We start from the raw sequence: 57671 nt of genomic DNA, 5'->3' as shown, positions 1-57671 counted from the left end.
TGTAAATCTACTTTCTCTTCTCAACCTCAGCCAGCAACGCCTCTCTCACGCTTGCCGGATTTGCCTTGCCCTTCATTTCCTTCATGATCTGACCGACAAAGAAGCCCATAACCTTCTCTTTACCTCCAAGAAGCTCAGACAGCGGTCCAGGGTTCTCATCCAGAATCCTGCTGATGGTGCTGCTAAGAAGCCCGGTATCCTCCACGATCTTTAAGCCATGCTCTTCCACATAAGCGATCGGATCAACATCCTCATCAAATACCTTTTCAAATACCTTCTTGGCGTTCTGTGGGCTTACCTCCTTCTTATCGACCATTGTAAGAAGATCTGCAAGATGCTGCGGTGTAAATCTTAACTTCTCAGCCTCAATGCCTTTTTCCTTCATAAGACGAAGCACTTCCACCATAAACCAGTTTGCCGCCTTTTTCGGGTTGCCGCTCAGCGTAGCCACATCTTCAAACAAAGCAGCCAGATGTCTGGACTCTGTAAGAATCTGGGAATCATACTCCGGAAGACCAAACTCACTCTGATAACGGGCAGCCTTCTCCTCCCGGAACTCCGGCAGCTCAGTTCTGATTTTTGCGATCCACTCATCAGAAATATGGATCGGCGGAAGATCTGGATCCGGGAAATAGCGGTAATCCTTTGCATCCTCCTTAGAACGCATTGCATGAGAAGACTCTTTATTGTCATCCCATCTTCTGGTCTCCTGGGTAACGCTTTTACCCATCTCCAGAAGCTCGATCTGACGCTCTCTTTCGCCCTCAATAGCATGTGCTATGGCCTTAAAAGAGTTCAGGTTCTTCATCTCTGTTCTGGTTCCAAGTGTATCGCTTCCTGCCACTCTCACAGAAAGGTTCACATCAGCACGCATGGAGCCCTCCTGAAGCTTACAATCGGAAACACCCAGATACTGCATGGTACAACGAAGCTTCTCCAGATAAGCGATAACCTCATCTGCACTTCTCATATCCGGCTCAGAAACGATCTCGATCAGAGGAACACCGCTTCGGTTGTAATCTACCAAAGAGCAGTCCTCCCACTCATCATGGATCAGCTTACCTGCGTCCTCCTCCATATGCATCTCATGGATCCGGACTTTTTTCTTACCAGCTTCTGTCTCGATCTCCACAAATCCATCATGGCAGATTGGCAGATACAGCTGGGAAATCTGGTAGTTCTGCGGATTATCCGGATAAAAATAGTTCTTACGGTCAAATTTGCAATACTGATTGATGCTGCAGTTTGTGGCAAGTCCTGCGCGCAGGGCAAATTCTACCACCTTTTTGTTTAATACCGGAAGAGAACCTGGCATACCAGTACACACCGGACAGGTGTGGGTATTGGGTGCCCCTCCAAATGCTGTGGAGCAGCCGCAGAAAATCTTTGTTCTGGTGGCAAGTTCTACATGAACCTCAAGTCCGATAATAGTCTCATACTGTTTCATGCTCTCTTACCTCCTTCCTCTGGTGTTCCAAAATCTCCTCTTACGCTTTCATAGGCATGGGCAGCACGAAGGATCTTCCTTTCCATAAAACAGTCTCCGATCATCTGGATTCCGATTGGAAGTCCGGCACTGTCTTTTCCGCAGGGAACTGTAATTCCGGGAAGTCCGCAAAGATTTACGGCAACTGTATAAATATCCCCAAGGTACATTGCCATAGGGTCTTTTAAGCTTTCTCCGATCTTCGGCGCTGTATAAGGAGCTGCCGGGGCAAGAAGCACGTCATATTTTCCAAAAGCCTGATCAAACTCTTTTTTAATAAGTGCTTTGGTGCGCAGGGCTTTCAGATAATAAGCATCGTAATAACCAGAGCTTAAAACAAAGGAACCAAGCATGATACGACGTTTTACTTCTTCTCCAAAGCCCTCCGTTCTAGTACATTTATACATATCATGAAGCCCGTCATATTCTTTTGCACGATAGCCATATTTTACGCCATCAAAGCGCTCCAGGTTGGAGCTTGCTTCTGCGCTGGCAATAATATAGTATGCCGGAATCATATATTCCATAGTTTTGACAGAGAAAAATTCTACAATTGCTCCCATCTGGGTCAGCACTTTCAGGGTTTCCATAAAGGCATCTTTTACCTCTGGCGAAATTCCCTCTGACAGATATTCCTTCGGAACACCAAATTTCATTCCTGTAATCTTATCTGTCATCTCACTGGAAAAATCCAGGTCTTTTCGGTCAATGGAAGTACTGTCTTTCGGATCATGGCCAGCGATCACTTCCAGAAGTGCTGCGCAATCTGCCACATCTTTTCCAATCGGTCCGATCTGATCCAGAGAAGAGGCATATGCAACCAGCCCATAACGGGAAACCGTACCATAAGTAGGCTTCATTCCTGTTACACCACAATAAGAGCTTGGCTGGCGGATGGAACCTCCTGTATCAGAGCCCAGTGCCAGATAAGCCTCTCCTGCTGCTACAGCTGCACAGGAGCCACCTGAGGAGCCGCCTGGAACATGCTCTGTATTCCATGGATTTCTGGTAATGCCATAGGCAGAAGTTTCCGTCGTACTTCCCATGGCAAACTCATCCATATTTGTTTTTCCGATAATGATCATTCCTGCTTTTTCAAGCCGGCTGATCACCTCTGCCTGATACTGGGGAACAAATCCTTCCAGAATTTTTGACGCACAGGTAGTAGGTTTTCCCTGTACACAAATGTTATCTTTGATGGCAATGGGAACACCGGCAAGAGGACCGGTATAAGTTCCGTCCTCAATGCCTTTTTCCACCTCTTTTGCTCTTGCATACGCTTCTTTTTTATAAGTGTCCAGATATGCGTGGATTCTGTTATCTTTTTCCTCTATTTTAGAAAAGACATCCTTGACGCCGTCCAGAACACTGACCTCATGTTTTTTAATCTTATCAGCCAGCTGTAAGGCTGTTAATTTTTCTAATTCCATGTGAATGTCTCCTATCCTATGGTCTTTGGAACCTGATACTGTCCTTCTTTGGCTTTTGGCGCATTTGCAAGCATTGCCTCGCTGTTGTCACCATTTGTAACTTCATCCTCACGAAATACATTCTGGTCGCCAAAAATATGGGACATTGGTTCAACACTGGATGTATCCAGTTCATCCAGCTTATCTACATAATCAAGCATTTCCTGCATATCTTTTTTTGCCTTTTCCTTCTCTTCTTCTGTAAGCGAAAGTTTTGCAAGAATGCAGACATTTTCCATGGTTTCATCGTCAATCTGTTTTGCCATTTTCTCATCCTCCTGCACAGAAATTATTACGCTCTACTCTGGATCCATACCAAAATCTTTTCTGGATATCCAGCTTTTTTATGGCTCCAGTCTGTTCAGGTCTCTTGGGAACAGGCATGCCTCACGGACATTTTCCTCCCCAAGAAGCTGCATGGTAAGACGCTCCAGACCGATTCCAAGACCACCATGAGGAGGCATACCGTATTTGAATGTATCCAGATACTGTTCCATTCCTTCTGTCTCCATACCTCTGTCCTCTAACTTTTTCAGAAGGGCATTGTAATCATGAATTCTCTGTCCTCCTGTTGTGATCTCAAGGCCGTGGAAAAGCAGGTCAAAGCTTAACGTAAATCTGGTATCCTCTGGATCATCCATTGCGTAGAACGGACGCTTCTTAGATGGATAATGGGTAACAAAAACAAAATCCGCATTATATTCTTCTTTAAAATACTGACCAATCAGGGCTTCCTCCTCCGGCTCCAAATCAAATGGATTACGGATCTGACGGTAGTATTTCTTCGCAACCAGCTCTTTTGCCACATCAAAACGAACTGCCGGAATCCTGGAAGCATCTGGAAGCTCAACCTTCAGGATCTCCAGTTCTTTTGCATAATCCTCTTTTAAAAGCTTCATTGCATACTGTAAAAAGCCAGTCTCCATAGCCATAATCTCTTCAAAGCTATCAATATAGCCCATCTCAAAATCAAGACTTGTATATTCATTTAAATGTCTCTTGGTGTTATGTTTCTCAGCACGGAAAACAGGTCCGGTCTCAAATACTCTGTCAAAAACTCCCACCATCATCTGTTTGTAAAACTGTGGGCTCTGAGCCAGAACAGCCGGTTTATGGAAATAGCTGAGTTTAAACAGGTTCGCGCCTCCCTCAGCACCTCTGGCTCCGATCTTCGGCGTATGGATTTCCGTAAATCCATTTTCATAGAGATAATCACGAAAAGCCCTTGTCAAAGCTTCCTGGATTTTAAATCTTGCGCGCTCCTGAATATTGCGGAGGGAAAGGGAACGGTAATTTAATTTGGCTTCCAGAGAAGTATTCAGCTTCCATTTATCGATTGCAAGAGGAAGAGGTTCAGCCGGAGAAGACAGCACCTGAATTTCACGAATGTGAAGCTCTCTGCCATGAGGCGCTCTCTCTTCTTTATTTACAACACCTTTTACTCTTACTGTCATGCCTTCTTTCAGATCATGAATGGAAAAATCAACATCCTCATTTACAAAAACGGTCTGAAACAGACCCTCTCTTCTTCTGATAATTACAAATGCAACATCTCCCATGTTGCGGATACTGTGAATGGCGCCCTCCAGGATGGCTTCCTGATTCAGAAGTTCTTCTCCCATCAGTGCATCCCAGCTGCTCACTTCTTTTTTCCAGCTTCCATCCAAAAACTCCATTTCCTCATCCTCCATTTCCTAAAATCATAAAAATATATCTTATAAAAACCCCAGCCAGAATTTCTGAAAAATCCTATACAACAGGATTAGAATTCTGCCTTAGACTATACCTCATCATATAACAGCATCAGAACCATCTGAGCTGTCTCTACCATATTTGTCCCGGAATCCATACTGCATTTCTGAATGTACCGGTATGCATCTTCTTCGCTTAAATGGTTTCGCTCCATAAGAAGAAACTTTGCGTTGGAAATGTAATTCTGCTCTTTCCAAGAACGCGTTTTCGGTTTCCTCTTCTCTTTTTTTAGCCGCCGCTCGATCTGGGACAACATCATATCCACCGTGTTTACCAAGTCGCTGACTTTCATTGGCATTTCCACAGTAAGGACGGATGTAGGCGCTTCCGCAATCACTCTTCCAGATGCCAGCAACAGCATTTCAAAATATGAAGGAATATCTTCCAGCACATCCTGGTAATACCGGTCCGTCAGCTTATAACCACAGATCAGAATACCTCCGTCCAACTCACTCATGCTGGCAAGTGCTGTTGAAGCAGTTGAACATACCGCAGCTACAGAAAAACCGTGCCGGTTCAATATGGTACGTATTTTCTTTGCGTCATCGATTTTCGGTAATGCAATTACAATGCTGCTGTTCATACCATGCTACTCTCTTATCTTAAATCTTGTATAAATACTGGCTGATTTCCCACTCGCTTACCTGTCTCATATAATTCAGCCATTCTTCCTTCTTGGCAGCTGCATATTCCTCACAGAACTTTTTACCAAGTACACTCTGGATCCAGGTGCTATTCTCGAAATGTGTAAGGGCATCATCCAGGTTCAGCGGAAGATTTCCAATATTCATAGCTTTCTGGTCAGATTCGGAAAAAGAACGATCCGATGCCTTGGTAGGATATAATTTCTGCTGAATTCCATCCAGACCGGCTGCAATGCAAACAGCAAACACAAGGTAAGGATTTGCAGATGCATCCGGGCTTCGAAGCTCGATTGCCAGGCTGTCTGATCTTAAATTGGAAATACGGATCAGAGAGTTCTGGTTATTCTTTGTCCAGGTCAGTTCTGTAGGAGCATCATAGCCAGGTACAAGTCTCTTGTAGGAATTCACAAGCGGATTGGTAATGGCGGCCATCTCTTCACTATGTGCAAGAAGACCACCGATAAAATGATAAGCATCCTCGCTGAGACCATTTACATCATCAGGATCAGCAAATATATTTTTTCCATCTTTATACAATGCAAAATGAATGTGCATACCGGAACCATTCACCTCAGCTCTCGGCTTTGGCATAAAGGTTGCATGAAGTCCATGCCGTTTTGCAATGGTGCGGACTGCCATTTTGAAAGTCATCACACAGTCAGCCATTTCATTTGCACCGGAAAATTTAAAATCAATCTCATGCTGTGCCGGAGCGGTTTCATGATGGGAAGATTCAATTTCATATCCCATATCTTCCAGATTCAGAACCATATCACGTCTTGCATTTTCTCCCAGATCCAGCGGGCTGATATCCAGATATCCAGCTTTTTCATGAGTCAGTGTAGTGGGAACTCCGTTATCATCTGTGTGAAATAAGAAAAACTCACATTCCGGATCCACTTCACAAACATAGCCTTCCTTAGCAGCCATCTCTACCACCTGTTTCAGAATATATCTCGGGCTTTTCTCAAGCGGCGTTCCATCTGAGCGGTAGATATCACAGAGCAGTCTGGCTACCTTTCCCTGCTGCGGACGCCACGGAAGAATGGTGAAAGTATTATAGTCCGGATGTAAATACATATCCGGCTCTTTCTCCCCTGCTATTCCGGCAATGTAGGAGCTGTCTACTACATATTCATTATCCAGTGCCCGGGGGAGCTCCCGAGCTGTAATCGCAATATTTTTCAAAGTACCGAACATATCGGTAAACTGAAGACGAATGAATTCTACATCCTCGTCTTCTGCCATCTGTAACACTTCTTCTCTGGTGTAATTCCCCATGGTGTTCTCTCCTTCTTTCACTCTCATGCCCTCATCCATCCATTACGCATGACTTATTTAAACAAAAAAGGCGCACTTCAAAAAGATACCCTTCTGAAGAACGCCCTTGTTCATGGAGGTAATTATAGCAATGAGGTCATGCTTTGTCAACTTATTTTTTACCACTTTACCATATCAGCGTTGTATAAAATGATGTACAAAATAATTATTTTGTATCAGAACGGAAAATCGGGAGCAAATTTAGTTTGCCCCCGACCATACTTTTTATATACTCTCTTTTTTATTTTCCCGACAGCGATTCAGCAGGTATTATTCCACAAAGCATTTTTTTGCCAACTTACAGATAAGAATATCCCATCAGGGATTCATCCACTGCCTTTGCGGCTTCTCTTCCTTCACGGATTGCCCATACTACCAGAGACTGGCCTCTGTGCATATCTCCTGCTGTGAAAACCCGCGGTACGCTGGTCTCATAGGCTTCCGGTTTTGTCTCTACGTTAGTTCTTGCAGTTGTTGCAACCTTAAATGCATCAGTCACATATTTCTGGCTTCCAAGGAAACCAGCTGCGATCAGTACCAGGTCTGCAGGGATCACTTCTTCCGTCCCCTCTACCGGAACCATCATCATACGGCCTGTTTTGGCATCTTTCTCGCTTTTCAGCTTTACGATCCGGGCCTGGCAGACATTTCCGTTTTTATCTTTGATAAATTCAGTAACGGTTGTCTGGTAAACCCGGGGGTCATGTCCAAACACTGCAATTGCTTCTTCCTGGCCATAGTCTGTTTTTAAGACCTTTGGCCATTCCGGCCATGGATTGGAAGCAGCACGCTCTGTTGGCGGCATTGGCATCATTTCCAGCTGTGTTACAGATTTGGCGCCGAGACGTACGGAAGTACCCACACAGTCATTTCCGGTATCACCACCGCCAATTACCAGCACATGTTTGCCTCTTGCCTCTTCATAAGGAGCTTTGGTAAAATCGCTGTCCAGAAGAGTTTTGGTGACTTTTTTCAAGAAGTCTACTGCAAAATAAATTCCCTTTGCATCTCTTCCCGGCACTTTAATATCACGGGGATTGGAAGCTCCGCAACAAAGGATTACACGGTCATATTTCTTCAAAAGTTCCTCTGCTGTAATATCCACTCCAACATTTGTATTTGTCACAAATTTCACACCCTCAGCTTCCATCAGCTTCAGTCTTCTGTCGATCACAGATTTCTCCAGCTTCATATTTGGAATGCCGTAACGAAGAAGTCCGCCGATCCGGTCACTTCTTTCGAATACAGTTACATTGTGACCTCTTCTGTTTAACTGCTGTGCTGCTGCAAGTCCGGAAGGACCGCTTCCGATAACTGCTATGGTCTTTCCTGTACGAACCTTCGGAGGCTGTGGAACAACCCAGCCTTCTGCATATGCAGTCTCAATGATGGCACGTTCATTTTCCTTAGTGGAAACAGGCTCTCCATTTAAGTTGCAGGTACAGGCTGCCTCGCAAAGTGCAGGACACACACGGGAGGTAAATTCCGGGAAGCTGTGTGTCTTGTTCAGACGAAGAAACGCCTGTTTCCAGTTTCCGGTAAATACCAGATCATTTGTCTCCGGCACCAGGTTGTGAAGCGGACATCCGGAAGCCATGCCGCCGATCATCATGCCTGCCTGGCAGAAGGGAACGCCGCAAGCCATGCAGCGTGCTCCCTGAAGTTTTTGTTTCTCTTTATTAAGAGGAGTACGGAACTCCTTGAAATTGGCAATTCTTACTTTTGGCGGCAGAACCTTTGCCGTCTCTCTGTTATATTCTAAAAATCCAGTCGGTTTTCCCACGATCTTCTGCCTCCTTAATGCTTAACTCCTATGCTTTCGTAGAATGCTTCCATCTGCGCCTGCTCACTGTTCAGACCTTTTTCCTCAAGCTTTGCACTTAATGTGATCATCTTCTTGTACTCATTTGGAATGAGTTTTTTGAAGTGAGGCAGATACATGTCAAACTGATCCAGAACCTTCTGTCCAAGCTCCGATCCCGTTGCAGCTACATGTGCTTCGATCAGATTTTTCAGTTCTTTTTTGTCATATTTATTATCTACTTTTTCAATAGAAATCATCGCTTTATTTAAGTTCTTATAAAGAACATTTTCCACATCCAGAACATAAGCGATACCGCCGCTCATACCTGCTGCAAAGTTTTTACCGGTTCTTCCAAGAACTACTACACGACCACCGGTCATGTACTCACAGCCGTGCTCTCCCACACCTTCCACAACTGCATTGGCACCAGAGTTACGAACTGCAAAACGCTCACCTGCCATACCGTTAATAAAGGCAGTTCCACTAGTTGCACCATAAAGAGCAACGTTGCCGACAATAATGTTATCTTCTGCTTTGTAACCGGCATTTTCCGGAGTCTTCAGGATCAGCTTGCCACCGGAAAGACCCTTTCCAAAGTAGTCGTTGCAGTCGCCGGTAAGCTTCAGAGTAAGACCCTTCGGGATAAAGGCACCAAAGCTCTGTCCTCCGGCTCCTGTACAATCAATCTCTACCGTGTCTTCCGGCAGTCCGTTTTTATTATTTCTGGTAATCTCCGCACCAAGGATTGTTCCAAATGCACGGTCTGTGTTCTTTACTTCTACCGAAAATCTGGTCTTCTCACCGCCATGAATTGCGCGACTGCATTTCTTCACAAGAACTTTCTCATCCAGAGTCTTCTCCAGCTGGAAATTGTACTCTGCTTTCGGATCAAAGGTTACCTCGCTGCCAACTTTTGCATATGGATTGTTCAAGATTGCACTAAGGTCTACTTTACCTTTGTGTGGCTCATCAACTGCATCTGTAGCAACCAGAAGATCTGTGCGTCCTACCATCTCTTTCAGGCTTCTCACACCCAGTTTTGCCATATATTCACGAAGCTCCTGGGCAATAAATTTCATAAAGTTCTCAACATATTCCGGTTTGCCTTTGAATCTCTTTCTCAGCTCCGGATTCTGGGTAGCTACACCAACCGGGCAGGTGTCCAGATTGCAGACTCTCATCATTACACAGCCCATAGTTACAAGAGGTGCTGTAGCAAAACCGAATTCCTCTGCACCAAGAAGTGCTGCAATTGCAACATCACGACCGCTCATCAGTTTACCGTCTGTCTCAATGCGGACACGGTTACGAAGTCCGTTCATAAGCAGTGTCTGATGGGTTTCAGCAAGCCCAAGCTCCCATGGAAGTCCTGCATTGTGAATGGAGCTTCTGGGTGCTGCACCAGTACCTCCATCATATCCGGAAATCAGGATTACCTGTGCACCAGCCTTTGCAACTCCGGCTGCAACCGTACCAACGCCAGCCTCAGAAACCAGCTTTACAGAAATATCTGCATATTTATTTGCATTTTTCAGGTCATAAATCAGCTCTGCCAGGTCCTCGATGGAATAGATATCGTGATGCGGCGGCGGGGAGATCAGAGAAACACCAGGTGTGGAGTGACGGGTTTTCGCAACCCATGGATAAACCTTCTTCGCCGGAAGATGTCCACCTTCACCAGGTTTTGCGCCCTGTGCCATTTTGATCTGGATTTCTCTTGCAGATACCAGATAACGGCTGGTAACACCGAAACGACCACTGGCTACCTGTTTGATCGCAGAACATCTGTCATCTTTTGTTCCTGCTGAATCCAGTCTTTCATTGCTTTCACCGCCCTCACCGGTATTTGATTTTCCATGAAGATGGTTCATTGCAATAGCAAGTGTCTCATGTGCTTCCTGAGAAATGGAACCATAGGACATGGCACCAGTCTTAAAATGCTTTACGATTTCATCAACACTCTCCACCTCTTCAAGAGGGATAGGATTTTCTGCATACTTAAAGTCCATAAGCGCACGAAGATTGCCGTGATTTTCCTTATCCACAAGATCTGTATACTGTTTGAACATCTCATAGCTGCCTGTTCTTGTAGACTGCTGAAGGAGATGAATGGTTGCCGGATTGTAACGGTGCTCTTCTCCCTGGCTTCTCATTTTGTGGGCACCCACACTATCCAGAGTAAGGTCTGTGGTAAGTCCTAACGGGTCAAATGCTTCTGAATGAAGCTTTTCTACATTCTCCTCAATATCTTCCAGTGTAATGCCTCCAACACGGCTTACAGTACCTGTGAAATATTTATCGATAACATCCTGAGATACACCAATTGCCTCGAAAATCTGAGATCCCTGATAAGACTGGATTGTAGAAATACCCATCTTGGAAGCGATCTTAACAATACCGCTGATAACTGCATGATTATAATCGTCTACAGCTGCATAATAATCCTTGTCCAACATATGGGTATCAATCAGCTCATGGATTGTCTCCAATGCCAGATATGGGTTGACTGCACTTGCGCCATAGCCCAGAAGAGTAGCAAAATGATGAACCTCTCTCGGCTCGCCGGATTCCAGGATAATAGCAAGAGAAGTACTCTTTTTCGTCTTTACAAGATGCTGATGTACTGCAGAAACAGCCAGCAGAGATGGAATCGGCATATGGTTTTCATCCACGCCTCTGTCGGAAAGTACCAGAATATTGGCACCGTCCCTGTATGCTTTATCAACTTCCACAAACAGACGGTCAATAGCACGCTCCAGCTTTGTGCTCTTATAATAAAGAGTGGAGACAACAGCCACCTTGAAGCCTTCGTGATGCATTTCCTTAATTTTCAGCATATCTGTATTGGTAAGGATCGGATTGTTAATCTTTAATACCTTGCAGTTCTCCGGAATCTGCTCCAGAAGGTTTCCGTCTTTTCCAACATAAACGCTTGTGCTGGTGACAATCTCCTCACGGATCGCATCGATCGGCGGATTGGTTACCTGTGCAAAAAGCTGTTTGAAGTAGTCAAAAAGCGGTCTGTTCTGTTTGGAAAATACTGCCAACGGTGTATCCACACCCATTGCGCCAATGCTCTCAGCACCATTTAACGCCATGTTTCGGATAGAAGTACGATACTGCTCGTAAGTGTATCCGAAAGCCTTCTGAAGACGAGAACGCTGTTCCTCTGTATATTCTTCCATTCTTTCGTTTGGAATCTTAATATCTTTTAAATGTACCAGATTGCTATCCAGCCATTCGCCGTATGGCTGTTTCTTCGCATACATCTCTTTTAATTCGTTATCGTCAATGATCTTGCCCTGAACCGTATCTACCAGAAGCATTTTTCCAGGATGAAGACGCTCTTTTAATATGATTTTCTCTTCCGGTACCGGCAATACTCCAACCTCAGAAGAAAGGATCATGCAGCCATCGGATGTTACGTAATATCTGGACGGACGAAGACCGTTACGGTCAAGCACTGCACCCATCACATCTCCATCTGAGAAAAGAATAGATGCAGGTCCATCCCATGGCTCCATCATAGTGGCATAATACTGATAGAAGTCACGTTTTTCCTGGGAAATGGTATCGTTATTTGCCCATGGCTCCGGAATGGTGATCATCACTGCAAGAGGAAGATCCATGCCGCTCATGGTAAGGAATTCCAGCGTATTATCGAGCATTGCAGAATCGGAACCATTTCGGTTGACTACCGGAAGGATTTTCTGCATTTCCCCTTCTAAGTATGGGGACTCCATATTTTCCTCTCTTGCCAGCATCTTATCTGCGTTTCCCCGGATAGTGTTGATCTCACCATTGTGCACGATCAGACGGTTTGGATGTGCTCTCTCCCAGCTTGGATTTGTGTTGGTACTGAAACGGGAATGTACCAATGCAATCGCAGATTCATAATCAAGGCTTTGAAGATCAGAGAAAAATGTACGAAGCTGTCCAACCAGAAACATACCTTTATAAACAATCGTACGGCTGCTCATAGAACATACGTAAGTGTTGTCATTACTCTGTTCAAACTCACGGCGGGCAATATACAGTTTACGGTCAAATGCGATGCCTTTTTCCAGATCATCCGGCTTTTTGATAAATGCCTGCATAATGCATGGCATGCACTCTCTTGCCTTATGTCCAAGAACCTCCGGAACTACCGGAACTTCTCTCCAGCCAAGGAACTCCAGTCCCTCTTTTTCCACAATGATCTCAAACATTTTTTTTGCCTGGGCACGTTTGATCTCGTGCTGTGGGAAAAAGAACTGGCCAATACCATATTCTCTTTCCTGGCCGATTTCGATTCCCTCTTTTTTACATGCTTTCTTAAAAAATTTATGGGAAATCTGAAGGAGGATACCAACGCCATCACCTGTTTTGCCTTCTGCATCTTTTCCGGCACGATGATCCAGATTCTCTACAATCCGCAATGCGTTGGCAACTGTATCATGGGATTTTTTGCCTTTGATATTGACAACTGCACCGATACCGCAGTTATCATGTTCAAATTCCTGACGGTAAAGTCCCTGCCTTTCCTTTATCACTTCTTTCATTTTCCTCATCCTTTCTATTGTTGATTAAGAGTTTCCTCTTTGTTTACTTTATCTACAGCTGCCTGGATAAATCCACGGAACAGCGGGTGAGCATGGTTCGGTCTTGATTTGAACTCCGGATGTCCCTGGGTTCCTACAAAGAATGGGTTTGCCGGAATCTCGATCATTTCCACAATGTGACCATCAGGAGAAGTTCCTGCTATGGTCATGCCTTTTTCTGCCAGTTCTTTGCGATATGCATTGTTAACTTCATAACGATGTCTGTGACGTTCCTGAATTTCTTTCTGTCCGAAAAGTTCCAGGGATAAAGAACCATCCGCAAGCACACATGGATAACTTCCAAGGCGCAGGGTTCCTCCAAGATCTTCCACATCTTCCTGGTCTGGCATAAGGGCAATTACCGGATTGGTAGTTTCTGGTGCAAGTTCAATGCTGTTTGCATCTTCATAACCAAGTACATGACGGGCAAATTCTACGATTGCCATCTGCATTCCAAGACAGATTCCAAGGTATGGGATCTTATGCACGCGGGCATACTGGGCAGCCAGGATCATTCCTTCTGTTCCTCTTCCGCCGAAACCACCTGGAACCAGGATTCCATCTACCTGGTAAAGCCTCTGATCCAGGTTCTTCTCGTTTAACTCTTCGGAATCAATCCAGGTAATCTCTACTTTCGCCTTGCATGCGATTCCGCCATGTTTCAGAGCTTCCACCACACTGAGGTATGCATCATGAAGCTGGGTATATTTTCCTACCATAGCAATGTTTACAGTTTTATCCGGATGGCGGAGATTTTCTACCATAGCTTCCCAGTCCGTAAGGTCTGGTTTTCTTTTTTCAAGTCCCAATGACTGCATGACCACATCTGCCAGTTTTTCACGTTCCATCGCAAGTGGGGCCTCATACAGATACTCTACATCCAGATTCTGAAGTACATGGCTTACCGGCACGTTACAGAACAGGGCAATTTTTGCTCTCAGGTCGTCGGTCAGCGGATATTCACTTCTGCATACCAGAACATCCGGCTGGATTCCCATTGCCTGAAGCTCCTTTACACTGGCCTGGGTTGGTTTTGTTTTCATTTCTCCTGAAGCTTTCAGGTATGGAATCAGGGTTACATGGATAAGGATTGCATTTTCATGCCCCACATCATGCTGAAACTGTCTGATGGATTCCAGAAATGGCTGGCTTTCAATATCTCCTACTGTTCCGCCGACTTCGATAATGGCAATCCTGTTTTCATCCGGGGATTTTGCGCGATAGAAGCGGCTTTTGATTTCATTTGTAATATGAGGGATTACCTGTACGGTTCCTCCTCCAAAGTCTCCATGACGTTCTTTTTGTAAAACGGACCAATAAATTTTTCCGGTAGTTACATTGGAATTTTTATCCAGGCTTTCATCAATGAATCGTTCATAATGGCCAAGATCCAGGTCGGTCTCAGTTCCATCGTCTGTTACGAAGACTTCTCCATGCTGAATAGGGTTCATGGTTCCGGGATCAATGTTGATGTAAGGGTCAAATTTCTGCATTGTGACCTGAAAACCTCTTGCCTTTAAAAGTCGCCCAAGTGAAGCTGCTGTGATTCCCTTTCCCAGTCCTGACACAACACCGCCAGTGACAAAAACGTATTTTACTGCCATCTTTCGATTTCCTCCTCCAATTGCTTTTAATGTGTTCTAATATGTAAAAAAGGCGTCAAAGAGGAGGATTAGGGGGCACTTAACCTATCCATTTCTCTTTGACGCCTTTGTCAAAACAAATTCTTATTCAAAAATATGGTATATAATATATCATTTTTTTGGCTTTGTCAATCCACTTTTTTGCTATTTAGTTGATTAAAAGTTCTTCAATGCGGACGCATTTGGGCAATGTGTATTACTCACTCGCCGGCGCAACGCTCCAGCAAACTAATCGCTAACTGCGACTAATGCGTTCGGGAGAGCCCTCACGCATAAGTCTCCGTAAGCGCTGGATTTCGCTTGCGCTAAGGGCGCGCCTGAAATGGCTCGCTGGAGTAATACACATTGCCCAAATGCTGTGTACTGGCTGGGACTTGCTGGTTGGTAAGAACTTTTAACGAAGGGGGAGGGGAGTGATTGGTTTCCCGATACTTTCTTGACAACGATAGATTAGAAAAAACAATAAAGTTGCGGGATACCAATTACTTCCCCCCACCCCCGTTGTTGTCGTTACTGTTTCTTTCTTCCCTTTCCAGTAACCAGCGATTTTGCAATGTATATTCGCAAGCCGCGCATTTCAGGAGCGGTTTTAGTGGAGGCGAGATCCATGACTTACGGAGACTTAGGCGCGAAGGCTCTCCTGAGCGTCTTAGTCGTAGTTAGTCATTAGCTTGCCGGAACGTTGCGACGCGCGGCGGTGAATATACATTGTGAAATCGCGTCCGGGATAACGACCAACCAATTAAATAGCAATTTGGGTTATAAAAAAAACAGATGCTGTCGGGATGCCATGCTGTCTCATATTTCAAGTCGTTCCCGGCAATATCTGTTTTTTACGATTTTTATGGACACCTTAAAAGGTGCCAGTTTACAACTGCTTAATCAGGCAACTGCAAACTTCTGTAATGTACGGTTAAATTCCTTGCTCTCGCCATGGCACTGTACAGTAAGAACCCTTGTAAGATCCATGCTCAGAACTCCCAGAATGGATTTTGCATCAATGATGATTCTGTTATAGAAAACATCTATGTCAAAATCACATTTACCCGCTGCCCTTACGAATTCCTGAACATCTTCCTTCGCATTCAGCTTAATCTGCTTCTGACACATCGTTATCACCCTTTCTGTTTTACAGGAATTATAGTTTCCTTTTCTATCAAAATCAAAGACTCTTGAAAACGTTTTCCTTTGATCGAGGCAAATTATGCACCAAGTCTCCATATTTGTCAAGTTTTTTTCTCGCACACTTTTTTATAACATTTCAGAAATAATTATACCGATTGCACAAATATGCAATCGGTATTTTGGTAGTTATGCACTATTTTATTGTTATGAATGTTCTGGAACAACCTGTATAAGCGAAATTATTTCTCTCATATCTTATGAATTTCAAAATCATTTTGTAAATTATTCTCATCTGGAATTACCATCGGATACTTTCCGTCAAAGCATGCCTTGCAAATAGGAAGTCCACCTGCCATGCCCTCCAGATAATCAATCTCCATATAACCAAGGGAATCGGCCCCTATCATCTTACAGATTTCTTCTGTGGAGTGCTGTGCTGCGATCAGCTGGTCATTGCTTGGCACATCGGTTCCGAAATAGCATGGATGTAAAAATGGCGGGGAACTGATCCTTACGTGTACTTCAAGAGCGCCTGCTTCTTTCAGCATGCGGATCAGGTTTGCTATGGTGGTTCCACGGACAATAGAATCATCCACAAGTACAATGCGTTTTCCTTTTACAACTGCATCCAATACGCTCAGCTTCAGATGAACGCTGGATTCTCTCTCCTTCTGAGTAGGTTTGATAAAAGTTCTGCCGATATAAGAGTTCTTATAAAATGCAAATCCGAATGGAATACCAGATTCTTCAGAAAATCCCTTGGCTGCAGGAAGACCGGATTCTGGAACGCCGGTGACAAGATCTGCCTCCACAGGATAAGATTTTGCAAGGGATTTACCGCCACGTATACGTGCGTCATAAACCTTTACACCGTCCATGGTACTGTCCAGTCTTGCAAAATAGATATATTCAAAAACACAGTGAGCACGTTTTTTCACAGTATCTGCAAGAGTCCTGTCTGACTTCACGCCCTTGCGGCTGATCGTAATCATCTCACCAGGTTCGATATCACGGATAAACTCGGCACCTACAGAAGTAAGTGCACAGCTCTCAGAAGCCAGCACGTAAGCATTGTCCCTTTTTCCAAGGCAGAGAGGCTTTAAGCCATAGGGGTCACGGACTCCGATCAGCTTACGGGGGCTCATGATCACAAGGCCGTATGCGCCTTGTAGCTTCCTGGCTGTATTCAGGACCGCCTCCTCTACACAGCTGGTATGTACCCGCTCTCTGGCTACATGAAATGCAATCACTTCTGAGTCAGTGGTGGTATGAAAAACTGCTCCGCTCTGGATCAGTTCCCATTTCAGTGTCCCAGTGTTAACAAGGTTTCCATTGTGTGCCAGTGCCAGACTTCCTTTTACATAAGATAAAACCAAAGGCTGTGCGTTCTCTGCAACGGATGCTCCTGTTGTGGAATAGCGTACATGTCCGATTCCGATATCACCGCTCATCTTATGGAGTGTATCCTCGCGAAGCACCTCGCTTACCAGACCAAGATCTTTGTGAAACTTAACATTTCCAATAGGTCCCTTAGTATCCGATACTGCCAGGCCACAGGCTTCCTGACCACGGTGCTGCAAAGAAGTCAGACCATAGTAAATAGAAGACGTCACATCATTTCCATCCAGGTCATAGATTCCGAAGACACCACACTCTTCTTTAATCTCTGCCATTTGTTTTCCTCCTCGGTACTGAGTTTTATTTTAATGATCAAATCCAATCTCAAAAATGCATCCCATTTCGTCGATTTTGCGTATCGCCAAATAAATTTACAGCCAAGGACGTATCGTTATGCAAGCACGCTCACATATCTTACTGTAAATTTGCCTGGCTCTGAACAAAAATTATAATGGAAGAAACCTATTTGTCAAGTATGCCTATCCTAATTTGAGCAAGAACTTTTTTCAGTCAACCGCAAAATCTTTTTGGAATTTTTTTCAAAAAAACTATTGACATCTGTTTTTTTTTGAGTATACTACAGAACATAAAGCAAAGGCGCTTTGGAATACAGAAATGTATCCAAGGCGCCTTTTTCTTTTATCAAAAATAAGGATGAAGAAAGACATGAAAAGTGAAAGGAGCGTATCCGTTATGACACAGAATATTCCCGAAATCTATGGAAGTCTTGTTTTCAACGACAGGATTATGCGCAGTAAATTACCTAAGGACATGTACAAAGCACTGAAAAAGACCATCGAAAATGGTACTCACCTGGAGCTTGATGTTGCAAACTCCGTTGCAGTAGCCATGAAAGAATGGGCAATCGAAAATGGTGCTACTCATTATACACACTGGTTCCAGCCTATGACAAATGTAACAGCTGAGAAACACGACAGCTTCATTTCCCCAACAGGCGATGGACAGGTGATCATGGATTTCTCCGGAAAAGAACTTGTAAAAGGTGAACCGGATGCTTCCAGTTTTCCATCCGGCGGTCTTCGTGCTACTTTTGAAGCAAGAGGATACACAGCATGGGATCCAACATCACCGGCCTTCATTAAAGACGGAACCCTTTACATTCCTACAGCATTCTGTTCCTACAGCGGTGAGGCACTTGACAAAAAGACTCCTCTCCTTCGCTCTATGGATACCTTAAATAAAGCAGCCGTAAACATGCTTCACGTTCTTGGAAACAAGGGAATTAAACATGTTTCCACAACAGTAGGACCTGAGCAGGAATACTTCCTGGTTCCAAAGGAGCTTTATAAAGAAAGAAAAGATCTTGTATTCTGTGGACGTACCTTACTTGGTGCTCCAGCTCCTAAGGGACAGGAAATGGAAGATCACTACTTTGGAACTCTGAAGCCAAAGGTTGCAGCTTACATGCATGATCTTGATGTAGAACTCTGGAAGCTTGGCATTCCTGCAAAAACAAAACATAACGAGGTTGCTCCTGCACAGCATGAGCTGGCTCCTGTATTTGATACCACAAATGTAGCCGTTGACCACAACCAGCTGACAATGGAAATCATGAAAAAGGTTGCTGACAAACATGATCTGGTTTGCCTGCTTCACGAAAAACCATTTGAGGGAATCAATGGAAGTGGTAAGCACAACAACTGGTCCATGATCACAGATGATGGCGTAAATCTTCTGGATCCTGGAAAAACACCATCTGAAAACATTCAGTTTCTTGTCTTCTTAATGGCAGTTATTAAAGCAGTTGATGAATATGCTGATCTTCTTCGTATCTCCGTTGCAAGTGCAGGAAATGATCACAGACTTGGTGCCAACGAGGCTCCGCCCGCAGTTGTATCTATTTTCCTTGGTGATGAACTTACAGAAGTTCTGAAGTCTATCGAAAATGATACTTACTTTACTTCTCACGGCGCTGTACAGATGGATATCGGAGCAATTGTTCTGCCACACTTTGTAAAAGACAATACTGACAGAAACCGTACTTCACCATTTGCATTTACCGGAAACAAATTCGAGTTCCGTATGCTTGGTTCTGCTGCTTCTGTTGCAAACCCGAATATTGTATTGAATACAGCTGTTGCGGAAGCTCTTGACCAGTTTGCCAAAGAGCTTGATGGTGTAGCTCCGGAAGATATGGAACATGCAGTTCATGAACTGATTAAGAGAGCCATTAAGAAACACAAACGTGTGATCTTCAACGGTAACGGTTATACAGATGAGTGGATTGAAGAGGCTGAAAAACGTGGTCTTTACAACCTGAAGTCTACCCCGGATGCTCTCCCAATGTGGATTGCCCAGAAGAATATCGACCTGTTCACAAAGCACAGCATTTTCACCAGCGAAGAGCTGCACTCCCGTTATGAAATCTGGCTTGAGAACTACTCCAAGACCATCAACATCGAATCTAATACAATGGTTGAAATGGTTCAGAAAGACCTTCTTCCATCTGTTATGTCTTATATTGAAGAAATTGCAAGCACAGCAAGCCTGAAAGCATCTGTTGTACCTGGAATCACCTGTGAGAGTGAAACTACTCTTATCACCAAGCTGTCCGGACTTCAGGATGCTATGACAAAAGGTCTTGAGAAGCTGAAATCTGATACAGCAAAAGCAAAAGCAACTGAAGATGTTCTGGAAAATGCAAAACTGTATCAGACTGAAGTACTTGAGGACATGGAGGAATTGAGAAAATCTGCTGATGAAGCTGAAACTCTCATTCCGGATGATCTGCTTCCATATCCTACATATGGAAAACTTCTCTTCTATATCTGATCAGATTTACAGAGGAGAATTCTAAATGAAAGAAACTGTTCCTGTTTTTGGAATTTGTTTCTCACACAGGTAAATACAGGGGATATCTATTATGAAACTCTACTTCATAATTCATTATCGATTTCCTCATCCATTAATCACACGATACGGATATCCCCTGTTTTACATATTAATTTTACAACTGAATATTTCGTTACTGTTCACTGGTAACATTCCGCAAGGTGTTTTTTGTAAACAAAGTTCACAGAAAACCCGAGAATTAAGTTTGCGCAGCAAACGCTACTTCTTGTGCCTGTCACAAGAAGGTTCGTCTTTCTGTGCATCGCGAAGCGTGTTACTGGTCACAGAGTGAACAGTAACAATATTTCTGCAGACGCAGATAATATACCAGGATCGTAAAGGCGCGAAAGAAAAAACAAATTTGTTTTCTCTTTCGCGCTTTTTGATATTAAAAACGTGTTTTTCGAAACATTTCGAAAAGTGCGAAAAGAGGGAGGAAATTATTATGAATTATTCAGCAGTAAACACGATCTGGGTACTTGTTGGTGCCGCGCTGGTCTTCTTTATGCAGGCCGGATTTGCTATGGTGGAGACAGGTTTCACCAGAGCCAAAAATGCAGGTAACATTATTATGAAAAACCTGATGGATTTCTGTATCGGTACTCCGGCTTTCTGGCTGGTTGGCTTTGGAATCATGTTCGGTGCAGGAAACGGCTTCTTCGGAAGAATCGGTGGTATCGCTTCAGAAGCAAATTATGGCAGTGCAATGCTTCCTGACGGAGTTCCGTTCTGGGCATTCCTGATTTTCCAGACAGTCTTCTGTGCTACTTCCGCTACAATTGTTTCCGGTGCTATGGCTGAGAGAACCAAATTCTCATCGTATTGTGTATACAGTCTTATGATCAGCCTTGTAGTATATCCGATTTCCGGTCACTGGATCTGGGGCGGCGGTTTCATCAGTCAGATGGGCTTCCATGATTTCGCAGGTTCCTGTGCAGTACATATGGTAGGTGGTGTGGCCGCCTTTATCGGTGCCGTCATTCTTGGACCACGTATCGGAAAATATTCCAAAAGTGGAAAATCAAAAGCAATTCCAGGTCATAACCTGACAGTCGGTGCACTTGGTGTATTTATCCTCTGGTTCTGTTGGTTTGGTTTCAACGGTGCTTCCACTGTATCCATGGAAGGCGATGCAATTGTAAGTGCAGGAAAAATCTTCGTTACCACAAACCTTGCCGCTGCAGTTGCAACTGTAACTGTTATGATGATCACATGGATCCGTTATAAAAAACCAGATGTGTCCATGTCCCTGAACGGATCTCTTGCAGGTCTTGTTGCAATTACTGCAGGATGTGATACCGTATCTCCTACATCTGCTGCTATTATCGGTATTGCAGCTGGTTTTATTGTAGTATTTGGTATTGAATTTATTGATAAAGTATTAAAAGTTGATGATCCGGTTGGTGCTGTTGGTGTCCATGGCTTAAACGGTGCATTTGGTACTCTCGCCGTTGGTCTTTTCTCCGACGGATCTGGTACAGACTGGAAAGGTCTTCTTGTTGGCGGCGGTTTCCACGGATTTGGTGTACAGCTTGCCGGAATGTTTATCACAATTGCATGGGTTGCAGTTACAATGACAATTATTTTCCAGGTTATCAAACATACTATGGGTCTTCGAGTATCTGCTGAAGAGGAGATTCAGGGTCTTGATATAAAAGAACATGGTCTTGCAAGTGCTTATGACGGATTTGCTATTCGCGATGCTGTTGCTTCTGTTCCCACTCCTATGGGAACTTCCAGAGAATTTACCGCTGCTCCCAGACCTTCTGCTCCAGCTGAATTCATTCCGGAAATCCCGGCAGACGGCGTTCATAAGCTTACAAAGGTTGTTATCATTACCCGTCAGAACAAGCTGGAAGAGTTTATGCAGGCTATGAATGAAATCGGCGTAACCGGAATCACCATTACAAACGTTCTTGGCTGTGGTGTCCAGAAAGGGGCTCCTGCTTACTATCGTGGCGTTGAGATGGATATGAACCTGCTTCCGAAAGTCAAGATTGAAATTGTTGTCAGCCTTGTTCCTGTTCAGAAGGTTATCGAAACCGCTAAGAAAGTTCTTCATACTGGTCAGATCGGTGATGGAAAAGTTTTCGTATATGATATCGAAAACGTTGTCAAAATCAGAACTGGCGAGGAAGGTTACCTGGCATTGCAGGATACTCACGAAGAGTAATAAATCACTTTGACGTCTTACTACATTTTTGTTTCCCTTATTTAAAAACAGCCCCTGGAATTTTTTCCGGGGCTGTTTTTTCTATACATTTCCGTCACACATATTCGTCAATGCTGCTTCCTATACAATTTTTTTGTTATCCGTTATATTTCCGCAAAAGCTTTTCCAGCTCTTCTGAAATCTTTTTCGCTTCCTCATACTTGCCTGCCTGAAGTGCGAAAGCAATCCGGTTCTCCAGTTCTTTTTTCTTCTGCTCATATTCCAGATAATCCTTATCAAAGTGGTCGGCGTAAATCATCTTTCGGAATTTTCGCATACTTACCTTGCGAAGGCCCTTATCCTCTGTGAGAAGCACATAATCCATGCAGTTGGCTACGGTATAAAAATCATGGGAAACCATGAGAACTGTCCCATTGTATTTCTCTACCGCCTGCTCCAGTGCCAGTTGGGAATATGTGTCCAGATGACTGGTTGGCTCATCCAGTAGCAGCAGACCTGCACCTGTTCTGGAAATCTTCGCAAGCTGGAGAAGATTCTTTTCTCCACCAGACAGATCACATACCGAACTGTAGATCAGTTCTTCCTCAAAACCATAGGTTTTCAGGTAAGCTATCACCTGATCATCGGTATCAAAGCCTGCATCCTCAAAATTTTTAAGAACAGTGGCCTTCTCATCAAATACCTCCCCATGCATCTGGGAAAGATATGCCATCTTAACATTTTCGCCAAGACGGATTGCCGGGTTTTCTCCTTTGATAACATCACGAAGAAGGGTCGTCTTTCCAGTACCGTTTGGTCCCACAATTGCAACCTTATCCCCTGCATGAAGAACAAAGGAAACATGTTCCATAATCTCCCGGTCAAAGGTCACATTATAGTCTTCTACACTTAACACTATCTTCTCAGCTTCATTTTCTGCATTCGCATCTCCCAACTCGGATTTTCTTTCACTTTCCAAAGCTTCTTCCGGATTTTCACCAGAAACTTCCGCATCAAAAACCTCATCTGCATGAAATACGATCTCCGGCTGCTTAATATCCACAAATGGAGACTTTGTCTTTCTCGCTTCCAGACGTTCCAAAAGGGAAACTCGCGCATGCAGGCTTCTTCCCCTTGTTGCACTGTCAATGGCAGTAGCGCTGTTTCGAAGACGCTCTACAATCTTGCGGTTACGCTCGATTTCCTCCATATCTGCCGCAGCCAGCTCCTGCTGCTCAATTTTCATCTGCAAAAGTGCAAAATTATAATCCACATAATTGCCATCAAATTCCTGCATCTCCGTATTTTCCAGATGGAGGATCTTGTTGAAGCAATGATTCAGAAGATAGCGGTTGTGGGTGATCACAAGCAATGTTCCCTTATGGGAATTGATCAGATTCCGAAGTGCATTTAAGTGCTGAAAATCCAGGAACACATCTGGCTCATCCATAATAATAAATTTCGGGCTGATCATCATCTCCCGGATGGCCTGCACCAGTTTGAACTCTCCACCGCTTAAATTTGTAAGAAGCTGATCTTCATACCCAGCCAGCCCCGCTGTTTTCAGCTGCTTGCGAATATTACTTTCGTAAAAGTCACCGTCAATGGCATTAAATTCATCTAAAGTCTGCTGATATTCCTCCATCAGCTCCTCCAGATGATCTGTAACTGCCATATCCTCGCAGATCTGGTTGATCTTATTCTGAAGCCTTACAAATTCTTCACTGATGTAATCAAATACCGTAACCTCTTTTTCTCTCTCAATGGTGTAAAACTGACTGACATATCCAATCCTTCCAGGTACATCCACGATCAGCTTTCCATCGTATAAATATTTATCCGGATAAAGGATCATGTTCACCAGTGTACTCTTACCGGTTCCATTGGTTCCGATAAAGGCACAATGCACATCATCCTCCAGGGTAAATGAAATTTTATTATATAACTCTTTATGTGGAAAAGAATAGGATAAATTCTCTGCTTTAATCATAAGTACTCCTCTAATAGTTGCCTTTTATTTTAATTTCGGCAGGTTCCACCTGTAATGTGCAGCCAGATACCGCATCAGGATCACCGCTGCAGATCCAAAGATCAAGGAGAACACCACTCCAAACCAGCGGTACGTATACACACAAACAATAGCTCCCACAATGGATGCACATGCATAAATATGCTTTACAAAAATATAAGGCGGCACCTCTGCCATCATATCACGGAGCAATCCTCCGCCAACACCGGTGATGGTTCCCACAAATACCAGCAGGAAAGTGTTGTCTGCAAACCCCTGACGGATTCCAGTATTTACGCCAACCACAGTAAATATCCCAAGTCCTACAGAGTCCATCACCAGCATTACTTTGTCATAAGTAACATTTCCTTTCAGCATCTCCCTTTTAAAATAAAGGAGAAAAAACACCAGCACTGAAGTGAGCACTGCTACAGCCGCATATACTGGCTTCTGAAAAACTCCCGGAGGAGTAATTCCCAGCGTCACATCACGAATCATACCACCGCCAACTGCAGTGATCACCCCAAGAACCGAAACTCCGAAAATATCCATCTTCTGCTCCGATCCCACCAGTGCACCTGACGCCGCAAATGCAATAGTTCCAATCATCTCCAAAATAAATGTGATTGTTTCCTGATAACCCATAAAACAATAACCTCGCCCACTTTTATCCATGCCATTCTCATAAAGTTTGCGCAGTAAAAACTACTTCTTGTGTTTATCACAAGAGGGTTCTCCTTTCCCGCTTGTTCCCATAAATGACACCCAATCAGTATAACATATAATTCCCTGTTTGCCACCTGAAAACTCCGAAAAATCCAATTAATTTCAGCATATCCAAATTATTTTTTTGAAACAGCTCAAAAATATGACCGGAAGACTTCTCCTCCGGCCATACACTTATTTTTCTTTAATATTTTTCTTTAATATTTTTCTTTAATATTTTTCTTAATCTAATATATTTTCATACACGCCATCAACCCTTAACACCGCCAAGTGCAACACCTGCGACGATGTACTTGGAAAGTACCAAGTATACAACAACCAGAGGGATAATAGTAACAAACAGTCCTACATAAACTACACCATAGTCAGTACGGAACTGGTTAGAACTCAGCAGCTGTACAAACATAGGAAGTGTTTTCTTGGAATCTGTTGTCAGCAAAATGGTAGGTGTAAACAGGTTGTTCCACTGTGCGATGAACTGGAAGATTGCCTGTGTGGCAACTGCCGGTTTCATAATTGGAAGGATAATTTTGTTAAAGGTATTCCACTCTTTTGAACCGTCGATTCTAGCTGCCTCGATCATCTCCAGAGAAAGTGTACTTTCCATATACTGTTTCATAAAGAAAACAACAGTTGGAGCTGCAATGGTAGGAATGATCAACGGAACGTATGTATCGATCAGCTTCAGATCCAGCATGAAACGGTAGAAACCGATGATGGAAATCTGACTTGGTACCATCATAACTGCCATAATAAATGCCCATGCAAATTTTTTGAATTTGAAATCATATACATGGATACCATAAGCTGTCAGAGATGAAAAATAAACTGACAGGAAAGTTCCAGGAATCGTAATGGTTGCAGAGTTAATGATCGCTTTCTGCAAAGTAATCTGCATACCGTTCTGCTTGATCATCAGGTTTTTCCAGTTCTCGATCAGGTGTGTGGACGGAATCAGGGAAACACCAGCCTTGATAGACTCAGAATCTCTTGTTGCGTTCATAACCAGAAGAACAAATGGCAAAAGTGCAATGATACAGAATAAAATACAAATAATGGTACGGAAGACTTTCTGATGCAGCATATTCTTGCTGTAGCTGTCTACTGTTGCGGCTTTACTCATGATCTTCCACCTGCCTTTCTACGCTGTTTCTGCTCTTTTTTCATACGTCTGTCTTCGCTGTCACTCATAGTTGCGAACAGGATCAGACTGACAACCAACGTGATAATAAACAGTACTACGGAAACGGCTGCTGCCTTTCCAACATCACTGTTATACAGACGCATAATATACATGGCCATTGTGGTAGTCTTATCATCTGGCAGACCAACAAGTCCGGTCTCCGGAACGTTGAACAGTGCCGGGATATCATACATCTGAAGACCACCGATTGCGGAGGTAACCAGTGTATACAGCATAATTGGTTTCAAAAGCGGTAAAGTGATGTAGCGGAATTTTTTCCAGCCTGTTGCACCATCAATATCAGCAGCCTCAAAAAGTCCCGGGTCAATGCCAAGAACGCCTGAAATCAGAAGCAGGGTCGTATTACCAAACCACATCCACCACAGAATTGTGGAGATCAGCCCACGGCTTCCTGCTACGCTGGACATAAAATCGAAGTTCTTGCTGAGAACGCCCCAGTCCTTCAATGTCTGGGTGATTGGTCCGTACTGGGAAAATAAAGATTTAAACAGTACAGAAACGGAAGCTGCAGTGATAACACTTGGAAGGTAAACGATAACCTTCATCGCGCCGGTTCCTTTTACCTTAACCTTCTCATCCGTCAGCCATACAGCCAGAAGAAGGGAAACCAGAATCTGAGGAACAAAGTTGCAGCCCCACATTACAAGGGTATTTTTCAGATAGCTGAGTACATAACCTCTCTCTCCTGCAGCCATACCAAGGATATTTACAAAATTCTGAAGTCCTGCAAACTCCATGAATTCACGTCCGTTACGTTTGTAGTAGGTTAAGGTACTATAATAGAAAGTATTGATCAGTGGCCACAGCTGGAACACCAGATAAGTGATAAAAAACGGTGCAATAAAGAAGTAGCCATACCTTCCATAATCGATCATTTTTTTCTTTTTCTTATTCATAACAGCCTCCTGTCTGAAGTTGCCTGCTTTTCCCAGGCAGAATGCCTGACACTGGCGGGAGTACCTGCCCCTTTGGGCTTCTGCGCCATCCTCCTCTGCCACTGGCAGTCATTCTGCTTTTTTATAGCAAAAGCAGCTGCTCGCTTATATAAGAATGTGCTGCTCCTTCTTTGGGGAAGAAGCAGCACACTCACTACTTACTTATGATTGACTCTGCAAACTCTTAAGCCACATTATTCTGCGCTCAGGTAAGAGAATGTATCATGGATAGATGCAGTCAGATCTGCAAGTGCAGTATCAAGGTCTTTTTCGCCTGTAGCATAAGCCTTGGTCTGAGTATCCATAAGGGAAAGGATCTGCTGGTCTTCTGCTGTTACCATAGAAGCGTCAAGTCCGTCTGCTAATGGAAGGAAGAACTCCATGAAGTTCTGTCCAGCGTCTGGATACAGATAGCCGTTTCCATCTGCGGATGTACCAGCCTCGATGATCTTGCTGACAGCTGCTGTATTGTTTACATAGTCAGAGTTCAGAGCGTTGATTGCAACCATTCCATCTTCATCACATGTGAAGAATTTCATGATCTTAGCTGCAAGCTCGGTATCTGCACAATCTGTTGTAGCTGCAAGTCCTGTGCCGCCCCAATAGCATTTTGTCTGGGTAGGAACAAGGATTGTGTTGCCTTTCCAAGCATCACTTAAGCTCCAGTATACGAACCATGGGCATCCCATATAAGCAAGTGCTGCGTTAGAATCAACGCCATCACCACTCATGTTTGCACTCCAGTCAGCGCTCCACTGATCGGTATTGAAGGTAAGGTCTTCATCATAAAGAGTCTTAGCTGTTTCCATATATGTCTTGATGTTGTCATCAATTGTAATCTTATCGTTCTCATCATAGAAGCCCTGAGTTCTGGAACCGGTCAGGCTACGTTTGATCTCATCATAGCCAGAGAACAGTTTGCATTTTCCGCCGGAAGCATCGTTAACCTCTTTAGCTGTAGCAACGATGGTATCCAGATCTTTGAATTTCTCAGCTAATGCTGCAGGATCTGTTGTTCCAAGATATTTCTCAGCCAGATCTGCACGAACTGCGTAGCATCCAGGAGTTGCCTGCCAGAACAGTGCTCTTACGTTTCCATCAACATCGGATCCAAGATCCAGATTGTACTGATAGCTGTTTGCATAGTCATCAGCTGTGATTCCAAGATCTGCTACATTCTGTACCCAGTCGCTGTTTACATATTTCTGAACATAGTCAACTTCCAGGCCCATCATATCAGGATATAACTCATTTGAAGGATCATCAAGTACAGGATCCAGTTTGCTCTGATAATAATCAGATCCACCTGTGTTTACGAAAACGATTCTTTCGTAATCATCTGGATAAGCCTCTTTGAATGGTCCATCAAGGATCTTCTTGATATCATCGTTCCATCCCCATACTACAAAGGAATCATCTGCGGAAGCGTCACCGGTAACTTCGTTTTCCGGTGTTTCTGCATCTTCTGCCATAACCGGGACTGCACATAATGTCATTCCTGCCAGCATAGAAGCTGTTAATAATACGCTCACCATTTTTTTCTTCATGTTACTTCCTCCTTTAATTATATCTTTTAATTTTTTTAATAGCTACTTGAAATTTTTTGATGGATACAAAGTTTTCACGGAAGCTCCTTTAAAAAGGGTTCCATCCACTGTGTATTTCTCAATAACTGTTGTCTTCGGGTGCTCAATCAGCTCAATCAGCCTTTCTGCCGCTATCCTTCCGATTGCCGCTGTGTCCTGGCAAAGGGTTGTCAGCTTGGGTTCAAGAACCTGGGCGATATTGATTCCATCGTACCCGGCTACTGAAATGTCTTCCGGTATCCGAAGTCCTCTTTCCCGTATCTCGTTTATCCCTCCCATCGCTGCATAATCGTCAGGATAGAGAATACAGGTTGGCGGATCTTTCAAATCCAAAAGTTCACCGGTTCTCTCACCTGCCAGATCAGCATCTCTGTAAAAAGACGGTTTTACATATTCATCCGGTTCTTCAATCCCCAGTCTTTGCAGGGTCCGGTAAAAGCTTCCAAGACGATTCTTGGTAACCGATGTGTCATCTCCATGAATGTAAGCGATCTTGCGGTGTCCCTTCTTATATATATAGGTAACAAGTTCTTCCATTCCCTGGATGTTGTTGGATACTACCGATATCCTTCCATCACAGATATGATCGATGGTCACCACCGGAATGTCTGAAAGGAGAAGCTCCTGAACCTCTTCTGCGGTGAAATCCACACAGGCCATTACCACTCCGTCCACGCCCCGGTATCTGCAGTGCTCCAGGTAGGTCATCCTTTTACCGGAAACATTTCCGCTTGTAAAAGTAATGTCATAGCCTTTCGCCTCTGCGGTGCTTTTGAAGCTTTCCAGTACTCTGTTGAAGTAATCATGTGTGAGACCGCTTCGGGCCTCGTCCACAAATAAAACTCCCAGATTAAAGGTTCGCTTCGTCTTCAAAGCTCTTGCCGATGAGTTGGGAAGATATCCCATCTCTGAAGCCGTTCTTAATATGTAGTTTTTTGTTTCTTCTCCGATATCGGAGTAACCATTTAATGCTTTACTGACAGTGGCGACTGAGACATTACATTGTTTTGCGATTTCTTTCATGGAAACCATATGCTTGCCTCATTCTTTCCTGTTTTTCTTTCCTGTCATCTCTAAATCGTTTTCGTAAGCTTATAGTACCCCCTAGTGCACAAAAAATCAAGTGGTTTCTGGCGTTTTTTGTGCGTTTTCACGTCATTCTACCTATTGCACAATTTGGATATTTGTGTTTTTAACAATTTAATCGTGAATAAGAGCTCTTTTCGAAATGTTTTCGCGAAAAGTTTCGTGTTTTAAATCTCTGATTTGTAATATATAATAGATTTAATTATTACTGTAATTTTTATGTTGCTTTTAATCAGTCTTTCTATTATACTAAGAACAAATATATACCATTATTCTTTACTTTTATTTCTTATTGCCTTTACTTATTCGTTTTCGTGTGTTAATTATCTCACAATTCAATCCAATTGATTTTTTCGAAACTACTCATTGCATTTGCAAAACATTATTACTTATATAAGCGCAGATCACTATGCAGCTTCGAAAATTAAAATAATGCACCCTGATGTAAATCACGAATAGCAATCAACCAATTAGAAAGAATTCAGCAAGAATAAAAATTATCAAAGGAGATCCACTATGAATTTCGGACATTTTGATGACGTCAATAAAGAATATGTTATTACAACACCAGATACCCCGTTGCCATGGATCAATTACCTTGGCTCCCAGGATTTCTTCACACTGATTTCCAACACCTGCGGCGGCTATAGCTTCTATAAAGATGCAAAGCTGCTCCGTATCACTCGTTACCGCTACAATAATATCCCGGTAGATTCCAACGGAAAATACTACTATATCAAAGATGGAGATACCGTATGGAATCCAGGTGCAATGCCAACCCGCACTCCTCTTGATGTTTATGAGTGTCGCCATGGACTTGGCTATAGCCGTTTCCACGGTGAGAAAAACGGCCTGGCAGCTGATCTTCTTGCATTCGTCCCTGTTGACACAGCCTGCGAGATCAACAAACTGACTCTGCGAAACAATTCAGATAAAGCGAAAGAGATTTCGTTATTTTCATATGTAGAGTTCTGCCTCTGGAATGCCGTTGACGACATGACCAACTACCAGCGAAACTTAAGCACCGGTGAAGTTGAGATCATTGGCAGCACCATTTACCATAAGACCGAATACCGCGAACGACGCAATCACTACAGCTTTTTCACTGTAAATACTCCTGTAGACGGTTTTGACACCAGCCGTGATGAGTTCTTAGGACTTGGCCGCGGCAATAATGCTCCAATCGTTGTAGAGGAAGGCAAGAGCCACAATTCTGTTGCCAGCGGATGGTATCCCATTGCCAGCCAGCAGATCAATGTTTCCCTGGCACCTGGTGAAGAAAAAGAATATGTTTTCCTTCTCGGCTATTGTGAAAACCCAAAAGACGACAAATGGGAAGCTTTAAACGTGATCAAAAAAGAGCCTGCTAAGAAGATCATGGAGAAATTCGAAACTTCCGAACAGGTAAATGAAGCTTTCGCCATCCTGAATACTTACTGGGATGATCTTCTCTCCCGCTATCATGTAGAGAGTAAGGATCCTCACGTAAACCGTATGGCAAATATCTGGAACCAGTACCAGTGTATGGTAACCTTTAACATGTCCCGTTCCGCTTCTTACTATGAATCCGGAACCGGCCGTGGAATGGGCTTCCGTGATTCCTGCCAGGATCTTCTTGGATTTGTACATCTGATCCCGGAGCGTGCAAGAGAACGAATCCTTGACATTGCAGCTACCCAGTTCGAAGATGGAAGTGCTTATCATCAGTACCAGCCGCTTACCAAGCAAGGTAACCTGAATATCGGAAGCGGATTTAACGATGACCCGCTGTGGCTGATTGCTGCTGTGGCCGCTTACTTAAAGGAAACTGGAGATTATTCCATTCTGGATGAAATGGTTGCTTTTGACTGCCATATGGAAAAAGCAGCTCCTCTTTTTGAGCATCTTCGCCGTTCCTTCGAATACAGCCGCACCCATCTTGGACCACACAAGCTCCCTCTCATCGGACGTGCTGACTGGAATGACTGTCTGAACCTGAACTGCTTTTCCAATGAACCTGGTGAATCCTTCCAGACCACAGGACCATCTGAGGGACCAGTTGCAGAATCTGTATTTATTGCAGGTATGTATGTAAAATACGGAAATGAGTTTGCAGAGATCTGCAGACGTGTTGGAAAAGAAGAGGACGCTGCTATCGCACAGAAAGCTGTTGAAGAAATGTACCAGGCAGTCCTTGACGCTGGCTGGGATGGAGAATGGTTCCTTCGTGCTTATGACGCCACCTCTCAGAAGGTTGGCTCCCACGAATGCAAAGAGGGGCAGATTTTCATTGAGCCGCAGGGCTTCTGTATCATTGCCGGCATTGGTGTAAAAGAAGGCCTGGCAAAAAAAGCTCTTGATTCTGTAAAAGAGCGCCTGGACACCAAATATGGTATTATGCTTCACCAGCCGGCTTACACCAGATATTACCTGAACCTTGGTGAAATTTCTTCCTACCCTCCGGGATACAAAGAAAATGCCGGAATCTTCTGCCATAACAATCCATGGATTTCCATTGCCGAAACCGTTATCGGAAGAGGAAACCGTGCTTTTGAAATTTATAAAAAGACCTGCCCGTCTTATATTGAAAACATTAGCGAAATCCATCGCACAGAGCCTTATGTCTATTCCCAGATGATCGCAGGACGGGATGCAGCCCGCCATGGCGAAGCGAAAAACAGCTGGCTTACCGGAACAGCTGCATGGACTTTCGTGAACCTCTCCCAGGCAATTCTGGGTGTACAGCCATCCTATGATGGACTTTCCATTGATCCGTGTATTCCGGAGGGCTTCGGTGACTTCACCCTCACCCGCCGCTTCCGCGGTGCCACCTATTACTTCGACGTTAAGAACCCGAATAATGTAGAAAAGGGTGTAGCTTACCTGGAGGTTGATGGCAGGCATGTGGATGGAAATGTGGTACCTGTTGAGGATGGAAAGACAGAGTATCATGTGACAGTGCATATGGAATAAAAATAAATATTACTAATTTTAGCAAGAGCCCCCGGAACCGAAATTCCGAGGGCTCTTGTTTTCCTATCTGTTTTATTTCTCGTAAAGCGGATGAATTTCTTTCTTATACGCATATCGTATAAACACAAAGCAGATCACTCCCGAGAACACCTCTGCAATGGGAAAGGACCACCAGCAGGCTCCAAGGCCACCTGCTTTTGACAGGATAAATGCAGCCGGAAGTAGCACTACCAGCTGACGCAGCACAGACACCGCAAGGCTTAAAAAGCCATGTCCCAATGCCTGAAACACAGAAGATGCAACCACAGAAAATCCTGCGATCAGAAAGCTGAGGCTGATGGTACGAAGTGCCGGGATACCGATTGCCATCATATCGTCAGAGGCGCTGAAAATTCCCAGAAGGCTTCCCGGGAACAGCTGGAATACAGCGAAACCAGCAAGCATAATACATACTCCGTAAATAATACTCAGCTTAATTGCTTTCGTAATACGCTTCGGTTTTCTGGCACCATAGTTGTAAGCAACAATGGGAACCATTCCATTATTCAGTCCAAACACTGGCATAAAAATAAAGCTCTGAAGCTTGAAATACACGCCAAATACCGCCGTTGCAGTGGAAGTAAAGCCCATCAGGATCTTATTCATTCCGAATGTCATAACAGAACCAACAGAAGCCATAATAATAGATGGGAAACCTACGCTGTAAATGCTGCGGATCACATCACCGGAAATCTTATATTTCACAAGAGAAATATGAAGCTCTTTATTCAGCTTCATATTCACGATCACACCTGCAATTGCTGCAATGATCTGGCCGGTAACAGTGGCAAGAGCTGCTCCTGTTACTTCCATTCTTGGAAATCCAAATAAACCAAAAATCATGATTGGATCCAGAATAATATTGATAATAGCGCCAAGAAGCTGTGTTGCCATGGAATAAATCGTTTTCCCTGTAGACTGCAGAAGCTTCTCACAGGTCAGCTGGATAAACAGGCCGAAGGACATAATTCCGATCACTCTGACATAATCCACACCATATTCCATGATCTGCGGATCCGTAGTCTGCACCCTGAAAAAAGCAGGTGCAAAAAATCCACAAACAATTGCAAATCCAATAAAGCTGAAAATCGCAAGATAAATACCGTTATTTGCAGCACTATTGGCATATTCCTGCTTTTTCTCTCCAAGAGAGCGCGACACCAGCGCATTGATACCAACACCAGTACCGGTTCCCACTGCAATCATCAGGTTCTGCACCGGAAACGCAAGTGAAACTGCAGTAAGTGCACTCTCACTTAATCTCGCCACAAACATACTGTCCACAATATTATAAAGTGCCTGGACAAGCATGGAAATCATCATCGGTACAGACATGGTGAGCAGAAGCTTTGCCACTGGCATCACACCCATTTTATTTTCCTGAACTTTTACTTCTTTTTCCAAAAACAATCCCCTCTCTTCTGTAATTAAACCTTTTCGTTTACTGTTCACTCCGTGACCAGTAACCCTTTTGTTCTGTCGCCCTCTTTTTTAGAGCGTGTTTGAAAAAGACTTTCTGCAAGATGAGCATCACAATTTGTAGGAAATTTTGTCCGAATGGGGCATCACAGCGGGCTACGCAGACGAAATTCAGGCAAAATATACCGCAAAGCAAGGCGTGCAGATTGCGGGAATGATTTTTCAAACCTGCTCCAGGCCAGTCCTCTTATTGTATATAAGTACATGCCGAATGTCAATATAAGGGTGGATTTATCTGAGAAATTATGCTATCCTTATTACTGTTTACTGGTAACGTTCCGTGAGCAGTAAATCTGTCCTTTTTTCGATTGATATTTATCCAACAGGATTCAAAACAGAAACACCAGATATACACAATATCTTATTTTTATAAAACGGAGGATTTTTCTTATGGAAAGACACAGCTTTGCTATGGAAATCAAAAAAGGAAAAAAAAATGACTACCGCCAGATATTAGGAGAGATCTGGCCAGATCTGACTGCATTTCTGGATCAGGAAAAGGTACATAACTTCAGCATCTGGAACTGTGATTCCCTGATTTTCGGATATTACGAAACAGACGAAAACAACGAATTTTCAGAAGAGAAAAAAGCCAGCATCCAGGCTCTCACTTCCAGAATTGACCACACCTTCACCTGGATCTCCACCCCTGGCGAAAACATGCGTCTGATGTACCACAATTTCGGTATTGTCCGCGAAAACAAAGAGCTGATCCGCCACAGAATGTTCATGACCAGACTGAAACCTGATTGCGAGGAAGAATATAAGGCAAGACATGACGGACTGGTTGCCGCAAGAGAGGGCAGAATTGACCCGGGTCCTGACAGCAACTTTAGCATCTGGAGCGCAGGCGGATATATTTTCGGCTATGACGAAATCGATACCACTATGGAGACTGAGGAAACACCAGAAGCCCATGAAGCTACCGTTGCCTGGGAAACCCGCCAGCTTGGCATCATGGACTGGATCACCAATGACTGCGACTGGCTCACAGGAACAGTCCACTCTGCAAGTGTAAGACTGGCATGGCATATGGGGAAATAGAATCATAATGCTCCAAAACCCTCAATGATTTTCAAAGGTCATTGAGGGTTTTTCTTGTACAGATCATATTTCAATTCTTTTCTGAGAACCTCCAATTCTTCGTCAGTCCTTATGGTCCGCATTTCCAGATAGACCCAGTCGTCTACAATATGACCAATAACCGGAGTATCCATTTTCCGTAAGCAGTCACTGATTTCCTGTGCGGAAAGTCCTTTTCCATTCAGGCTTCTTATCTGCAATGCAGCTCCAGGCAGTGTTTTTCCAGGTGTAGTACCACCGCCAACAGGATTTCGTGTAGAGGTTACTGCAAGTTCATATGCAGAATCTTCGAACAACAATTCACCCATAAGCCATAATGCATTCCGCTTAAGTTTTTCTGCACTTCGACTCATCATATCATAAACCGGAATCTCTTTCTCCAGCTGACCTTCATCCAGATAAATACTTACCGTCTTATCCAGCGCCGCAGCTGTAAACTTATCGATCCGCAGCGCCCGCATGAGAGGATGCCGGGAAATCTTTTCGATCAAATCTTTACGTCCTGCCAATATTCCCGCCTGTGGCCCGCCCAGAAGTTTATCGCCACTGAAAGATACAATATCTGCGCCTTTCTTCAAAAGCTCCTGTACGGTCTTTTCAGGCTCGATTCCATAAAAGGCAATATCCACAAGGCTTCCGCTTCCAAGATCCACCAGAAGGGGAATTCCGCGGTTATGTGCTGTTTCTGCAAGTTCCGCAAGCTCTGCTTCATGGGTAAAACCGGTAATCTGATAGTTGCTGGTATGCACTTTCAGAAAAGCAGCTGTATTCTCTGTCACTGCATTTTCGTAATCCTCCAGATAAGTCCGGTTGGTAGTCCCCACTTCCACAAGCATCGTTCCACTCTGGCTGCATACATCCGGAATCCGGAACTTCCCTCCAATCTCCACAAGTTCTCCTCTGGAAACCACGGTTTCTCCTCCAGATGCCAGCGCCGTCAGCATGATCAACACTGCTGCCGCGTTATTATTCACTGCAATGGCAGCCTCAGCCCCAGTCAGTTTACAGAGATTTTCAGCAAAATGATCATATCTGCTTCCTCTCTTCCCATTTTCCAGATTCATTTCCAGATTAGTATATCCGGTCATCAAAGGTATAAGCTCAGACACAAGTCTGTCCCCAAGGGGCGCTCTTCCGAGATTTGTGTGAAGGATCACACCGGTAGCATTGATCACCCGCTGTATCTGCCTCTGGCTTCTGCACGCAAGCAGTCTCTTCATTTCCTGCAAAATGTACTCTGTATAATCTAATGTTGTCTCAGACAAAGCCTTCAAATCAGACAGCTTTACTGGTAAGCCATCCTTCTGGTCTGATAGTCCAGATATATCCAGGAACACAGCTGGCTTTTCTTCCGCCAAAATCTGCTGACGCATGGCATCCCGCAGCTGCTCTTCCACCTTTCTGGCAGCTTCCAGTACTGCACGATACCCATACTGTTCCGTCAGTTCTTTCGTCAGTTCCATTCCCATAAGCCTGTCAATTTTTGGTAGTCTGCGAAACAATTCCTTTCTCCTGTTCAGAAAGCTTTCCTCTTCTTTATGGGCTTTCGAAGCATGCAGCTTCCTGTCACCTTTATCCATTATTTTTCTGTGCCTCAATCTGCTCCGCCAGATCATTCAGATACACCCAGCGATCCATTTTCTCTTCCAGCTGCTTCTCCGCCGCCTCTTTATCTGCCATAATCTCACGAAGCTTCACGGAATTGGTGGCATTTGCCATCATATCATTCTCCAGCCTGGCAATTTTCTCTTCAAGTCTGGCTATATCCTCATCAATAACAGCATATTCCCGTTCTTCTTTATAAGTAAATTTCAGTTTTTCAGACTTCTGTCCCTGCTTCCAGTCTTTTCTGGTAGGTTTTTTCCCTTCATCCTCTGTACTGTTATTTCCGGAAGCTGCTTTATCCGACAAACTGCTGCCGGCCCCGGCACCAATTTCACTGCTTCCAGCCCCATATTTCCGCGCTTTCGCCTCCGCATAATCTGTATAACCACCCTCATACTGGGTCAGTTTTCCATTCCCTTCAAAGGCAAAAATGCGGTCCACCACATCATCCAGGAAATAGCGGTCGTGAGATACCGTGATCACAATTCCCGAAAATGTAGAAAGATAATCTTCGAGAATTGTCAGTGTAGGAATGTCCAAATCATTACTTGGCTCATCCAGAAGAAGTACATTTGGCGCCTCCATCAGTACCTTCAGGAGATACAGACGTCTCTTCTCTCCTCCTGACAGCTTGGCTACCGGTGTATACTGCATTGCAGAATCAAAAAGAAAGCGCTCCAGCATCATAGATGCACTGATCTTTCCATCACGGGTAGGAATAAACTCTGCCACATCACGGATATAATCAATCACCCGCTGGTTTCCATCCATGTCCGGCACTTCCTGGGCAAAGTAACCGATCCGGATCGTCTCCCCGATCTCCACGGTACCGGAATCCGGTTCCACCATTCCGTCAATAATACGGATCAAAGTAGATTTTCCGCATCCATTTGGTCCGATAATTCCAAGTCTCTGGTTTCTCAGCACAATATAGTCAAAATCATCCAGAATCACCTTATCGCCATAGCTTTTGGAAATGTGATGAAGCTCTACTGTCTTTTTCCCCATTCTGGTCTCCACAGAGTCCATCTGCACATCTGTCTCCTGAACAGGCGCCTTGCCATTTTTTAACGCTTCCAGACGCTCCAGACGAGCGCGCTGCTTGGTGCTTCTTGCACGGCAGCCACGCTTCGCCCATTCCAGCTCCATACGGAGAATGCTCTGTCTCTTCCTCTCAGAAGCCAGCTCCATCTCTTCTCTTTGTGCTTTTAATTCCAGAAATCCTGAATAATTGGCATCATAGGAATATACTTTTCCATGACTGATCTCCAGAATTTTATTGGTAACTTTGTCAAGGAAATAACGGTCATGCGTAACCATGATCACAACGCCTTTAAACCGGTTCAGATAATCCTCCAGCCAGGTTACCATCTCATTATCCAGATGGTTGGTAGGCTCATCCAAAATCAGCACATCAGAAGGGTTTACCAGAGTTCTGGCCAGAGCTACACGCTTCTTCTGTCCACCGGAAAGCTGCTCCACAGGGACATCATGTTCTGTAATCCCCAGCTTATTCAAAATATTTCTGGCCTCACTATCCGTGCTCCAGTCCTTCTGCCATTTCCCATCAGCCACATAGTCCTGTACAATGGCACCTTTTGGAAAATCTGGCATCTGAGGCAGATAGGTGATACGAAGGCCATTCTGGGAAATCACCTGTCCCTCATCTGTCTCCTCTTCCCCTGCAACGATTTTCAGCAGAGTACTTTTTCCTGTTCCATTGATTCCAATGATTCCGATTTTATCCCCATCATGAATTCCATAGGAAATATCATCAAAAATCTTTTTATCTCCAAAAATCTTGCTTACATGTTCAATATTCAGTACATTCATAAAAACCATAACTCCTTTTTCACCATCCACTGGCATTTATTTCAGTATTTTCCGCCTCTGTCAGTTTCTTTTTTTCTCAAAACCATGGATCCAGTCTGATTTCAGATAAAAAATCAAAAACAGAATGGAGCTTAATGACCAGGTCAGCGGATACGCCCAGAATACAGTCTGGATCACCGGATGCAGCTTCACAGCGATGGTTATATAAGTCACACGGATCACGCACCAGCAGCCCAGCATAACAAACATGGGCACCGTAGCTCTTCCCGCTCCGCGCATAAGTCCTGCAATGCAATGGGAAAAGGCAAGCAGAAAATAGAACAGAGTAATGATATGTGCCTCTTTCACTCCGAAAGCAATCACTTTCGGATCATTGTTAAAAGCGGCAATAAATACCGGGCTTGCAAAATACACAATAATTCCCACTATCTCTGCCATCGAAATACTGCAGAGGATACCAATACGTGCTCCTTTTTTTGCCCTGTCATATTTCTTTGCGCCCAGATTCTGACTGATAAATGTGGTCAACCCCATAGAAAAACAGGTAATAGGCAGAAAACCAAATCCCTCAACCTTGGAATATGCCCCGCATCCAGCAACAGCCAGCTTGCCGAAGCTGTTGATATTAGACTGCACTACCACGTTTGCAATGGCGATCACGGAGTTCTGGATGCCGGCAGGAAGACCGTTGGATACGATCTGTTTCAGCATATAGGAGTCCAGGCGAACATCCCTAAGGGAAACCGTATACTCCTCCGGGCTTTTTTTCATCAGACGGTACAGGCACAAAAATGCACTCATAAACTGGGAAATGATAGTGGCAAGAGCTGCGCCCTCCACACCCATTCCAAGTCCGCCTACAAAAAACATATCCAGAGCTACATTCAAAAGCGATGAAAAAATCAGGTAATACAATGGATGACGGCTGTCTCCCACTGCCTGCATAATGCCTACAAAATTGTTATAAAGAACCAGCCCCAGGGATCCCATGGCATATACCTGGAAATACAGGGTGGATTTCGGCAAAATATCTGCCGGTGTTTTCATAAGGATCAGAATCTTCGGTGCAAGCACAACACCGCCAGCTGTAAGAAGTATACCGCACAGAATACCAAAAGCCACCGTGGTATGAATCGCCCTGTGAAGCTCCTTCTTCTGCCTTGCGCCAAAATATCTCGCTATGATAACGCCTGCTCCCATAGCAAGGCCCTGAAAAAATCCTACCAGCAGAAATGTAAGACTGCCGGATGAACTTACCGCAGCCAGTGCATCACTTCCCAGAAAGTTTCCCACGATCAGAGAATCTGCTGTATTGTACAGCTGCTGGAACAGGTTTCCCAGAAAAAGCGGGAACGCAAATCCCATCAGTTTCTTCCAGATAGACCCTTCTGTCAGCAGATTTTTGTTTTGTGAATTATTCATCTTTTTCCCCTCCATCAATCCTTTTTATCGTAACATACCACACCTGCTTTTTCAATCGTAAGTTGCGATGTGCTGTTCACTCTACGCCCTGCAATCGTGTTTCTGATCACTTCGTTCACAGCAACACGCTTCGCGATGGACAGAAATCATACATTCACATGATTTCGCGCCCAGGTTCTCAGGTTTTCACAAATCCAATTGCAAACCTCCTTATTTCGTGTATAATAAGACATATCATTATAATTATTTTTTCATACTTTTCGTAAATTTAAGGAGGACATATATTTGAAAAATCTGGAAACCATTTGGAGCAAAGCGGCTGCCCTGGGACAGACTCTGAAAGAATATCCTCGTCCGGATATGGTACGCCGTCACTGGATCAATCTGAACGGCATGTGGGACTATCTGATTACTGACAGCCGCATTCTTCCATGGCAATTTTACGAAAGCGAATATTTCCCCTTTGACGGACAGATTTTAGTGCCCTTTTCACCGGAAGCACCTCTTTCCCAGGTAAAGCGCCAGCTTTTGCCTGATGAAACCTTATGGTATTCCCGTACCATCCAGTTGCCAGAGAACTGCTTAGATACAGAAAGTCAGCGGCTTCTTCTGCATTTTGGAGCTGTAGATCAGATCTGCAGTGTGTACATTAACAGAAAGTTCGTCACCTATCACAAGGGAGGCTACCTTCCATTTACCACAGATATTACAGACTTTATTACAGAAGATCTCACAGTCTCTATCCTAATAAGTGTCCATGACTTCAGTGACACCTCCTATCATGCCAGAGGCAAACAGCAGCTGAAACGCGGCGGTATGTTCTATACTGCCCAGAGCGGGATATGGCAGACTGTATGGATGGAGATCGTACCAAACGAATACATAAGAGATGTGCGTGTTACCCCGGATTTGGACAATAGTCTGGTCCGGATGCGAATCCGCGTATCCTCCGCATCCTCGACCGAAAATGCATCTCCCGCCCATATAAGACCCATGGCAGCGGATCAGACAGATTCTCAGGAAACTGTTTTGGCTTTTTCACCTGACAGGCAGAATTCATCCAATGTGATCTGTAAGGTTTATCCACCTGTTTTTCTCGAAGCAGACGGACTTAACGATACATTATGCCAGGATGAAATAACTACCGCCGCAATCCGTCCCGGAAAAGAAGCCACCCTCTCCATCCCGGAAAATATGCAGAAGTCCTGGACTCCCAAAGAGCCATGGCTTTACCCCTATTCCCTGGAATATGGCAAAGACCGGATTCTTGGATATTTCGCACTCCGCAAATGTGACGTACAGATAGCTGACGATGGCTATCCCCGCTTTTTCCTGAACAATCAGCCATATTTTCAGAGCGGCGTGCTGGATCAGGGCTACTGGCCCGACGGGCTTTATACAGCACCTTCAGATGAAGCTCTCATCTACGATATTCGTGCAATGAAAGATCTTGGTTTTAATATGCTCCGCAAGCATGGCAAGATTGAAGCAGACCGCTGGTATTTCCACTGTGACCGCATGGGAATGCTGGTATGGCAGGATATGCCTAACGGCGGTTCTTCCTACCATCACTGGTTTGTCACCTATCTGGCCACATTATTAAACTGGATGCGCATTCCAGTAAAAGACCTCCACGCCCGCCTGCTCTCCCGCACAGATGTATTTGGCCGTCAGGAATACATTGACAATATCCGGGATATGGTCAGGACACTGTATAATCATCCTTCCATCGTCACATGGGTACCTTTCAACGAAGGATGGGGACAGTTTTCAACCAAAAAAATCACAGATTTTATTCACCGGCTTGATCCTTCCCGCTTGGTAGATTCTGCCAGTGGATGGTTTGATCAGGGCTGTGGTGATATTAACAGTCTCCATTATTATTTTCTTGGACTTCCAGTACCAGAATCAGACCGCGTACTTGCTTTATCTGAATTTGGAGGTTACTCTCTTCGCCTGCATGAGCACAGTGCCTGTAAAAATATTTACGGATATAAGAAATTTACCACCAGCGAGGCGCTTACCGACGGCTTCTCCAGGTTGATGGAAAACACTATCGTACCTTCTGTAAAAAAAGGATACTCTGCAACTGTTTTCACGCAGCTTTCTGATATTGAAGAAGAAACCAACGGACTGATCACTTACGATCGTAAAAAGATTAAAATGAATCCGTTGATTGTACAGAAATGGAATACGAAGCTGAAGAAATCTTTACACAGCTAACTGTTAAACGCATATTTATCTGATGAAACAAAAAAAACAGAAGCCATGCAGTCTTTTTCCATATACTGCATAGCTTCTGTTTTGTTTTCTTAAGCGCCAGCTTCAAAATTTATTTCCAGCTGACATTCACGTTTCGCATTTAAATTAGCTATTACTGCTGATTGCATTTATAGCAATTAGTTTGCTGCTTCTTCGTCAGCTGCCGCATCGGTCTCAGCCTCTGCATTTTCCACATTGTCTTCTGTCTTGATCAGAGAAACGAAAAGTGTCTCAGCGATAGGCTGAATGTCGTCAGATTTCGGTCCGATCTGTACATTGTACATCATTCCCTCAGCATCCTCCAGGAAAGCGATTCCGTATGTACTTTCAGTCTCGAAGGAAACTGCATAGAGTCCGTTAATGCAAACCTTCTCAACATCTTCATACTCTGTAGCCAGCTCATCAGCCATGGAATACAGATCATACTCTGTTCCAACATCTGTAGCAGTCACTACCATGTTCACGCCTTCTTCAGAATCCGGATCCTGTGCCTGGAACATAACACCGTCTGCAGCATCTTCATCTGAGATTTCCAGAACGTCCCAGTTACTTGGTACATAGAGATCGAAGCCTGGCTCAAAAGATAACCATGTTCCTTCATATGCAGCTTCATCAAGCATGTCCATTGTTAATTCTGTAATCTCATCATCTGCAGCCTCAGTATCTTCTGCTGCATCTGCCTCTGCCCATACAGGAGCAGAAGATCCGGTTACCATTGCTGCGGCACACAACATAGCCATAACTTTTTTCCAGTTTTTCATTTTTCTACCTCACTTTTATCATATTTTGTGATATTATATAGAGGACCTAAAAAGCTTACAATACTTTCTAACGCCTCATCACCTTGAGATTACTATATCCGATTTATTTTGAAAAAACAATATACATGGGATGAAATGACACTTTCAGTGATTTTTTGATGTTACTGTTCACAGCAACATTTTGATTTACTGCAGGTTTTCATTCTTTTGGAGGATTTCAGCATTGAACATTGCAATAATTGATGATGTGCAGTAGGATCTTGATGCACTTGCAGAAGCTGCCCGGGAACATTATGACCAAAGACAGATATCTGTCCAATTACATACCTTCTCTTCACCTGAAGACTTCTGGAACAGCTATTCTCCCGGCAGTTATGACCTGATTTTTCTTGATATCTACATAAAGCAGGCCAATGGTATGGACTTGGCCGCCCAGCTTCGGGAAAAAGGCGACTCCTGTGCTCTTATTTTTGTTACCAGCAGCGATGCTTTTGCGGTTGCCAGTTACGACGTGCAGGCAGCTTATTATCTTCTGAAGCCTCTTGATACAAACAAGCTCACAAAGGTATTGGACTCCATTCAGATCAAGCGTGCACAGGATACACGATATATAGAGGTGATCTGCGACCGTACCCTTCTACGTGTTCCTGTAAAAACCATTTTATATGCAGACACCTTTCACAATGCTGTCCAGCTTCACACAGACGCAGGAGTTCTGCGCACATACCTGACTTTCCAGAAATTCGAGGAACTGATTCACGATCTCCCCTGTTTTCTCTCCTGCTACCGCGGCTGTCTTGTGAATATGGACCGCATTTACAAAACACTGGAGGAGGGCTTTCTTCTGGACAACCAGGAAACCGTCCAGATCCGTAAACGGGGAGCTAACGCAATCAAGAAGGAATATCTGAATTATCTTTTCTCATAATACAAAAGTCTGCACAACTGGTTGCGCAGACTTTTTATGTGGAAGAAAGACCCGGCAAAATTTCTCAGCCTGTCAGTCAGCTTTGTCAGAAAGCCGTAAATCCATATCTTCCAATGGAATAAACACATTCGCCCGGAATATACCGTTTCTGGCAGAAAAGTCGGCATATCCACCATATTTCTCTGCTGTTTTGTAAACAGAAGCAATTCCAATTCCCTGCCCGCTGTGACTTGTGGAATAAAAAGCTGCCCCATTTCTCTGCACTTCTCCTGCATAGGTGTTTTCAATATTGATCAGAAGTTTTCCCATTTTTACTTTGCAGATGCAATTTACATAAGCCTCATCCGCGTTCTCTTCTTTTTGCACTGCTCTCACTGCATTTTCCATCAGATTACCAAAAATCCTGCAGATATCCAGATCAGAAATTTTCATTTTCTCTGGAACCTCTACTGAATATCTGTACTTTATACCTTTTTGCTCCAGCTGTGACGCATAGTAATGTAAGATTGCATCCACAGACATGTTCTTGCAATAGCATACTGGTGTCTGCATTTTTTTGGTGCTCTCCTGTGCGAACTGATGAAAATACTCTTTCAGTTCTTCATAATGTTCCTGTTCCAGCAGAATGGAAGCAGTACGGATATACTGTCTGAAGTCATGTCTTGTACGGCTTGCCTCTTCCAGCGCATCAGTTAACTTCTCATAATGCTCCTTTTGCATAAGCAGACGCAATTCCATCTGTCTGGACTGTTCTTCATAAATCAGCCGCATCCGATAGCCTTCTGTCAGTTTTCTCCAGAGAAGCATTCCAAATATACCTGTCAAAATGACGCCGCCCCATTCTGGAAACCAGCCGCCAATAATCGGATCATACAAAGACCATATGCGATCTGCTGCCAGAGATACTGCATAAATTACGGTTCCTGTAAGAAGCGAAATGCCCTGCATCCCTTCCGTATAGAAAAACGCAGTTAAAACAAGACATACAGCAGTAAACCATTTCAGCACCTCCGTTGCCGCTGAAATACCATAAGAAAGAGCTGCGGTCTCCATTCCCCCGGCAAAAATCCCGGCAAGCGTAACCCCAAGACCTGCCACAGCTGTAGCAAGAACCCCCCATGCCATCCACTTATACTTTTGCCCGGTGATCTCATATTCCAGCAAAAGCATTGCCGGAAAAGCGAGAAAATAGAACAGCATTTCAACAGAGAACCAGGGCTGTACTCTTAGCGCCAGGTATGTATGCAGAAGGGGATAGCAGGTATACCCGAGCACACAAAGGCATACTCCTGCAAAAAGTACATTTTCCCTGCTTCTGGTTTTAAAAAATGCCCATACGGAAAACGCCAGAACCAGAATGATCAAGGTAAATACAGAGGAATTGATAAACACCGCAATTCCCCTTATGGTGTTTATTTTTAAAGGATTTCCAAAAACAGGTACACTCTGGATTCCCGGCGAAGCAGAGCTTTTATCTGTCACTGCAATCAGAATTTCTAATGAAGTATTGGCCTTGAAGGTAAACATTCTGTTCTGAGTCCGTTCCACATAATGATCCGGGTCCGGATTTCCCATCTGTCCGACCAGAACACCATCCACATACAAATTATATGCTGAAAAAATTTCCGGCAGATACAAACCATATGTATGCTGCTCAGCGGGAAGCATGATTTTTAACCGGTATGTACCACTCCCATACGGACTTCTCCCACTGTTTCCAAGTTCCATTCCGCCATATTCCCCAATAGAAATATAACGAAAATAATATTTATCCAGATCATCCTCCGGCGTAAGAAGTGCATCCGGATAATATTCCCATTCTCTGGACAAATAATAGACAGGAAAGCTCTCATAGGAGCCATCTGCATACAAAAGTCCGTGTATGGCTTTTTCCTCTCTTGTCATATATTTGTTATTTGAACAATACAACACGTAAAAAAACATAAAGGATAGAATCATGGTTATGATTACAGTTCCCCACAGCAGCTTCCTTCCTTTTTTATTTGCTTTGTTCTCCTTCACCCCGTTCCCCCTTTCGGAGCTTTTTGCTGCGTCTCATTGGTATATTCCATAACAATATTAACAAAATTACAATTATTATAACAATTGAAGCCGTTTTTTTATGTTGACTGTTAAGATTCTCATCTGAATTCGCTTTCTGGTTTTTTACATCTTCCGAAAGAAGTTCCTCAACCTGTTCTGACAGCTTTTCTTCCCCTGAGTCCGCCGCATTTTCCAGACTGTCTCCTTCCGGATTATCCTCTTCTGTGTTTCCACCATTCTCTGTCTGATTTTGTGGTTGCTCTTCCACTGTATAATCTCCGGTTTTATCAATGGGAATCACCGCAGCGTTCTGTTCATCATTTACCGAACCTGTATAGGAGTTACCTTCTTCGTCTGTCAGCATAGTCTGAGAGTCACGGTTCGCATACGGAATCTCCACGGTAGCTCCTGGAATATCTGTAACAGCTTCTCCGTTTTTGAAAATTTTTACAGAAACATCACTTCCCACCCAGGAAATGTCTGTCTCAATCTGATCCTCCGCTTTTATATTCCAGTCTTTTACCACTTCCACAGGAACCCTTACCAGCACTCCGTCTCCTTCAAAAGGAATCAGCTTTACACCATTCTTCATAAGATCCAGCAGCCTGTTTCCTACAAGGATGGCGGAAGTATCCGTTACCCGCTCCGTTTCATCGTCAATATCCGGAAGCTCTTTGCCATCCCTGTCTGCATAATTGCGCTTGTACCAGTGCTCATTAGAAATAAGCTCCCCACCATACACAAAAGTATATACCCCGGTACTTCCACCTGGATAGGTTACGTAAATTCCATATTCCCTGCCAGCTTTAAGAACACTTTTTTTCAGATACAGCCCCTTTCTGTCAAAATAGGAATTACTTTTGCCTATTTCTTTATCTTCATTATTTTCCAGCAGATATACCTGCAGATTGTCCAGCTGTTCATCTGTAAAACAGTCTAATATCATAGGAAAGAACAGAACATCCACGCCAACCACACAGCACGTCTGTACTTCCGGCTGATCCGGGCGCTGAACAGTAATATAAGCAGCTGCCCCCGGAACAGTAAGCTCCTGATCCACCGTGCAGCCTTCTGGAGCTGCAAAAGTTCCCGTCACTTTATAAACGCCAGGAGCATTTACATCAACCTGACTGAAATCCCATACTGAATGCATGATAAAAGCCGGATGGGCCGCAGTATCCTCATATTCTTCACAGGTGCTCCCCAAAATATAAAAAGTCTCCTCCAGCTCGGTCCGTACTTCTGCCAGACTCTGCCCCGCCCGCACCGCATATACCATGCAGCGCTGCAGGCTCTTTTCGTCAATCTCCTCGCAGGAACGGATAACAGTATCTTTTGATACTGTCCCGCCAATTGTTCCAGGCTGATAACTGAGTATCTCCAGGCTTCCATCTGACTGATAGCGGTATTTAAGATTTCTGGTTTTCCCTTCATTATAAACAACTGTCAGTGTATATATATTTTCAGCTATCATACTCTGGCAGGAAAGATACATCCCATCGGTATCCGCAAATCCATATCCTTCCTCGCTTACATTTACCCAGTCCTCTCCTTCTTTTTGAAGCCATATTTCCATCATATCTGGATTCTGCTCTGTGATCCATGGAAAATAGTAAATACCTGCTGAAATCATTCGGGAATACACCTGAATCTCCGGCTGTCCCGGATTCTGTACAGAAATCCATGCTGTCCATTCCGGAAGACCGACATTGCTTGTATATCCTTCCGGAAGTCTCACTGTCCCTGTAATCTTATAGGCTCCCACAGTCTGAATATCAATTCCGGAATAGTCCCAGATTGCATCCAGATAAAGCTCTTCTCCATCTTCTGTATATGCAATGCAGCTCATGCCATCATAAATTTCCTGCAGTTTCTGCAGGCTTCCGCCTTTCAAAACTGCTCCGGCAGGTATGTAGAAAATTCTGGAAAAATCCCTTATTACATTTTCTGCTGCCCTTACTTCCTGCACGCTTTTCCAGGCAAATATGCAAAGCAAAAATAAAAAAACACTTATCAGACCTTTTAACCTTTTTTTCATTGATTTTCTCCCTTATCCCAAGCATATAAGATTTCATCGTATAATACAAGAAACCTGTGGCGAACCGCAGGTTTCCGTGAAAAATGGGTGTTACTGTTTACTTTATTACAACAACAAGAGCGTGTTTGAAAAAGGCTCTAACTTTGCATTGTACCGTAATATGTTTTACATGAATGTCCTACTATCAGAAACAAAACTCCCTGAAAAAATCACATTCTGCATCATTGCACTGGGCAGCATCAATTGTTTTTACATCGCAGTGGAACACGTGACCAAGTTTATTAACCTTATCTCCAAACATACGATATACAAAGGGCACATTGTTCTCCATCAGTTTCTGAACTAATGCAGGTGCCTGTGCTTTCTGATGATCTGCCACGGAAGTCATGCAAAATACAGGAGGATAAACATCTGTAATGCCGTTCAGTACATCAATGCTCTCCAGTTCTTCCTCTGTACCGCCTTCCGGAAGAAGTTCCTTCATGATCAGCATAGTCATATTGTCTGCCCCTTCCCTTGGGATCCTGTACACACCGCAATTTAAAGCAATTGCAGTAAGGGCAAAGCCCTCTGGTACAGCAAAATCATATTTGGCAGCATATGCCGGATTCGTACAGATTGCTGCATAAAGTCCCAGAAGATGAGCTCCTGCAGAATCTCCTACTGCAAAAATACGTTCTGTATCAAAATGGAATCTTCCTGCACGCTTCATCACCCACTTGCATACCAGATTTACATCCTCTAACTGTGCTGGAAATTTGCTCTCAGGAGCCAGACGATATGTAAAGTTTACAACTGCAAATCCTCGCTGTGCAAGACTCATACAATAGTACTGGTATCTTTCTTTATCTCCATACATCCAGGCTCCTCCATGAACGCTGATAATGATCGGAAGGTCTTCTCCCTGTGCCTGCTTCGGCCTGTATACGTCCAGTCTCTGCATCTCCCTGTCATCATGTCCATATACAATATTATCCCAACGTTCGATGTCTTCCGGGGTATTCATAAGAGCATCGCGCTCATCATCTGCCTTTTTAAATTCTGATCTGATCTTATCGCTTAATTCAGACATTGTAGTTCCTCCAGGTAATGTATTTTTCTGTGAATATTATAAATGAATTATATAGAAAAAACAACAGGAAAGAATCCTGCTTGCTGCATAAAAAAAGAACACCTAATCAACTCAGGTGTTCTTTAAAGATTCGCTATTAGTCTTCAACTTTAACGATCTCTTTTTTGTTATAGCTTCCGCAAGCCTTGCAAACTCTGTGTGGCATCATAAGTGCGCCGCATTTGCTGCATTTTACAAGGTTCGGAGCGCTCATTTTCCAGTTTGCTCTTCTCTTATCGCGTCTTGCTTTGGAAGATTTATTCTTTGGGCAGATGGACATTTCGGTTACACCTCCTTAAATTTACTGAATATATCACTGATAGCTGCCATACGGGGATCCTTAGGCTCCTCGGCACATCCGCAGGGACCATCATTCAGGTTCTTCCCGCATCTGCTGCAAATCCCTTTGCAGTCTTCTTTACATAAGACTTTCAAAGGCCAGCTCATCAGTACCTCAAGATAGACCAAACGGTCCACATCCAGGTCATAGCCGGTGAGATAGCTGCTCTCATCCAGATCATTCACACGTTCTTCATCCGTAAGCTTCATGTCGAGTTTCCTCTTGAATTCAAAAGGAATCCTGGTCCTAACCTCTTCCAGACATCTGTCACATGGAATTCCAACAGTCACAAGACCGCTTCCCTCCAGTTCCAGAACTCTGTCGCCGGTATTCGTAATCATAAGCTCTACAGGTTCCTTAGCCAGTACTGGAAAGGTTCCCTGCTGGAAGGTGATGGTATCCATCTCAAAAGCAACACTGTAGTGCTGACTCTTACCTTCGCTGGATGAAATGTCTGATAAATGTATCTGCATAATCGTCTCCCTATTCACACTTAATCAATTATACATACCCTGTCATTATTTGTCAACTTGAATTTTCCCTTATATACAATAATTTTTCAAAAAAATTACAAAAGCTGGCGAAATTTCAGGTGGAATATTAAATCAATTTCCTGTTGCATATAAAATCCTGCCAGAGTGTATGATTCTCTGACAGGATTTATGCATTTCTATAAAGTAATGCAGTATTACCGCAAAGCAGCCTGCCTCTCAGCAACTGACTTTGCCATGTACTGCTGATCACACTGCAGCTAATTATTTTACAAGTGCTACCGTATCACGGCAGATTGCAAGCTCCTCGTTAGTCGGGATAACTGCAACCTTTACCTTGGAGTCAGCACCGGAAATAACAACTTCCTCGCCCATAGCCTCGTTAGCCTTGGCATCAATTGTAACACCAAGGAATCCAAGATAAGAGCAGACTTTCTCACGAATCATGCCAACATTCTCGCCGATACCAGCTGTAAACACGATCGCATCAACACCGTTCATAGCTGCTACATATCCACCTACATATTTCGCAATACCATAGCAGAGAACTTCGATTGCATTCTTAGCATCCTCGTTGCCCTCAGCAGCAGCTGCTCTAAGGTCACGCATATCACTGGAAACACCGGACATACCCTGAAGACCTGATTTCTTATTGAGAACATTCATAACACCTGCAAGATCCAGGTTCTCTTTCTTTGCAATGTACTCAACGATAGCCGGATCAATGCTTCCGGAACGTGTACCCATTACAACACCTTCAAGAGGAGTAAGACCCATTGTAGTATCTACGCATTTGCCATTCTGTACAGCACTGATGGAAGAACCGTTTCCAAGGTGGCAAACGATAACCTTGGAGTTATCTTTGTCAAGGCCAAGGAACTCAACAGCACGTTTGGATACGAAGCTGTGGGAGGTTCCGTGGAAGCCGTATCTTCTTACTTTGTAGTTCTTGTAGTACTCGATCGGAAGTCCGTACAAATATGCTTTTGCAGGCATTGTCTGATGGAATGCGGTATCGAATACACCTACCTGAGGTACGTTTGGCATAAGCTCGGAGCATACGCGGATACCAATCAGGTTTGCCGGGTTGTGAAGCGGTGCAAGATCGTTGCACTCTTCTACTGCTTTGATCATCTCATCTGTGATGATAGCGGAAGAAGCGAATTTCTCGCCGCCGTGTACGATACGGTGACCAATTGCATTAACCTCTGCAAGGCTCTTGATCGCGCCTGTTTTCTCATTTGTAAGAGCTTCCAGAACCATCTGGATGGCTTCTTTATGAGTCGGCATGGAAGCCTCTGTGATTTCTTTGTCATTTCCGGCTTTCTGGTATACCAGTCTTCCGTCAATTCCGATTCTCTCGCAAAGTCCTTTTGCAAGAACAGCTTCTGTGTCGGAATCGATCAACTGGTATTTTAAAGAAGAACTACCGCAGTTAATTACCAATACATTCATTTTTTTACTCTCCTGTTTACATGATTATGTATTACCTGACACCAGATATTTTATTCCTCTGGTATCTCTTCAAGGGCATGTGCCCTCAATCACAATACGATTCAGCCCTTTTCAGACTAATTCCAAATTAGTCCTGAGCCTGGCACTGTACGGATGTGATAGCTACAACACCAACGATATCGTCAGCGGAGCATCCACGGGACAGGTCATTTACAGGTTTTGCGATACCCTGGGTGATAGGTCCGTAAGCTTCTGCTTTTGCAAGACGCTGAGCCAGCTTGTATCCGATGTTTCCTGCATCAAGGTCTGGGAAGATAAGAACGTTAGCCTTACCTGCAACCGGGCTTCCCGGAGCTTTAGAAGCACCTACGCTTGGAACGATAGCCGCATCCAGCTGGAACTCTCCGTCAAGTGCAAGGTCCGGATTCTGCTCTTTCGCAATCCTGGTAGCCTCAACAACTTTATCAACATCTGCATGTTTCGCACTTCCCTTTGTAGAATGGGAAAGCATAGCTACTACAGGCTCTTCCTGTACAAGAAGCTTGAAGGACTCAGCAGAAGAAGCTGCGATTGCTGCAAGTTCTTCTGGATTCGGGTTCTGGTTCAGACCGGAATCACCGAATACGAATGCACCGTTAGCGCCGTACTCGCAATCCGGAACGATGATCAGGAAGAATGCGGAAACAAGCTTGGTACCTGGTTTTGTCTTCAGGATCTGAAGGCATGGTCTTAAGGTATCAGCTGTAGAGTGGCAAGCTCCGGAAACCATACCGTCTGCATCGCCCATCTTAACCATCATAACACCATAATACAGATACTGGTTCAGAAGGATCTCCTTAGCCTGCTCTGGTGTCATGCCTTTTTTCTGTCTTAACTCTACTAATTTGTCAATATATCCCTGAGTCTTCTCAGATGTTGCAGGATCTACGATCTGTGCACCGGAAATGTCGAAGCCGCCTTCAGCTGCGCTCTTCTTAACTGCTTCCTCATTACCAACAAGTACAAGCTTAGCAATTCCCTCTTTTAAAATTTTGTCTGCTGCTTCAAGAGTTCTCATGTCCTCTGTCTCTGGCAGTACGATTGTCTTAATGCTGGATTTTGCTCTTTCTTTGATTACATCAATAAATCCCATGATTAAATGGCTCCTTTCATTTGTTACAGTAATCCTCTGGGAACTGGCATAAATATCCCTTTCCCTTTCAGTAACTTATCCTCATTATACGCCACCCCGCCTTGTATTTCAAGCTTTTCAATGTTAGAATATGGAAGAACAACGTATTTTTTGAGGTGCAATTTTATGAAAACAGCCGGAATTATTGCAGAATACAATCCATTCCATACAGGACATGAATATCAGATAAACTATATAAAAGAAAAACTAAGGACAGACTATGTAGTTATCGCCATGAGTGGTGATTTCGTGCAAAGAGGAACCCCTGCTCTTTTTTCAAAATATGTACGTGCAGAAATGGCTCTTCGGAGCGGCGCAGACCTGGTTCTGGAGCTGCCGGTTTCCATTTCTTCTGCCAGTGCAGAGTTATTTGCCAGAGGAGGCGTACAGCTTCTGGATGGACTTGGGGTTACAGATATACTTTGTTTCGGAAGTGAATGCGGTGATACGGATGCGCTTATGGAGCTGGCCAAAATCCTGGCAGAGGAGCCGGAAACTTTTCAGGCCGCCCTTCGCCGGAATCTGAAAAACGGAATGACTTTTCCAAAGGCCAGAAGCATGGCTCTCTCTGCAGTTTTTCCCGAATCAGAAAAATACCAGCAATTGCTCTCTTCCCCCAATAATATTCTGGGAATTGAATACTGTAAAGCTATTCTAAGGGAAAACAGCTCTATTTCACCGGTTTCCATTAAGCGGGAAGGAAATGATTATCACGAAAATACTCTGTCTGAAAATCACTTTCCTTCTGCTTCTGCTATTCGGAATGCCATTTTGGATTTCAACGCTCCACCCAAAGGGGACTGGTCCGATACCGAGCATTCCCACTGCTTTTTATCTGAAGCATCAGAAACCTCAATACAGAATTTTGCGTTTCTTGCTGATATGGCAAAAAAATTTTTACCAGCAAATTCCCTGGAACTATTTTTGCAGGCAATTTCCGGAAATCATTATCTTCTGGAAAACGATCTGGACACGCTTTACCGCTACTGTCTTCTTCAGGAAACAGAAGAAAGCCTGTGCACATACCAGGACATGTCCCACGCTCTTGCCAGAAGGATTCTCTCCTGCAGGGATCAGTATAAAACCTTTTCCCAGTTTACCGACCTCCTGAAAACCAAGGAGATCACACGCACCAGGATCCAGAGAGCACTGCTTCACATGCTTCTTCATATTCAGAGTGTGCCAGCGCAGATTCCCTACGCCCGGGTTCTGGGATTTCGAAAAAACAGTTCTGCGCTTCTGGGCAAAATAAAAAAATGCAGCAGCATTCCTCTGCTTACCAGACTGCCGGATGCTGCCGCAGTGCTTGAAAACGCACCGCAAGCTATGGATTTACTAAATGAAACAACTTTCGCATCCAATCTTTACGAAAGCATTCTGGCACAAAAAAACAGTACTTCTTATGTTCATGAATACAGACAACAAATTATTATTGTATAATATTCTCAACTGCATAAAGAGCCCCGGCTACTGCAATTCCGTACAATAGCCAGGGCTCACTTTTATCCATTTCGTCTTACTCAATCTTACTCATTAGAAAGAAGAATGCGGTCATTATCCAGCTTCTTTCCTGCTCCAACTTTAAACTTGTCAAGCAGCCCTTCCACAGTAAGACCTTTTTTCTCCTCTTCCTTGATATCCAGAACAATATCACCGGAATCCATCATCAGAATACGATTTCCAAGTTCCAGTGCAGACTGCATATTGTGGGTGATCATCAGACAGGTCAGATGATGTTCTTCCACGATCCTGCTGGTCAGGTTCAGCACCTTCTCGGCTGTTCCCGGATCAAGAGCTGCTGTATGCTCATCCAGAAGAAGCAGTTTCGGTGGATTCATAGTTGCCATCAAAAGAGTAAGTGCCTGTCTCTGACCGCCTGAAAGAAGTCCCACCGGATGGTTCATGCGGTCTTCAAGGCCAATATCCAGAAGTGCAAGCTGTTCACGAAAACGCTGTTTATCACTTTTGGAAATACGGGAAAGCCAGCCTCCCTGACCTGCAGCAAGCGCAAGGTTCTCCAGAATCGTCATTCCAGGAGCAGTTCCCCGCATCGGATCCTGATACAGTCTTCCAATATTTTTTGCTCTGGCATGCTGTGGCAGAAATGTAATATCCTCTCCATCCAGAACAATAGATCCGGAATCTGTGAGAAAATCCCCACAGATGGCATTGAACATAGTAGATTTACCAGCTCCGTTGGAACCGATAATTGTTGCAAAATCGCCTTTTTCAAGATGCAGAGACAAATCTCTGATTGCCACTTTTTCATTTACTGTTCCCGGATTAAAGGTTTTGGAAATATGTGAAAGCTTTAACATGGATCAGATTCCTCCCTTCTTGTGCGTCATTCTTCTTTTCAGCTGCGGCCACTGTCGTTTCAGATAAGGGCCGGAAATTGCCAGAATAACAATCACAGAAGATACCAGTTTCAGCATAAACGCCGGCATATTAAATCTTAAAGCCACCGTATAAACCAGTCGGAAAACAAAAGAACCCAATACCATTCCCACAGCTCTTACAAAAATTCCGCCTTTTCCAAGAATTGTTCCTCCGATCAGAAGGGATGCAAGCGCAATGGTAACCATTCCCTGACCAATGTTAATGTCCACAGATTTCTGGGACTGGGAAAGAAGGCATCCGGACAGTGCTGTAAAAGAGTTTGCAATACAAAGTCCGATAATCGTTGTAAATACCGGGTTGATAGACGACGACTTCACCATATCTGCATTATTTCCTGTAGCACGGATTGCAAGGCCAAGTCGTGTCTTTAAAAATACCACCAGAAAAGCAACCACTGCTGCTACTGCGATCAGCGCAACAATTATATCTGTTCTTCCCTTCAGAGGGGTATCTTCCAGAACATCCTTCATCATGGAAAACACCGTATCTGTACGGTTCATGTTGATCAGGGAAGAGCCTCCCATCACTGCTATGTTAATCGAATACAATCCTGTATTCACAATAATTCCCGCAAGCAGACTGTCTACTCCCATTTTTGTCTGCAAAAATCCGGTTACAAAACCAGAACAGATTCCGGCAAGCATTGCTGCTAGTATTGATAAAAAAGGATGTCCGCTGACCGCCACAGCGGCTCCTACAGCGGCTCCTAATGTAAAGCAGCCGTCTGTAGAAAGGTCGCAGACATTCAGCATGGAATAACTTAAAAACAATGCAAGGACAGTCAGGGAACAGATCAGTCCAAGTTTCAGGGCAGTTTCTCCTAAGGAGAGTGCAGTAGCCAGTGTCACAATCATTTCCTCCGGTTAATCGTTAATTTGCTTCCAGTTCGTTAAAGCTCTCTGCTGTAACGATCTCATTTACCTGTGTGCAGAGCGGCTCCATAGCAGCTTTGACAGTTTCAAAATCAAGGCCAAGAGCTTCGCATGTTTCTGTGTTTACAGTAGCAGTACCATTGTCAAAGGTTTCTACAGGAGTGGTTGCCGGATCAGCACCATTCAGAAGAATATCGGCAACCATATCTGCTGTTTTTGCTCCAAGATTTGCGTAATCAACACCATACCCTGCGAAAGCACCATTTAACGCAAAGGAATCAGCTCCTGTGTAATGCGGAATTCCTGCATCAATAAATTTCTCATAAATAGAAAGCTCTGCTGTCATAATAGTATTATCAGTTGGGGTAAACACTGCGTCAACACCATCTGCAACAAGTGCATCTGCTGCAAGCTGAACTTCATCAGTAGTGGTTCCGGTACGCTCAACATATTCGATTCCGTTCTCATCCATGTAAGCTTTTGCTGCCTCGATGGCTGCTGTAGAGGAATCCTGTCCAATATCATATAAAAGTCCGATCTTCTTGGTATCCGGATTTACAGCTTCGATCAGTTTCATAATGGAAGCGGTATCCAGATAATCGCTTGTTCCGGTAAGATTTGCACCAGGTGCCTCCAGGGACTCTACAAGACCTGCACCAACCGGATCCGATACTGCGGAGAATACAACCGGTGTGTCAGTTCCTTCTGTGCTTGCCTGCATACGCATAGCTACTGGTGTTGCAACGCCAACCATAAGGTCTACACCGTCTGCCTGGAAATCAGAAATAATCTGCTCCATAACATTGGCATCTGCATTACAATTGTCATAGGAAATATCAAAGTTTACACCCTTCTCATCACCGATTTCTTTCAGGCGGCTTTCCAGATTGTCTACGATCTGGTTCAGAGATGCGTCATCTACATAATTGCAGATACCGATCTTGTAGTCCTCTGCAAGAACAGGTGTTGCCATCATCATAGTTGCCATTGTTGCTGCTGCGATTGCGATCATTCTTTTTTTCATAGTGTTTTTCCTCTCTCTCTTAAAATTGGCGGGAGCATGTTAAAAAAGGCTTTCCGCATAATATGTGTCACACTTTACGGAAATGATTTTCAAACAGGCTCCAGAAGATAACTAAGCCGATCTTCTGCATCTTGTCTGCGAGAAAGAATGAGTGGTAAAATGGATATCAAAAAACCGTCTTCAAAAAACAACATTCCCTGTTGCTCTTTGAGACGGTAATAAAATCTTATTATCGCGGTGCCACTCAAATTGACAAATCGTCCACTTTCTCATGTACAAACATACACTCCTGATTGGTAACGGGTTCGGTTCCCGTCGGCGCCTACTCTCCTGAAATATAATTTCGGGCCGCCCTCGAAAGTCCATTCCATCAGCCGCTTCATACGAAGATCACACCATCCTTCGCTCTCTGATAAGTCATTATTCAGTCCATTCATAACGACTAAATGTCACATCTGATTTACTACTCTTTCTCATCGGTTTAACTGATTTATACTTTAGCACAGTGATGTAAGAATGTCAAGTGCAAATTTATCTAAAAAAGTGTCTTCGACACTTCAACTCCCCTGCCCCTCAATCTTGAGGGGATAG

Annotated in this window: 40 protein-coding genes and 3 pseudogenes; 9 read left to right on the top strand and 34 right to left on the bottom strand. The window is 44.0% G+C overall.

Annotated features, from left to right (window positions below; translation table 11 throughout):
- Nucleotides 1-7 precede the first annotated feature (7 nt).
- The 11 genes from gatB to purF form a co-directional block, all read right to left on the bottom strand.
- Complete coding sequence (gene gatB / locus LIZ66_RS11430) at nt 8-1447, bottom strand: Asp-tRNA(Asn)/Glu-tRNA(Gln) amidotransferase subunit GatB (protein WP_148462915.1); 1440 nt, start codon at nt 1445-1447, stop codon at nt 8-10.
- On the bottom strand, nt 1444-2916 hold the full coding sequence (gatA, locus tag LIZ66_RS11425) for an Asp-tRNA(Asn)/Glu-tRNA(Gln) amidotransferase subunit GatA (RefSeq protein WP_148462914.1): 1473 nt from the start codon (nt 2914-2916) through the stop codon (nt 1444-1446). The genes gatB and gatA overlap by 4 nt, the downstream gene beginning before the upstream one ends.
- Before the next feature lie 11 nt (nt 2917-2927).
- Nucleotides 2928-3221 carry an Asp-tRNA(Asn)/Glu-tRNA(Gln) amidotransferase subunit GatC gene (gene gatC, locus LIZ66_RS11420; protein ID WP_118578476.1) on the bottom strand — a complete coding sequence of 98 codons (294 nt, stop codon included), beginning with the start codon at nt 3219-3221 and terminating at the stop codon, nt 2928-2930.
- Between the two features lie 78 nt (nt 3222-3299).
- On the bottom strand, nt 3300-4631 hold the full coding sequence (gene aspS / locus LIZ66_RS11415; protein ID WP_226837885.1) for an aspartate--tRNA(Asn) ligase: 1332 nt from the start codon (nt 4629-4631) through the stop codon (nt 3300-3302).
- A 104-nt stretch (nt 4632-4735) separates the two neighbouring features.
- On the bottom strand, nt 4736-5290 hold the full coding sequence (locus tag LIZ66_RS11410; RefSeq protein WP_173770057.1) for an ANTAR domain-containing response regulator: 555 nt from the start codon (nt 5288-5290) through the stop codon (nt 4736-4738).
- Between the two features lie 19 nt (nt 5291-5309).
- Nucleotides 5310-6632: a type I glutamate--ammonia ligase gene (gene glnA / locus LIZ66_RS11405; protein WP_148462972.1), complete on the bottom strand. Its 1323-nt coding sequence runs from the start codon at nt 6630-6632 to the stop codon at nt 5310-5312.
- A gap of 337 nt (nt 6633-6969) precedes the next feature.
- A complete protein-coding gene (locus LIZ66_RS11400) occupies nt 6970-8454 on the bottom strand; it encodes a glutamate synthase subunit beta (RefSeq protein ID WP_204452241.1) in 1485 nt (494 codons plus the stop codon).
- Between the two features lie 14 nt (nt 8455-8468).
- Nucleotides 8469-13025, bottom strand: coding sequence for a glutamate synthase large subunit (gene gltB / locus LIZ66_RS11395; RefSeq protein WP_408611531.1), 4557 nt, complete (start codon nt 13023-13025; stop codon nt 8469-8471).
- A gap of 5 nt (nt 13026-13030) precedes the next feature.
- The gene (locus LIZ66_RS11390; RefSeq protein WP_118578480.1) at nt 13031-14659 is read right to left on the bottom strand and encodes a CTP synthase; all 1629 of its coding nucleotides are present in this window, start codon (nt 14657-14659) and stop codon (nt 13031-13033) included.
- Nucleotides 14660-15580: 921 nt separating this feature from the next.
- Nucleotides 15581-15808: an HPr family phosphocarrier protein gene (locus LIZ66_RS11385; RefSeq protein WP_118580104.1), complete on the bottom strand. Its 228-nt coding sequence runs from the start codon at nt 15806-15808 to the stop codon at nt 15581-15583.
- 263 nt (nt 15809-16071) lie between these two features.
- Nucleotides 16072-17496, bottom strand: coding sequence for an amidophosphoribosyltransferase (gene purF, locus LIZ66_RS11380; protein WP_118580101.1), 1425 nt, complete (start codon nt 17494-17496; stop codon nt 16072-16074).
- A gap of 418 nt (nt 17497-17914) precedes the next feature.
- Between purF and LIZ66_RS11375 the strand changes: the two genes are divergently transcribed.
- Both LIZ66_RS11375 and LIZ66_RS11370 read left to right on the top strand, forming a co-directional pair.
- The gene (locus LIZ66_RS11375) at nt 17915-20014 is read left to right on the top strand and encodes a glutamine synthetase III family protein (protein ID WP_227200970.1); all 2100 of its coding nucleotides are present in this window, start codon (nt 17915-17917) and stop codon (nt 20012-20014) included.
- Between the two features lie 505 nt (nt 20015-20519).
- Entirely contained in the window at nt 20520-22247 is a 1728-nt protein-coding gene (locus tag LIZ66_RS11370) for an ammonium transporter (RefSeq protein WP_227200964.1), read from the top strand.
- A 136-nt stretch (nt 22248-22383) separates the two neighbouring features.
- On the opposite strand, the gene LIZ66_RS11365 is transcribed toward LIZ66_RS11370, so the two are convergent.
- The 6 genes from LIZ66_RS11365 to LIZ66_RS11340 form a co-directional block, all read right to left on the bottom strand.
- Entirely contained in the window at nt 22384-24216 is a 1833-nt protein-coding gene (locus tag LIZ66_RS11365; RefSeq protein WP_227200965.1) for an ABC-F family ATP-binding cassette domain-containing protein, read from the bottom strand.
- Between the two features lie 24 nt (nt 24217-24240).
- Nucleotides 24241-24879, bottom strand: a complete 639-nt coding sequence (locus LIZ66_RS11360; protein WP_173715597.1) for a trimeric intracellular cation channel family protein — start codon at nt 24877-24879, stop codon at nt 24241-24243.
- Nucleotides 24880-25210: 331 nt separating this feature from the next.
- Nucleotides 25211-26083 carry a carbohydrate ABC transporter permease gene (locus LIZ66_RS11355; protein WP_226838009.1) on the bottom strand — a complete coding sequence of 291 codons (873 nt, stop codon included), beginning with the start codon at nt 26081-26083 and terminating at the stop codon, nt 25211-25213.
- A complete protein-coding gene (locus LIZ66_RS11350) occupies nt 26080-27060 on the bottom strand; it encodes a carbohydrate ABC transporter permease (RefSeq protein ID WP_148462811.1) in 981 nt (326 codons plus the stop codon). The genes LIZ66_RS11355 and LIZ66_RS11350 overlap by 4 nt, the downstream gene beginning before the upstream one ends.
- Before the next feature lie 233 nt (nt 27061-27293).
- On the bottom strand, nt 27294-28646 hold the full coding sequence (locus LIZ66_RS11345; RefSeq protein ID WP_148462812.1) for a hypothetical protein: 1353 nt from the start codon (nt 28644-28646) through the stop codon (nt 27294-27296).
- A gap of 42 nt (nt 28647-28688) precedes the next feature.
- Complete coding sequence (locus LIZ66_RS11340) at nt 28689-29717, bottom strand: LacI family DNA-binding transcriptional regulator (protein WP_118580086.1); 1029 nt, start codon at nt 29715-29717, stop codon at nt 28689-28691.
- Between the two features lie 570 nt (nt 29718-30287).
- Between LIZ66_RS11340 and LIZ66_RS11335 the strand changes: the two genes are divergently transcribed.
- On the top strand, nt 30288-32723 hold the full coding sequence (locus tag LIZ66_RS11335) for a glycoside hydrolase family 94 protein (RefSeq protein ID WP_226838008.1): 2436 nt from the start codon (nt 30288-30290) through the stop codon (nt 32721-32723).
- Nucleotides 32724-32795: 72 nt separating this feature from the next.
- Here the strand turns inward: LIZ66_RS11335 and LIZ66_RS11330 are convergent, their stop codons facing one another.
- Complete coding sequence (locus LIZ66_RS11330; RefSeq protein WP_148462876.1) at nt 32796-34133, bottom strand: MATE family efflux transporter; 1338 nt, start codon at nt 34131-34133, stop codon at nt 32796-32798.
- Nucleotides 34134-34210: 77 nt separating this feature from the next.
- Nucleotides 34211-34321 (bottom strand): DUF6783 domain-containing protein, encoded by a 111-nt coding sequence (locus tag LIZ66_RS19365; RefSeq protein ID WP_308768431.1) that lies wholly within the window; start codon nt 34319-34321, stop codon nt 34211-34213.
- Between LIZ66_RS19365 and LIZ66_RS19360 the strand changes: the two are divergent.
- Nucleotides 34312-34374: pseudogene (locus tag LIZ66_RS19360) on the top strand (hypothetical protein); the annotation flags it as partial. The gene LIZ66_RS19365 and the pseudogene LIZ66_RS19360 sit on opposite strands and share 10 nt — an antisense overlap.
- On the opposite strand, the pseudogene LIZ66_RS19355 reads toward LIZ66_RS19360, so the two are convergent.
- A pseudogene (locus LIZ66_RS19355) lies at nt 34363-34407 on the bottom strand (hypothetical protein); the annotation flags it as partial. The pseudogenes LIZ66_RS19360 and LIZ66_RS19355 sit on opposite strands and share 12 nt — an antisense overlap.
- A 224-nt stretch (nt 34408-34631) precedes the next feature.
- On the opposite strand from LIZ66_RS19355, the gene LIZ66_RS11325 reads away from it, so the two are divergent.
- A complete protein-coding gene (locus LIZ66_RS11325; protein WP_148462814.1) occupies nt 34632-35285 on the top strand; it encodes an L-rhamnose mutarotase in 654 nt (217 codons plus the stop codon).
- 38 nt (nt 35286-35323) lie between these two features.
- Here the strand turns inward: LIZ66_RS11325 and selA are convergent, their stop codons facing one another.
- The 3 genes from selA to LIZ66_RS11310 all read right to left on the bottom strand — a co-directional run bounded on the left by selA (nt 35324) and on the right by LIZ66_RS11310 (nt 40184).
- Nucleotides 35324-36826: an L-seryl-tRNA(Sec) selenium transferase gene (gene selA / locus LIZ66_RS11320; protein WP_226838007.1), complete on the bottom strand. Its 1503-nt coding sequence runs from the start codon at nt 36824-36826 to the stop codon at nt 35324-35326.
- A gap of 70 nt (nt 36827-36896) precedes the next feature.
- Complete coding sequence (locus LIZ66_RS11315) at nt 36897-38762, bottom strand: ABC-F family ATP-binding cassette domain-containing protein (RefSeq protein ID WP_226838006.1); 1866 nt, start codon at nt 38760-38762, stop codon at nt 36897-36899.
- A 60-nt stretch (nt 38763-38822) separates the two neighbouring features.
- Complete coding sequence (locus LIZ66_RS11310) at nt 38823-40184, bottom strand: MATE family efflux transporter (protein ID WP_173715490.1); 1362 nt, start codon at nt 40182-40184, stop codon at nt 38823-38825.
- A gap of 285 nt (nt 40185-40469) precedes the next feature.
- Here LIZ66_RS11310 and LIZ66_RS11305 point away from each other — a divergent pair, with 285 nt between their 5' ends.
- A complete protein-coding gene (locus LIZ66_RS11305) occupies nt 40470-42407 on the top strand; it encodes a glycoside hydrolase family 2 protein (protein WP_227200966.1) in 1938 nt (645 codons plus the stop codon).
- 176 nt (nt 42408-42583) lie between these two features.
- On the opposite strand, the gene LIZ66_RS11300 is transcribed toward LIZ66_RS11305, so the two are convergent.
- Complete coding sequence (locus LIZ66_RS11300) at nt 42584-43207, bottom strand: hypothetical protein (RefSeq protein WP_173769732.1); 624 nt, start codon at nt 43205-43207, stop codon at nt 42584-42586.
- A gap of 280 nt (nt 43208-43487) precedes the next feature.
- On the opposite strand from LIZ66_RS11300, the pseudogene LIZ66_RS18580 reads away from it, so the two are divergent.
- Together LIZ66_RS18580 and LIZ66_RS18575 are read left to right on the top strand one after the other, a co-directional pair.
- Nucleotides 43488-43766 (top strand): annotated as a pseudogene (locus LIZ66_RS18580) (LytR/AlgR family response regulator transcription factor); the annotation flags it as partial.
- Nucleotides 43767-43823: 57 nt separating this feature from the next.
- Complete coding sequence (locus tag LIZ66_RS18575) at nt 43824-44135, top strand: LytTR family transcriptional regulator DNA-binding domain-containing protein (RefSeq protein WP_308768432.1); 312 nt, start codon at nt 43824-43826, stop codon at nt 44133-44135.
- A 72-nt stretch (nt 44136-44207) separates the two neighbouring features.
- Here the strand turns inward: LIZ66_RS18575 and LIZ66_RS18780 are convergent, their stop codons facing one another.
- From LIZ66_RS18780 to pta, 7 genes are all read right to left on the bottom strand, one after another.
- A complete protein-coding gene (locus LIZ66_RS18780; RefSeq protein WP_227200967.1) occupies nt 44208-46157 on the bottom strand; it encodes a GHKL domain-containing protein in 1950 nt (649 codons plus the stop codon).
- Nucleotides 46135-48216 (bottom strand): hypothetical protein, encoded by a 2082-nt coding sequence (locus LIZ66_RS11285; RefSeq protein WP_227200968.1) that lies wholly within the window; start codon nt 48214-48216, stop codon nt 46135-46137. Before LIZ66_RS11285 ends, LIZ66_RS18780 begins: the two co-directional genes overlap by 23 nt.
- Nucleotides 48217-48400: 184 nt before the next feature.
- Entirely contained in the window at nt 48401-49288 is an 888-nt protein-coding gene (locus LIZ66_RS11280) for an alpha/beta hydrolase (RefSeq protein WP_173772394.1), read from the bottom strand.
- Between the two features lie 136 nt (nt 49289-49424).
- The gene (rpmF, locus tag LIZ66_RS11275; protein ID WP_077610953.1) at nt 49425-49607 is read right to left on the bottom strand and encodes a 50S ribosomal protein L32; all 183 of its coding nucleotides are present in this window, start codon (nt 49605-49607) and stop codon (nt 49425-49427) included.
- A 5-nt stretch (nt 49608-49612) separates the two neighbouring features.
- On the bottom strand, nt 49613-50140 hold the full coding sequence (locus tag LIZ66_RS11270; RefSeq protein ID WP_173772396.1) for a YceD family protein: 528 nt from the start codon (nt 50138-50140) through the stop codon (nt 49613-49615).
- 282 nt (nt 50141-50422) lie between these two features.
- Nucleotides 50423-51613 carry an acetate/propionate family kinase gene (locus tag LIZ66_RS11265; protein ID WP_118580050.1) on the bottom strand — a complete coding sequence of 397 codons (1191 nt, stop codon included), beginning with the start codon at nt 51611-51613 and terminating at the stop codon, nt 50423-50425.
- A gap of 127 nt (nt 51614-51740) precedes the next feature.
- A complete protein-coding gene (pta, locus tag LIZ66_RS11260; RefSeq protein ID WP_118580048.1) occupies nt 51741-52745 on the bottom strand; it encodes a phosphate acetyltransferase in 1005 nt (334 codons plus the stop codon).
- A 165-nt stretch (nt 52746-52910) separates the two neighbouring features.
- Between pta and LIZ66_RS11255 the strand changes: the two genes are divergently transcribed.
- The gene (locus LIZ66_RS11255) at nt 52911-54224 is read left to right on the top strand and encodes a tRNA(Met) cytidine acetate ligase (protein WP_173772398.1); all 1314 of its coding nucleotides are present in this window, start codon (nt 52911-52913) and stop codon (nt 54222-54224) included.
- 86 nt (nt 54225-54310) lie between these two features.
- Here LIZ66_RS11255 and LIZ66_RS11250 read toward each other — a convergent pair whose 3' ends face one another.
- Genes LIZ66_RS11250 through LIZ66_RS11240 form a run of 3 tightly spaced genes read right to left on the bottom strand, consistent with a single transcriptional unit; the run spans nt 54311 to nt 57080 of the window.
- Nucleotides 54311-55102, bottom strand: coding sequence for an ABC transporter ATP-binding protein (locus tag LIZ66_RS11250; RefSeq protein ID WP_173715484.1), 792 nt, complete (start codon nt 55100-55102; stop codon nt 54311-54313).
- Nucleotides 55103-55105: 3 nt separating this feature from the next.
- Nucleotides 55106-56032, bottom strand: a complete 927-nt coding sequence (locus LIZ66_RS11245; protein ID WP_227200969.1) for an ABC transporter permease — start codon at nt 56030-56032, stop codon at nt 55106-55108.
- Nucleotides 56033-56054: 22 nt separating this feature from the next.
- The gene (locus tag LIZ66_RS11240; protein WP_173769729.1) at nt 56055-57080 is read right to left on the bottom strand and encodes an ABC transporter substrate-binding protein; all 1026 of its coding nucleotides are present in this window, start codon (nt 57078-57080) and stop codon (nt 56055-56057) included.
- Between the last annotated feature and the right edge of the window lie 591 nt (nt 57081-57671).

The organism is Blautia faecis, from assembly GCF_020554845.1.
In the GTDB taxonomy this organism is placed as follows: domain Bacteria; phylum Bacillota; class Clostridia; order Lachnospirales; family Lachnospiraceae; genus Blautia_A; species Blautia_A faecis.
The sequence above is the reverse complement of the archived record's forward strand: the minus strand, read 5'-3'. Positions and strand labels throughout refer to the sequence as shown.

What these genes read in the sequence shown, in the direction of transcription:
- gatA (WP_148462914.1), bottom strand. Translation starts at nt 2,916, where the DNA reads ATGGAATTAGAAAAATTAACAGCCTTACAGCTGGCTGATAAGATTAAA.
- pta (WP_118580048.1), bottom strand. Translation starts at nt 52,745, where the DNA reads ATGGGATTTATTGATGTAATCAAAGAAAGAGCAAAATCCAGCATTAAG.
- purF (WP_118580101.1), bottom strand. Translation starts at nt 17,496, where the DNA reads ATGGCAGAGATTAAAGAAGAGTGTGGTGTCTTCGGAATCTATGACCTG.
- LIZ66_RS11315 (WP_226838006.1), bottom strand. Translation starts at nt 38,762, where the DNA reads ATGAATGTACTGAATATTGAACATGTAAGCAAGATTTTTGGAGATAAA.
- gatB (WP_148462915.1), bottom strand. Translation starts at nt 1,447, where the DNA reads ATGAAACAGTATGAGACTATTATCGGACTTGAGGTTCATGTAGAACTT.
- LIZ66_RS11410 (WP_173770057.1), bottom strand. Translation starts at nt 5,290, where the DNA reads ATGAACAGCAGCATTGTAATTGCATTACCGAAAATCGATGACGCAAAG.
- LIZ66_RS11330 (WP_148462876.1), bottom strand. Translation starts at nt 34,133, where the DNA reads ATGGGTGTGATGCCAGTGGCAAAGCTTCTGCTCACCATGTCTGTACCG.
- LIZ66_RS11255 (WP_173772398.1), top strand. Translation starts at nt 52,911, where the DNA reads ATGAAAACAGCCGGAATTATTGCAGAATACAATCCATTCCATACAGGA.
- LIZ66_RS11265 (WP_118580050.1), bottom strand. Translation starts at nt 51,613, where the DNA reads ATGAATGTATTGGTAATTAACTGCGGTAGTTCTTCTTTAAAATACCAG.
- LIZ66_RS11375 (WP_227200970.1), top strand. Translation starts at nt 17,915, where the DNA reads ATGACACAGAATATTCCCGAAATCTATGGAAGTCTTGTTTTCAACGAC.
- LIZ66_RS11300 (WP_173769732.1), bottom strand. Translation starts at nt 43,207, where the DNA reads ATGAAAAACTGGAAAAAAGTTATGGCTATGTTGTGTGCCGCAGCAATG.
- LIZ66_RS11345 (WP_148462812.1), bottom strand. Translation starts at nt 28,646, where the DNA reads ATGAAGAAAAAAATGGTGAGCGTATTATTAACAGCTTCTATGCTGGCA.
- LIZ66_RS11370 (WP_227200964.1), top strand. Translation starts at nt 20,520, where the DNA reads ATGAATTATTCAGCAGTAAACACGATCTGGGTACTTGTTGGTGCCGCG.
- LIZ66_RS11250 (WP_173715484.1), bottom strand. Translation starts at nt 55,102, where the DNA reads ATGTTAAAGCTTTCACATATTTCCAAAACCTTTAATCCGGGAACAGTA.
- LIZ66_RS11240 (WP_173769729.1), bottom strand. Translation starts at nt 57,080, where the DNA reads ATGAAAAAAAGAATGATCGCAATCGCAGCAGCAACAATGGCAACTATG.
- LIZ66_RS11270 (WP_173772396.1), bottom strand. Translation starts at nt 50,140, where the DNA reads ATGCAGATACATTTATCAGACATTTCATCCAGCGAAGGTAAGAGTCAG.
- LIZ66_RS11280 (WP_173772394.1), bottom strand. Translation starts at nt 49,288, where the DNA reads ATGTCTGAATTAAGCGATAAGATCAGATCAGAATTTAAAAAGGCAGAT.
- LIZ66_RS11365 (WP_227200965.1), bottom strand. Translation starts at nt 24,216, where the DNA reads ATGATTAAAGCAGAGAATTTATCCTATTCTTTTCCACATAAAGAGTTA.
- LIZ66_RS11355 (WP_226838009.1), bottom strand. Translation starts at nt 26,083, where the DNA reads ATGAGTAAAGCCGCAACAGTAGACAGCTACAGCAAGAATATGCTGCAT.
- LIZ66_RS11325 (WP_148462814.1), top strand. Translation starts at nt 34,632, where the DNA reads ATGGAAAGACACAGCTTTGCTATGGAAATCAAAAAAGGAAAAAAAAAT.
- LIZ66_RS11340 (WP_118580086.1), bottom strand. Translation starts at nt 29,717, where the DNA reads ATGGTTTCCATGAAAGAAATCGCAAAACAATGTAATGTCTCAGTCGCC.
- rpmF (WP_077610953.1), bottom strand. Translation starts at nt 49,607, where the DNA reads ATGTCCATCTGCCCAAAGAATAAATCTTCCAAAGCAAGACGCGATAAG.
- aspS (WP_226837885.1), bottom strand. Translation starts at nt 4,631, where the DNA reads ATGGAGTTTTTGGATGGAAGCTGGAAAAAAGAAGTGAGCAGCTGGGAT.
- glnA (WP_148462972.1), bottom strand. Translation starts at nt 6,632, where the DNA reads ATGGGGAATTACACCAGAGAAGAAGTGTTACAGATGGCAGAAGACGAG.
- gltB (WP_408611531.1), bottom strand. Translation starts at nt 13,025, where the DNA reads ATGAGGAAAATGAAAGAAGTGATAAAGGAAAGGCAGGGACTTTACCGT.
- LIZ66_RS11335 (WP_226838008.1), top strand. Translation starts at nt 30,288, where the DNA reads ATGAATTTCGGACATTTTGATGACGTCAATAAAGAATATGTTATTACA.
- LIZ66_RS11285 (WP_227200968.1), bottom strand. Translation starts at nt 48,216, where the DNA reads ATGAAAAAAAGGTTAAAAGGTCTGATAAGTGTTTTTTTATTTTTGCTT.
- LIZ66_RS11360 (WP_173715597.1), bottom strand. Translation starts at nt 24,879, where the DNA reads ATGGGTTATCAGGAAACAATCACATTTATTTTGGAGATGATTGGAACT.
- LIZ66_RS11310 (WP_173715490.1), bottom strand. Translation starts at nt 40,184, where the DNA reads ATGAATAATTCACAAAACAAAAATCTGCTGACAGAAGGGTCTATCTGG.
- LIZ66_RS11385 (WP_118580104.1), bottom strand. Translation starts at nt 15,808, where the DNA reads ATGTGTCAGAAGCAGATTAAGCTGAATGCGAAGGAAGATGTTCAGGAA.
- gatC (WP_118578476.1), bottom strand. Translation starts at nt 3,221, where the DNA reads ATGGCAAAACAGATTGACGATGAAACCATGGAAAATGTCTGCATTCTT.
- LIZ66_RS11350 (WP_148462811.1), bottom strand. Translation starts at nt 27,060, where the DNA reads ATGAATAAGAAAAAGAAAAAAATGATCGATTATGGAAGGTATGGCTAC.
- LIZ66_RS11390 (WP_118578480.1), bottom strand. Translation starts at nt 14,659, where the DNA reads ATGGCAGTAAAATACGTTTTTGTCACTGGCGGTGTTGTGTCAGGACTG.